At 40.1% G+C, this 55,752-nt stretch carries 56 protein-coding genes and 1 rRNA gene; 52 read left to right on the plus strand and 5 right to left on the minus strand.

Annotated features, from left to right (window positions below):
* From H626_RS0107370 to ftsE, 31 genes are all read left to right on the plus strand, one after another.
* On the plus strand, positions 1 to 819 hold an 819-nt coding region (locus H626_RS0107370; protein ID WP_027108788.1), incomplete at its 5' end, for a flagellin N-terminal helical domain-containing protein.
* Positions 820 to 922: 103 nt separating this feature from the next.
* Complete coding sequence (locus H626_RS11205) at positions 923 to 1,297, plus strand: flagellar protein FlaG (RefSeq protein ID WP_051237900.1); 375 nt, start codon at positions 923 to 925, stop codon at positions 1,295 to 1,297.
* Positions 1,298 to 1,310: 13 nt separating this feature from the next.
* Complete coding sequence (gene fliD / locus H626_RS10905) at positions 1,311 to 2,723, plus strand: flagellar filament capping protein FliD (protein ID WP_051237901.1); 1,413 nt, start codon at positions 1,311 to 1,313, stop codon at positions 2,721 to 2,723.
* An 18-nt stretch (positions 2,724 to 2,741) separates the two neighbouring features.
* Complete coding sequence (locus H626_RS0107385) at positions 2,742 to 3,080, plus strand: hypothetical protein (protein ID WP_027108789.1); 339 nt, start codon at positions 2,742 to 2,744, stop codon at positions 3,078 to 3,080.
* A gap of 17 nt (positions 3,081 to 3,097) precedes the next feature.
* Positions 3,098 to 3,460 (plus strand): flagellar export chaperone FliS, encoded by a 363-nt coding sequence (gene fliS / locus H626_RS0107390; RefSeq protein ID WP_027108790.1) that lies wholly within the window; start codon positions 3,098 to 3,100, stop codon positions 3,458 to 3,460.
* Between the two features lie 533 nt (positions 3,461 to 3,993).
* Positions 3,994 to 4,368, plus strand: coding sequence for a flagellar basal body rod protein FlgB (flgB, locus tag H626_RS0107395; RefSeq protein WP_027108791.1), 375 nt, complete (start codon positions 3,994 to 3,996; stop codon positions 4,366 to 4,368).
* Positions 4,369 to 4,385: 17 nt separating this feature from the next.
* On the plus strand, positions 4,386 to 4,817 hold the full coding sequence (gene flgC, locus H626_RS0107400; RefSeq protein ID WP_027108792.1) for a flagellar basal body rod protein FlgC: 432 nt from the start codon (positions 4,386 to 4,388) through the stop codon (positions 4,815 to 4,817).
* Positions 4,818 to 4,832: 15 nt separating this feature from the next.
* Positions 4,833 to 5,156 (plus strand): flagellar hook-basal body complex protein FliE, encoded by a 324-nt coding sequence (fliE, locus tag H626_RS0107405; RefSeq protein ID WP_027108793.1) that lies wholly within the window; start codon positions 4,833 to 4,835, stop codon positions 5,154 to 5,156.
* 27 nt (positions 5,157 to 5,183) lie between these two features.
* Positions 5,184 to 6,779, plus strand: coding sequence for a flagellar basal-body MS-ring/collar protein FliF (fliF, locus tag H626_RS0107410; protein ID WP_027108794.1), 1,596 nt, complete (start codon positions 5,184 to 5,186; stop codon positions 6,777 to 6,779).
* 10 nt (positions 6,780 to 6,789) lie between these two features.
* Entirely contained in the window at positions 6,790 to 7,794 is a 1,005-nt protein-coding gene (gene fliG, locus H626_RS0107415) for a flagellar motor switch protein FliG (RefSeq protein ID WP_027108795.1), read from the plus strand.
* Positions 7,778 to 8,548 carry a FliH/SctL family protein gene (locus tag H626_RS10910; RefSeq protein WP_035618943.1) on the plus strand — a complete coding sequence of 257 codons (771 nt, stop codon included), beginning with the start codon at positions 7,778 to 7,780 and terminating at the stop codon, positions 8,546 to 8,548. The genes fliG and H626_RS10910 overlap by 17 nt, the downstream gene beginning before the upstream one ends.
* Complete coding sequence (gene fliI / locus H626_RS0107425) at positions 8,545 to 9,876, plus strand: flagellar protein export ATPase FliI (RefSeq protein WP_425411633.1); 1,332 nt, start codon at positions 8,545 to 8,547, stop codon at positions 9,874 to 9,876. Before H626_RS10910 ends, fliI begins: the two co-directional genes overlap by 4 nt.
* A 10-nt stretch (positions 9,877 to 9,886) precedes the next feature.
* On the plus strand, positions 9,887 to 10,321 hold the full coding sequence (fliJ, locus tag H626_RS0107430; RefSeq protein WP_027108797.1) for a flagellar export protein FliJ: 435 nt from the start codon (positions 9,887 to 9,889) through the stop codon (positions 10,319 to 10,321).
* A 29-nt stretch (positions 10,322 to 10,350) separates the two neighbouring features.
* Positions 10,351 to 11,742: a flagellar hook-length control protein FliK gene (locus H626_RS0107435; RefSeq protein ID WP_027108798.1), complete on the plus strand. Its 1,392-nt coding sequence runs from the start codon at positions 10,351 to 10,353 to the stop codon at positions 11,740 to 11,742.
* A gap of 15 nt (positions 11,743 to 11,757) precedes the next feature.
* A complete protein-coding gene (locus H626_RS0107440) occupies positions 11,758 to 12,207 on the plus strand; it encodes a flagellar hook assembly protein (RefSeq protein ID WP_027108799.1) in 450 nt (149 codons plus the stop codon).
* Positions 12,204 to 12,587: a TIGR02530 family flagellar biosynthesis protein gene (locus tag H626_RS0107445; RefSeq protein WP_051237902.1), complete on the plus strand. Its 384-nt coding sequence runs from the start codon at positions 12,204 to 12,206 to the stop codon at positions 12,585 to 12,587. Before H626_RS0107440 ends, H626_RS0107445 begins: the two co-directional genes overlap by 4 nt.
* Before the next feature lie 81 nt (positions 12,588 to 12,668).
* Entirely contained in the window at positions 12,669 to 13,535 is an 867-nt protein-coding gene (locus H626_RS0107450; protein ID WP_027108801.1) for a flagellar hook-basal body complex protein, read from the plus strand.
* A 468-nt stretch (positions 13,536 to 14,003) separates the two neighbouring features.
* Positions 14,004 to 14,207, plus strand: a complete 204-nt coding sequence (locus H626_RS0107455; protein WP_027108802.1) for a flagellar FlbD family protein — start codon at positions 14,004 to 14,006, stop codon at positions 14,205 to 14,207.
* Positions 14,204 to 15,007, plus strand: coding sequence for a motility protein A (locus tag H626_RS0107460; protein ID WP_027108803.1), 804 nt, complete (start codon positions 14,204 to 14,206; stop codon positions 15,005 to 15,007). Before H626_RS0107455 ends, H626_RS0107460 begins: the two co-directional genes overlap by 4 nt.
* Before the next feature lie 3 nt (positions 15,008 to 15,010).
* On the plus strand, positions 15,011 to 15,787 hold the full coding sequence (locus H626_RS0107465) for a flagellar motor protein MotB (protein WP_027108804.1): 777 nt from the start codon (positions 15,011 to 15,013) through the stop codon (positions 15,785 to 15,787).
* Positions 15,777 to 16,226: a flagellar basal body-associated FliL family protein gene (locus H626_RS0107470; protein WP_027108805.1), complete on the plus strand. Its 450-nt coding sequence runs from the start codon at positions 15,777 to 15,779 to the stop codon at positions 16,224 to 16,226. The genes H626_RS0107465 and H626_RS0107470 overlap by 11 nt, the downstream gene beginning before the upstream one ends.
* Before the next feature lie 16 nt (positions 16,227 to 16,242).
* A complete protein-coding gene (locus tag H626_RS0107475) occupies positions 16,243 to 16,647 on the plus strand; it encodes a flagellar biosynthetic protein FliO (protein ID WP_027108806.1) in 405 nt (134 codons plus the stop codon).
* Between the two features lie 21 nt (positions 16,648 to 16,668).
* Positions 16,669 to 17,334, plus strand: a complete 666-nt coding sequence (gene fliP / locus H626_RS0107480; protein WP_027108807.1) for a flagellar type III secretion system pore protein FliP — start codon at positions 16,669 to 16,671, stop codon at positions 17,332 to 17,334.
* 13 nt (positions 17,335 to 17,347) lie between these two features.
* Complete coding sequence (gene fliQ, locus H626_RS0107485) at positions 17,348 to 17,611, plus strand: flagellar biosynthesis protein FliQ (protein ID WP_027108808.1); 264 nt, start codon at positions 17,348 to 17,350, stop codon at positions 17,609 to 17,611.
* A 12-nt stretch (positions 17,612 to 17,623) separates the two neighbouring features.
* A complete protein-coding gene (gene fliR / locus H626_RS0107490) occupies positions 17,624 to 18,382 on the plus strand; it encodes a flagellar biosynthetic protein FliR (RefSeq protein WP_027108809.1) in 759 nt (252 codons plus the stop codon).
* Between the two features lie 10 nt (positions 18,383 to 18,392).
* Entirely contained in the window at positions 18,393 to 19,460 is a 1,068-nt protein-coding gene (flhB, locus tag H626_RS0107495; protein ID WP_027108810.1) for a flagellar biosynthesis protein FlhB, read from the plus strand.
* 21 nt (positions 19,461 to 19,481) lie between these two features.
* Complete coding sequence (gene flhA, locus H626_RS0107500) at positions 19,482 to 21,560, plus strand: flagellar biosynthesis protein FlhA (RefSeq protein ID WP_084140193.1); 2,079 nt, start codon at positions 19,482 to 19,484, stop codon at positions 21,558 to 21,560.
* A 27-nt stretch (positions 21,561 to 21,587) separates the two neighbouring features.
* Positions 21,588 to 22,301 carry a sigma-70 family RNA polymerase sigma factor gene (locus H626_RS0107505; RefSeq protein WP_027108812.1) on the plus strand — a complete coding sequence of 238 codons (714 nt, stop codon included), beginning with the start codon at positions 21,588 to 21,590 and terminating at the stop codon, positions 22,299 to 22,301.
* Positions 22,294 to 23,037: a flagellar hook-basal body complex protein gene (locus H626_RS0107510; RefSeq protein WP_027108813.1), complete on the plus strand. Its 744-nt coding sequence runs from the start codon at positions 22,294 to 22,296 to the stop codon at positions 23,035 to 23,037. Before H626_RS0107505 ends, H626_RS0107510 begins: the two co-directional genes overlap by 8 nt.
* 55 nt (positions 23,038 to 23,092) lie before the next feature.
* Entirely contained in the window at positions 23,093 to 23,872 is a 780-nt protein-coding gene (locus H626_RS0107515) for a flagellar hook-basal body protein (protein ID WP_035618948.1), read from the plus strand.
* A gap of 12 nt (positions 23,873 to 23,884) precedes the next feature.
* Positions 23,885 to 24,601 (plus strand): cell division ATP-binding protein FtsE, encoded by a 717-nt coding sequence (ftsE, locus tag H626_RS10915; protein WP_035618951.1) that lies wholly within the window; start codon positions 23,885 to 23,887, stop codon positions 24,599 to 24,601.
* A 227-nt stretch (positions 24,602 to 24,828) separates the two neighbouring features.
* On the opposite strand, the gene H626_RS0107525 is transcribed toward ftsE, so the two are convergent.
* The gene (locus H626_RS0107525; protein WP_027108815.1) at positions 24,829 to 25,170 is read right to left on the minus strand and encodes a Lin0368 family putative glycerol transporter subunit; all 342 of its coding nucleotides are present in this window, start codon (positions 25,168 to 25,170) and stop codon (positions 24,829 to 24,831) included.
* Positions 25,167 to 25,577 (minus strand): Lin0368 family putative glycerol transporter subunit, encoded by a 411-nt coding sequence (locus tag H626_RS10920; RefSeq protein ID WP_211221968.1) that lies wholly within the window; start codon positions 25,575 to 25,577, stop codon positions 25,167 to 25,169. The genes H626_RS0107525 and H626_RS10920 overlap by 4 nt, the downstream gene beginning before the upstream one ends.
* A 271-nt stretch (positions 25,578 to 25,848) precedes the next feature.
* Between H626_RS10920 and H626_RS0107535 the strand changes: the two genes are divergently transcribed.
* Positions 25,849 to 29,118 carry a DEAD/DEAH box helicase gene (locus H626_RS0107535; protein WP_027108816.1) on the plus strand — a complete coding sequence of 1,090 codons (3,270 nt, stop codon included), beginning with the start codon at positions 25,849 to 25,851 and terminating at the stop codon, positions 29,116 to 29,118.
* Positions 29,119 to 29,404: 286 nt separating this feature from the next.
* A complete protein-coding gene (locus H626_RS0107540; RefSeq protein WP_051237903.1) occupies positions 29,405 to 29,824 on the plus strand; it encodes a hypothetical protein in 420 nt (139 codons plus the stop codon).
* A 69-nt stretch (positions 29,825 to 29,893) separates the two neighbouring features.
* Here the strand turns inward: H626_RS0107540 and H626_RS0107545 are convergent, their stop codons facing one another.
* Both H626_RS0107545 and rlmD read right to left on the minus strand, forming a co-directional pair.
* Positions 29,894 to 30,640, minus strand: a complete 747-nt coding sequence (locus tag H626_RS0107545) for a helix-turn-helix domain-containing protein (protein ID WP_035618954.1) — start codon at positions 30,638 to 30,640, stop codon at positions 29,894 to 29,896.
* 146 nt (positions 30,641 to 30,786) lie between these two features.
* On the minus strand, positions 30,787 to 32,157 hold the full coding sequence (gene rlmD, locus H626_RS0107550; protein ID WP_027108819.1) for a 23S rRNA (uracil(1939)-C(5))-methyltransferase RlmD: 1,371 nt from the start codon (positions 32,155 to 32,157) through the stop codon (positions 30,787 to 30,789).
* A 207-nt stretch (positions 32,158 to 32,364) separates the two neighbouring features.
* Here rlmD and H626_RS0107555 point away from each other — a divergent pair, with 207 nt between their 5' ends.
* From H626_RS0107555 to ntdP, 6 genes are all read left to right on the plus strand, one after another.
* On the plus strand, positions 32,365 to 33,255 hold the full coding sequence (locus H626_RS0107555) for a general stress protein (RefSeq protein WP_027108820.1): 891 nt from the start codon (positions 32,365 to 32,367) through the stop codon (positions 33,253 to 33,255).
* An 80-nt stretch (positions 33,256 to 33,335) separates the two neighbouring features.
* Positions 33,336 to 33,512: a hypothetical protein gene (locus H626_RS11475; RefSeq protein WP_156883274.1), complete on the plus strand. Its 177-nt coding sequence runs from the start codon at positions 33,336 to 33,338 to the stop codon at positions 33,510 to 33,512.
* Between the two features lie 174 nt (positions 33,513 to 33,686).
* Entirely contained in the window at positions 33,687 to 34,700 is a 1,014-nt protein-coding gene (locus H626_RS0107565; protein ID WP_027108821.1) for a GGDEF domain-containing protein, read from the plus strand.
* Positions 34,701 to 34,720: 20 nt separating this feature from the next.
* Positions 34,721 to 35,629 carry a recombination regulator RecX gene (gene recX, locus H626_RS0107570; RefSeq protein ID WP_245570088.1) on the plus strand — a complete coding sequence of 303 codons (909 nt, stop codon included), beginning with the start codon at positions 34,721 to 34,723 and terminating at the stop codon, positions 35,627 to 35,629.
* Positions 35,626 to 36,840: an A/G-specific adenine glycosylase gene (mutY, locus tag H626_RS0107575; RefSeq protein ID WP_027108823.1), complete on the plus strand. Its 1,215-nt coding sequence runs from the start codon at positions 35,626 to 35,628 to the stop codon at positions 36,838 to 36,840. Before recX ends, mutY begins: the two co-directional genes overlap by 4 nt.
* A 98-nt stretch (positions 36,841 to 36,938) precedes the next feature.
* Positions 36,939 to 37,472 (plus strand): nucleoside tri-diphosphate phosphatase, encoded by a 534-nt coding sequence (ntdP, locus tag H626_RS0107580; protein ID WP_027108824.1) that lies wholly within the window; start codon positions 36,939 to 36,941, stop codon positions 37,470 to 37,472.
* Between the two features lie 138 nt (positions 37,473 to 37,610).
* Here ntdP and H626_RS0107585 read toward each other — a convergent pair whose 3' ends face one another.
* Positions 37,611 to 38,714 carry an FUSC family protein gene (locus tag H626_RS0107585; protein WP_027108825.1) on the minus strand — a complete coding sequence of 368 codons (1,104 nt, stop codon included), beginning with the start codon at positions 38,712 to 38,714 and terminating at the stop codon, positions 37,611 to 37,613.
* Positions 38,715 to 38,893: 179 nt separating this feature from the next.
* Here H626_RS0107585 and H626_RS0107590 point away from each other — a divergent pair, with 179 nt between their 5' ends.
* From H626_RS0107590 to H626_RS0107650, 13 genes are all read left to right on the plus strand, one after another.
* The gene (locus tag H626_RS0107590) at positions 38,894 to 39,325 is read left to right on the plus strand and encodes a Fur family transcriptional regulator (protein ID WP_425411632.1); all 432 of its coding nucleotides are present in this window, start codon (positions 38,894 to 38,896) and stop codon (positions 39,323 to 39,325) included.
* Between the two features lie 351 nt (positions 39,326 to 39,676).
* Positions 39,677 to 40,624 carry a LacI family DNA-binding transcriptional regulator gene (locus tag H626_RS0107595; RefSeq protein ID WP_027108827.1) on the plus strand — a complete coding sequence of 316 codons (948 nt, stop codon included), beginning with the start codon at positions 39,677 to 39,679 and terminating at the stop codon, positions 40,622 to 40,624.
* Positions 40,625 to 40,641: 17 nt separating this feature from the next.
* Entirely contained in the window at positions 40,642 to 41,532 is an 891-nt protein-coding gene (locus tag H626_RS0107600) for a diacylglycerol/lipid kinase family protein (RefSeq protein ID WP_027108828.1), read from the plus strand.
* A 174-nt stretch (positions 41,533 to 41,706) separates the two neighbouring features.
* Positions 41,707 to 43,611: a glycoside hydrolase family 13 protein gene (locus H626_RS10925; protein WP_084140195.1), complete on the plus strand. Its 1,905-nt coding sequence runs from the start codon at positions 41,707 to 41,709 to the stop codon at positions 43,609 to 43,611.
* 36 nt (positions 43,612 to 43,647) lie between these two features.
* Complete coding sequence (locus tag H626_RS10930; RefSeq protein WP_051237904.1) at positions 43,648 to 45,432, plus strand: glycoside hydrolase family 13 protein; 1,785 nt, start codon at positions 43,648 to 43,650, stop codon at positions 45,430 to 45,432.
* A 110-nt stretch (positions 45,433 to 45,542) separates the two neighbouring features.
* Positions 45,543 to 46,847: an extracellular solute-binding protein gene (locus H626_RS0107615; RefSeq protein WP_027108829.1), complete on the plus strand. Its 1,305-nt coding sequence runs from the start codon at positions 45,543 to 45,545 to the stop codon at positions 46,845 to 46,847.
* A gap of 108 nt (positions 46,848 to 46,955) precedes the next feature.
* Positions 46,956 to 48,284 carry a sugar ABC transporter permease gene (locus tag H626_RS0107620; RefSeq protein ID WP_035618957.1) on the plus strand — a complete coding sequence of 443 codons (1,329 nt, stop codon included), beginning with the start codon at positions 46,956 to 46,958 and terminating at the stop codon, positions 48,282 to 48,284.
* A 4-nt stretch (positions 48,285 to 48,288) separates the two neighbouring features.
* A complete protein-coding gene (locus H626_RS0107625; RefSeq protein ID WP_027108831.1) occupies positions 48,289 to 49,146 on the plus strand; it encodes a sugar ABC transporter permease in 858 nt (285 codons plus the stop codon).
* Between the two features lie 29 nt (positions 49,147 to 49,175).
* Positions 49,176 to 50,003 (plus strand): hypothetical protein, encoded by an 828-nt coding sequence (locus tag H626_RS0107630; RefSeq protein WP_027108832.1) that lies wholly within the window; start codon positions 49,176 to 49,178, stop codon positions 50,001 to 50,003.
* Positions 50,004 to 50,007: 4 nt separating this feature from the next.
* Complete coding sequence (locus tag H626_RS0107635; protein ID WP_027108833.1) at positions 50,008 to 52,275, plus strand: glycoside hydrolase family 65 protein; 2,268 nt, start codon at positions 50,008 to 50,010, stop codon at positions 52,273 to 52,275.
* 84 nt (positions 52,276 to 52,359) lie between these two features.
* On the plus strand, positions 52,360 to 53,019 hold the full coding sequence (gene pgmB / locus H626_RS0107640) for a beta-phosphoglucomutase (RefSeq protein ID WP_027108834.1): 660 nt from the start codon (positions 52,360 to 52,362) through the stop codon (positions 53,017 to 53,019).
* Positions 53,020 to 53,037: 18 nt separating this feature from the next.
* The gene (locus tag H626_RS0107645) at positions 53,038 to 54,741 is read left to right on the plus strand and encodes a glycoside hydrolase family 13 protein (protein WP_027108835.1); all 1,704 of its coding nucleotides are present in this window, start codon (positions 53,038 to 53,040) and stop codon (positions 54,739 to 54,741) included.
* Between the two features lie 819 nt (positions 54,742 to 55,560).
* Positions 55,561 to 55,752 (plus strand): 16S ribosomal RNA (locus tag H626_RS0107650); the annotation flags it as partial.

Consider the following 55,752-nt stretch of genomic DNA (forward strand, 5'->3'; position numbering starts at 1 on the left):
AAAAGTAGTTCATTAGCAAAATTATCATCTGGTTTACGTATCAATAAAGCAGGAGACGACGCAGCCGGATTAGCAATTTCTGAAAAAATGAAAAACCAGATATCTGGTTTGACACAAGCATCTCGGAATGCGCAAGATGGGATTTCATTGATCCAAACAGCTGAAGGTGCCTTAAGTGAATCTCATAGCATCTTGAACCGTATGCGTGATTTGACTGTTCAAGCAGCGAATGATACAAATACCAATGATGATAGATTAGCAATTCAAACAGAAGTTGATTCTTTAACGGCTGAAATAGACCGGATTGCCAAAAACACTGAATTTAATACCAAAACATTAATGGATGGAGAGCAAACATTTTCATTCCAAATTGGTGCAAATGGCGGACAAAGTATTGACGTAACCATAGCTGATATGTCTGCAAATAGTTTAACTGGTGCTACAGTAGCAGCAGATGAAACTGTTACTGGTGGAGTCAAAGTGAGTCTAACAGCAGCAGAGGTTGCTGCTAATGAAACCACACCTGGTACTAATGTATTAGATTTTGATACACAATTAAGTGATATTGATGATGCTATTAATGCAGTCTCAACTCAACGCGCTGATTTGGGTGCTGTTCAAAACCGTTTGGATCACACTATTTCTAACCTTTCTACAACAAAAGAAAACTTGTCTGAAGCAAACTCACGTATTCGTGATGTTGACATGGCTGAAGAAATGATGAGCTTTACGAAGAATAACATCCTTTCTCAAGCAGCTACTTCCATGTTGGCTCAAGCAAACCAAATGCCTCAAGGCGTTCTTTCTTTATTACAATAATTTTTATTTCGGAATATCCAAGCCGAGTTCGCTTGGCTTGGATATTTTTATTTTATAATTAAGTTAAACTATTCTTTTTTTTCATCATGACGGAGGGAAATCTATGGGAAACATTCCACCTATTCAACCAACACACACTGTTATTCCAGCTAAACCAATAAAAGAGGAAGTCGTGAAAGTCTTCGATACTTTTATGCAAGCGGATCAGTCAAAATCTGAGCTTGGCCATTATGATAAAGAAAAAGAAGGGTCTATCACAGAACCTATTTCTGAAGCCATCGAAGAGGTCAATGAATACTTATTGGGTGTGAATGCGCAATTGGAGTATCGTATTCATGAAGGAACCAAACGAGTGATGGTTCGTCTCGTCAATTTGGAGACACATGAAACATTGCGTGAGATGCCGCCAGAAAAAATGCTTGATTTAGTGGAAGCAATTTGGGAAAATGTAGGCATCATTGTAGATAAGCGAAAGTAAGGAGGAGAATCATATGTCTTTTAGTATCATGGGATCTTATTCCGGAATAGATATGGCTACGATCGATCAAATGATCGAAGCTGAATCAGGAAAATTAAGACAATTTCAAAGTAAGCAACAAAATCTGACGGCAGAAAAAAATGCCTGGAAAGATGTGAATACACGTCTGGATTCACTACAAAAGAAAATGACAACGATGAAAGAAGCACCACTGTATAATTCAAAAATAGCAACAATAGATAATAGTGAACTAGCTAGCGTAACTGCGGATTCAAGTGCAGTGAGTGGAGATTATTTTCTACATATCGAGCAATTAGCGACTCGTTCACAAGTCAACTTCGGTAAAATTCTAACTGCAGACCAAACAACTTCTTCAGAATTGACTCTTACTACGAGTTTGACCTTGGAAGATGCCGACGGGAAATCATTTAACGTGGATGCAGAAGCGACAGATAGCTTGAAAGATATCGTCGAAAAAATAAATGCGCAATCAAAAGAAGCCGGAACTTCTGTATCGGCAACGATCATCAATGACCGGTTAGTCTTCATGGACCAAAAAACGGGTGACCGTGCAATCAATGTTACGGGAGACTTGGCTACTTCTTTAGGAGTTGCTGCTGCAGATGCTACTACCAACCCTGGACAGAAAGCAGTTTTTACGATAAATGGTATTCAGATGGAAAGTGACTCCAATACCGTCGACGATGCTGTAGAAGGATTGAGTTTTACTTTGAAACAACAGAGTACAACAACGCAGGCAACCAACCTAACTGTGAAAGAGGACTTTGAGAGTACGACAAAAGCGGTGAAAGATTTTGTGGACCAGTATAATTCGGTCATGTCTTTCGTGGATGAGCAATTAGATGTCGGTGACCCCTCGGCTGATTCCAATAAAACGGGTAGTTTGGTGGGGGACGGCACTTTGATACGAGCACAATCCCAATTACGTTCCTTGATGACGAGTACCAATCAAGATGAAAATGGTGCGTTTACTCAATTAAAAGAACTGGGGATCACCGTTGATCGAGATGGGAAAGCGACGCTAGATGAAACAAAGCTAACTGAAGCCTTGTCGGAAAATGCTGATGGTGTGAAAAATTTCTTTACCGCAACAGTTTCAGAAGTAAACGCTGCTGGTGAAACGGTTGAGAAAGAAGTTGGATTATCTGATCGCTTCACAACTATCATCGACAGCTACATCCAAAAAGATACCGGGATCATCTCGTCTCGTTCGAGCAGTATCGAACGTACGATAGAAGATATCGATGACCAGATCACAACCTTTAACCGCCGCCTGGAATCAAAACGGCAACGCTACATCAAGCAGTTTACGGCTTTGGATACGGCAATGATGCAAGCCGAATCGCAACTGGATTACTTGATGAGCACAATGGGCTCTATGAATACACAATCTAAATCGAATTAATAGAAGGAGCCCTGTGCGATGAGTGATAGCCAAGAAAGCGTACTGATGCAACTGGAAACGAATTTAGCCGATTGGGATGGTTCCAGCGAACAAGCGATGGAAATCATCTCGAAAAATCAGACCTTGTTTGATCAATGGACGGATATGCTAGAAGGACGAGAGAAAATAATGCCGTCTGGTAATCAAGCAGATCGCATGCAGCGCATTATCCAAAGACAACGTGCAGTGATTCACTGCCTTCAAGAAGACAAAGAGCAACTTCAAAAACGGTTCAAACAACTCAATCAGAAAAATAAAGTGACCGATAATTATTATCGCATACAAGAGTCTTCAATTTTTGTCGATCGAAATATGTAAAGAAGGGAAATGACTTCATGGCTTATGCAAAACCAGCATCTGTATACAAAGAAAATCAAGTAACGACGGCTTCCCCAAAACAATTAGTTATCTTATTGTATCAAGCTGCTGTTAAGAATATGCGCTTAGCCGAACTGGCTATCGACAGCAAAGAAAATGACAAGGTGAATAAACACTTGATCAAAGCGCAAGACATCATTCAAGAACTTGCTTCCACTTTAAACTTTGAACAAGGCGGAGAAGTGGCCCAAAATTTAGCTGATCTGTATGCCTACCTGCTTCCGCAACTGATTCAAGCCAACATCAAAAAAGACAAAGAGAAAATCGAACAGTGTCGTAAAATCATGAACGAACTGCTCGAAGCCTGGAACGCTATCTAATCGATAGTGTTCTTTTTTTTGCATCATTTGTCCCAGTGTTTTTTTGCGTATATATCAATTAGACCACTAAATAAATATTGAACTATTTGGAGGTGTACATTATTATGTGAAATTTTTTTGCATATTTACATAACAAACGTAATATATTTGTATAATTTTTCTTTACAGTTTAATGACGAAATGTCACAAAATTGTCATAATTGGATAAAGGGTCAATAATATGTGAACATTAGGACTATTTTAACATATGACTTTCATTACAAAATTAAAAAATAGTTGTTATGGAATGAACAAAATCAATTAATTTAGTACTAAACTAATCAAATTCCACAATTTCTTAGATTGTTCTTATAGTCCTAATTGTTTGATAATCGAAGTGACGCACCTTTTTCACCATAAATTTATGTGTTGTCTAGGCTTTTTAAAAACCTTATACTTACTCTCGTGGTGTATTTTTATTAAGACAAGTTTAACCTGAATACATATTAACTATTTCCTCATATAGTAAACCAATTTAAAAAGGAGTGGGTCTGATGGATCATACCTACCAATTATTGCAAAAGGGATTACAGACGGCTTCGTTAAGACAAGAAGCGATCTCAAGCAATCTCTCCAATGTGAACACGGCAAATTATAAAGTGAATAAAGTGGAATTTGAGTCTCTGTTAACGAATGCACTAAATGGAGACGGAATGAGCGTTACCCATCAAGGTCATATCGGCTATAAAGATGCGCTCGGTATTGAACCTGAAGTGAGTAAGCGAACAGGTACGACAGTGAAAGAGGACGGAAATAATGTCGATGTCGATTTAGAAATGACGGAGATGGCTGCCAACTCGATTTACTACCAAGCATTGATCCAACAAGTCAATGCCAAGTATTCGATGATGCGCAGCGTGATGAAATAAGAATGAGGTGAAGCGGAATGTCCATGTTTGATTCTATGAAAATCAATGCGAGCGGGTTGTCGCTGGAGCGGTTGAAGTTAGATGTGACGTCCAGCAATATTGCGAATGTGAATACGGTGCGAACGGAAGAAGGTGGTCCGTATTTAAAGAAACAAGTACTGTTTGAAGAGAGTTTAATGAGAGAAAAATCAGGTATCCATCAAGGACTAGAGCTGAATAGTTTTGGTGTGAAAGCGACGGGGATCGCGGAAGATCCGTTGAATACGAAGTTCATGTATGAACCGACTCATCCGGACGCCAATGCAGAAGGGTATGTGGAATATCCGAATGTGGATATGGCAGATGAAATGATCGAAATGATGACGACGCTGCGGACGTATGATGCCAATGCAACTGCTTTGAATGCCAGTAAAGAGATGTTGAAGAAGGCTTTGGAAATTTCTAGATAGATGAGGAGTGAATAGATGAATACAGAAGCATTGATGCGTAATGTATATTCGAATGTGGGCTTAGATTCATTAGGTCAATTGAACGAACAAGCGAATCCGGCAGCGGACAAGCTAAAGGGTCAAGATTTCACCGGCATGTTAACGAATGCGATGGAAAATCTAGAAGCGAAACAAGCAGATTCCAACGCGGCTATCGAATCGATGATCGTGGGAGAAACAGACGATCTACATACAGTTATGATCAAATCAACGGAAGCGCAACTATCTTTAGAACTCGCTGTCCAAATGAGAAACAAAGTGATCGAAGCCTATAACGATGTAAAAAATATGCAATTTTAAATGGGCAGTAAGGGGAGTTAAGTTGCGATGGATGGAATAAAAAACATAGTAGCACAGGTGAGCGCAGGCTGGGAAGCCTTGGGAAGAAAAAAACAAGTTCGGCTAGGGCTCATCGTCATGAGTGTTGTGAGTGCGTTGGTTTTCTTAACGTATTTCACTCAGCGGACAGCTTACGCGGTATTATTTTCCGATATGGAATCCGCTGATGCCGGACGCATCGTCAATGATTTAGAAGCGAAGGGTCTGGCTTATAGACTAGAAGATGCAGGCACGACCATTTTGATCGATGAAGAACAAGTGGATGCTTACCGCATCGATGCAGCGGTGGAAGGTATGCTGCCGGCAAGTTCCGTTGGATTTGAAATTTTCGATGATACGAGCATGATGTCGACGGATGCGGATAGAGAAATCATGTTCCAGCGTGCGGTTTCTGGAGAATTGGAGCGGGCCATCAGTTCGTTAGTAGAAGTGGAGTCAGCGAAGGTCATGGTATCGATCCCAGAAGAATCGGTATTCCAGAATCCAGATTATCAAAAAGAAGCGAGTGCCTCTATTGTGATCGAACCGCGCGGAACACAAAGGTTAGGCGGACAAACGATTCAGGGGATCGCTTCTTTAGTATCCGGTTCTATTGACCATTTACCAGTAGCCAACGTCCAAATCGTCGACACAAACGGGAATCTCTTGAGTCAGTCGCTACAGGCGAATGATTTCATGCAGACGACCGACAGTGTCACCCAGTATCAAAGCATCCAACAAAATGTCGAAAATGAAATGGAACGCAAGATTTTGCAATTATTGACGCCGATTTACGGTATCGACAATATTCAAGTTTCTGTTTCAGCTGAAATGAATTTCGATGCCATCGAACAGGAAATCACACGCTATGAAGGCATCGAAGATGAAAATGGCGAGATCAAAGGGATCCCGCGTAGTGAACAACGCAGTGCTACAGGAAATGCGGAGTTTGTCCAAGGCGTTCAAGATGGAAATATTGGGGACAATGCTGGAGCTGTAACAGGTGATGAGGGCGACGCGTCGAACTCCTACGATGAAACGATCAACTATGAAGTAGATTCATTAGTCGAGCGTGTAATCAAAGCACCTGGGTCGCTGAACCGTATCGGAACATCGGTCGTCATCAACGGAGAAGCCATGAACCAAGATGGGATCGAGCGCTTGATCGAAGGTGCGACCGGGTATGATCCGGAAAGAGAAGACTACTATACAGTCGAATATATTCCTTTTGCCAATGGCGAAGGGTTCAAAGACTTAGAGGAGAACGCACCGCTCGACGAAACCATCACCGCTTTCCTAGAAGCTTATTGGATGTACGTCTTGGGGATCGGTGTCAGTCTGATCATCCTGATCACGGTACTGGTGCTCTTCATGCGAAGAAAGCGGAATGATTTTGATGAATTTGCTGATTTAAACGACAATGAGGACTATCTAAGTGAAACAGACAAGATGCAGAGCATTCTAAAAGAAAAAGAAGAAGCTACGAAAGCTCAGCAGCACCAGGTCGCAAATGAACGGGAAGATACGACACGCAAATATGCACAGGAAAATCCTGAGATGGCAGCTGAATTGATCAAAATTTGGGTGAACGATAAGAAAAAGTAGGTGACAGAGAGTGACAGAAGTAAATGGAATTAAAAAAGCGGCTATTTTATTGATATCTTTGGGACCGGATATTGCATCTAAAATCATGAAACAGATGCCGGATACGTATATACAAAAAGTGAGTTATGAAATCGCGAATATCGAATTAGTCAAACCCGAAGAACGCGAAGAGATCATGACGGAATTTATGGAAATGTCCCAGGCACGTGAATATATGCTAGATGGCGGGATCGATTACGCCAAAGACTTGCTAAATAAAGCATTGGGATCGAGTCGTGCCAAAGAAGTGATCGATATGTTGAATCAGATCCAATTGCGCGAACGTCCGTTTAATATCGCACGGAAAGCAGATACGCAACAATTGACTAATCTATTGTTGAATGAACAGCCACAAACAGTGGCGCTTATTTTATGTTATATGCAACCTGAAAAAGCGGCCCATGTATTGTCCGCGTTCCCGTTGGAGTTGCAGGCAGAAATATCGGAGCGCATCGGAACGATTTCCCAGACATCGCCTGCGGTCATTGAGCGAATCGAAAAAGTCATCGAAAATAAATTCTCTTCGTTTGTAGAAAACGAAACCGAAAATGTCGGGGGTGTGCATACGCTGGTCGAGATATTGAACGCGATCGGACGGAGCTCCGAGAAGAAAATCGTGGCCGAGTTGGAAGCCAAAGAACCGGAATTGGCCGAAGAAGTCAAAGCCTCCTTGTTCACTTTCGAAGATATCATCACGTTATCCAAAGAAGATGTCCAGAAAGTGTTGCGCCAAGTGGAAAACGACGATTTGGTCATGGCCCTCAAAGGCGTTACCGAAGACTTGCGCGACTTTGTCTTTGACAACTTATCGAGTCGTGCGGTGGAAACGATCAAGGAAGATATGCAATTCTTGGGACCGGCACGCTTGTCTGTCGTGGAAGAATCCCAGCAAAAAGTGGTCACTGTTATTCGCCGCTTAGATGATAAAGGCGAAATTTACATCCGACGAGGTGAAGCAGATGAAATCATCTCCTAGGATCATCAAAGCAGGACAGGCTGCCAATGGGGCAGACCGGTCAACGATCGAAACAGAGATTCAGCTCCTGGAAGAAAAAATAGCTTCTGTGGATGAATCGACTGAATTTCAAGACGAAGAAGTTGCCGATGCGTTAAGGAAAAAACAAAGCATCTTAAAACAAGCGGCTGTCGAACGCGCTGAAATGCTGGAACAAGCCGAAGCAGCAATCGAGCAGTTGCGAAAAGAAACTTTCGCGCAAGCGTTGGCTGACGGCCAGCAAAAAGGCTTTGATCAGGGGTATGCAGATGGATACGACCAAGGTTTTACCACTGGCCAGACAGAATCCCACAAGTTGAAAGAGGAAGCCTGGCAACAACTGACCATCGCCCGCACTGAAATCGATGACTACGTCAAAGATAAAAAGCAAGAATGGATGGAACTGGCTATTCACATGGCTGAAAACATCCTACATGATCAACTTGCTAAAGATGATAAAAAGTTACTGAACCTGATCCATCCGGTCGTTCAAGAACTGGACCGCCAAGAAGATTTCGTTGCCTTGAATGTCCATCCCACGGAGATAGAGAAAGTAAAAGCTCTCCTCCCTACATTGAAAGAGACCTATTCAGATAAACGCTTCGTCGTTTATCCAGACAGTGAAATCGAACGGAACGGATGCGTGATCGAAAGTACCCGCGCCGTCGTCGATTTGCAGATCCATCAACAGCTAGCCAATGTATTGAAAGAAATGAAAGAAATGGAGCGCGCATAATGTTGAACTTACCCATCCAGGACTACCACCAACTCCTTGAAAAAAAACAATTTACCTTAAAAATGGGAAAAGTTTCCCAAGTGACCGGCTTGATCATTAAAGTAGAAGGCCTGGATGCGTTCATCGGAGAAGTCTGTGAAATCAACATCAAATCCAACGGCAAAAGGGTCCTCTCCGAAGTGGTGGGCTTCGTGGAAAACACCGTCTTGTTGATGCCACTGGATGAGTTGGAAGGAATTGGACCTGGGTGTCTAGTGCGACCAACTGGGAAAGCTTTTCAAGTCGACGTGAGCGATGCGATGCTGGGCAAAACATTCGATGGACTGGGGCGACCGTTGAACGGTGAAGCAGCCGACAATGGAAATCCTGTCGCAGTGCATCGCGCTCCCCCAGATCCGTTTACACGGCGCAGGATCGCAGAGGTAATGGCCACCGGTATTCAGGCGATCGACGGAGTGTTGACTGTCGGAGAAGGCCAGCGGATGGGGATCTTTGCCGGAAGTGGAGTCGGGAAAAGTACCTTGCTTGGAATGATTGCGCGCAACTGTCAGGCAGATGTCATTGTGATCGGCTTAGTCGGAGAGCGGGGACGCGAGGTCAATGAATTTATTGAAAACGACCTGGGGCCAGAAGGCTATAAAAAATCCGTCGTCGTCTGTGCTACATCCGATACACCGCCACTTGTCCGCTTGAAAGGTGCCTATGTCGCGACAGCGATCGCCGAATATTTCCGCGATCAAGGTAAAAAAGTCGTTTTGATGATGGACTCGGTGACCCGGGTGGCAATGGCGCAGCGAGAAATCGGCCTGGCAACTGGTGAACCGCCAACTACCAAAGGGTATACCCCTTCCGTTTTTACAACCTTGCCCAAACTGCTGGAAAGAAGCGGGATGGCGCAAACCGGTTCAATCACTGCTTTTTATACCGTATTAGTTGAAGGAGACGACATGAACGAACCGATCGCGGATGCCGTTCGCGGGATCTTAGACGGGCACATCATCTTGTCACGGAAGATCGCTTCAGAAAATCAGTATCCGGCCATTGATATTCAAAACAGTTTGAGTCGGTTGATGAAAGAAATCGTTCCCGACCAGCATTACCAGTTGGCTGGAAAATTAAAAGAAAATATGGCCATTTATGCAGACTCGAAAGACTTGATCGACGTGGGGGCCTACCGCAAAGGAAGCAATCCGATAGTGGATGAAGCGGTACTGAATCACAAGCCGATCCGAAACTTCTTGAAGCAAAGTGTGGACGAGAAAGTTTCTTATCCCCAAACGATTGAACAGTTACACGAACTTTTTGAACGGACGAGTCGAATAAGTTAGGAGTGATTGAATGAGTCGGTATCAGTTTTCAATGGAAAAAATATTGGATTGGCGAAAAGACAAAGCAAAACAAGCGCAACAGACGGTCTTAGAAGCTGAAGCCAATTTACATAAAGAACAAGCAACACTGGAAAAATTATTAAGAGAGAGTTTGCAGCTGAAGTATGCAGACTTGAAATCGAACGATATCGATGGACTGCGCCACCATGATCTCTATAAATCGCTAGTGAGTGAAAAAGTCGTGACCCAGAAGACCCGGGTGAACCGTGCCGAAGAAGTCGTGCGGGAAATGCAGGCGGCTTTAGCGGAATCACACAAAGAAAAACGAGTACTGGAAAAGTTGCAGGAGAAGGAAGAATCTGCTTATTATTTGGCTGAGAAAAAAGAGGAACAAAAGGAATTGGATGAAATGGCAACTATCCAATTCGGGCGTTTTCTCTATTAAAAACAGCAGCCATTGAGAGGAGGTGAAATATGAACACGGTGCAATCAATGAAGCAAACTGTAAATGTGAAAACGGTGAAGATACCACAAAAGAATCAGACAGAAAAACTGGAAACATTCGAAGCATTTTTACATGGACTGATGAAAGAGAGTGAAGTTGTTGGGAACGGACTGACTGAAGAAGGAAAACTCTCACCTGAAGAGGAACAGGAAATTTTGCAGTTGCTAAACCTACTGTTTACGCAGTCTGAAGGGACAGATGGGGATTTCTTAGGAGAACTGAAAGAGATGTTATCCAAAGACCAGCAAGTGCTCCTTCAAAAACTCTTTCCAGAACACGATCGAAATGCTTCGATAGATACTGAAACCAGCATTCCGCTTACTGAGCTCTTTACACCAGAAGAAATGACAGAAGTAAAAGCGCTGTTGAGCCAAGTAAAAGAAGCAGTAGTAGATAGGTTTCAAGGTTTACCGATCGAACAAGTCGAAGAGAAATTAGCTCTGTTAGGCGATCAGCTCAAGAAACCGGCAACGGTAGACGAAATCAAACAAATCATCACCAGTCTAGTGGAAACGGAAGAAAGACTGAGCACTATAGAAATAGAGAATACAAAAGAAATGTCTGTGATGATCAAGGAACCGACCCAAAACTTAGCAGTCCTTTTTAGAAACTTTAAAGCACAAATAGATGCATCAGCCAAAGGTGCTGAAAACGTGCAGGCAGACGAAAGTTCAGAAGCTACCCATCCAATACTGGAAACAGTACAGAATGTGGAAGGTGTTGAACAGCCGACCAACACAGAGGTTATAGAACAAACCGTTCCTACTATCCTTCCTCACGCTGGATCGCTAAAAGAAGTGGAAGAATTGGGGAAAGAGACGGATGGAAAAAAAGTTTCTTCTATAGAAGAAGGCGCACGGTTTGCGGTGAGCTCCAAAATAAATCCGGAAGCGGCAACTCCAAAAACGACACAGTCTATAGCAACTGCCTTTAAAGAAACAATGACAGTGAACGAACTGGTGACGGCTCAAGAAAAACTAGTCGTAGATTCGCTTGTTCGATCAGGAGAAAAAATGACGGCTAAGATCCAACTCACGCCGCAACACTTGGGCAAAGTATCAGTGGAAATAGAAATGATCGATGAACTATTGACGCTAAAATGGGTAGTTGAAAATAGTGAGACGAAACACATTTTAGATCAACAATTCAATCACTTCAAACAAGATATGGCGAGCCAAAAAATAGCGGTGAATAGTTTTTCAGTAGACGTCCAAACCGGTCAAGACCAAAGCCAGCAACAATCGTCTTTATTCCAGCAGGAACAAGACCTAAAGCTAAATAGGTCAGGTATGGAAGAAACGGAAGAAGTCATCCAAGACAGAGAAGAAACCGACTCAACAGGAGTCAGCTTACTGATTTAAGGAAGGAGAGACGCAATGGAAATGAACAATGCATCTTTAATGGGCATGCGCTCACAAGTGAATGGCGTGGAAAAAACCCCAGAAGTTAAAAATCCAGGAACACTGAGTACAGACGATTTCATGAAAATCATGGCGGCAGCTATTAGTTTACCTTCTTTGCCAGGTGATGATGGTGGAAGTGGCGGCGGCGGTGGAGAAATGGATTACATTTCGCAAATGGCTCAAATGAATACGTTAGATCAGATGACGCAATTGACCGAAGCAATGAACATGACACTGATCATGTCTCAGCAACAACAAGCCATTCAAATGGTCGGGAAAAATGTGACAGTAATGGGAGAAGAAGCGGGATTGGTTACAGGAGTTGTTGAAAAGGTAAAATTCAACGATGGTCTTGCTACGATTTTGATCGGCGGAAAAGAATACGGGATGAACGCAATCACCGAAATGGGTGGAAGTGAATGATTCAGGACTATTCCATTCATTCAGTGAACAAACAGAACACGCAGACGCCCCTTAAACAGGTTTCAAAGCTTAAAATCGATCACCAATTCGAAAGTTTTTTGAATCAGGCGTTAAAAAACGAAACAAAAACCGGAGAGCTGACCATTTCCAATCATGCACAGAAACGACTCGAGCAGAGAGGTCTCACGCTGGAAGCAAGTGATTTAAGCAAAATAAGCGAGGCAATGGAAACCTTAGAAACAAAAGGTGCCCAAAACTCTTTGATTTTATACGATGAAATGGCACTGATCGCGAGCATTAAAAATCGTACCATTATTACCGCATTAAAGACAGATGAAATGAATGAAGTCACCAATATCGATAGTGCCGTAAAAATTTAAGCAAGACCTAGCTGGACTGAAAAGAGGCTAGTTTCCTATTGACTGATCGATATAGGAAAATCGAATGGAGGAAAATATAAAATGTTAAAATCAATGTATTCTGGAGTTTCTGGAATGAAGAGTTTCCAAACAAAGATGGATGTCATTTCAAATAATATCGCAAACGTCAGTACAGTCGGATTTAAAACCGGGCGTGTCCGTTTTGAAGATATGATCAGCCAAATCAATCAAACTGCTCAAGGCCCAAACAATAATGGTGGCGGTGGGGTCAATACTCAACAAGTCGGATTAGGTGTACAAGTAGGATCGACTGATACGGTTATGAGTGGCGGTTCGCTTCAACCTACGGGACGTAATTTAGATTTTGCCATACAAAATGGAGATAGCTCATTTTTCGTTGTCAGTAAAACGGGTGATGGTGCAAATGTTCAATTTACTCGCGACGGTGGTTTTTATGCTGACCAAGATGGAAATTTAGTTACAGCTAGTGGAGCACGTTTAATGGGATACAATACTGATCCGATAACTGGAGAAAGTTTAGCTGTAGATGCTGGTGTCGTGACTTTGTCTATTCCTGAAGATGTAGATGGTGAGGATATTCAGAACTACACGATTGATAATACCGGATTGATAACAGCTACATTAGCTGATGGAAATACGGCTACTTTAGGGCAGGTTGCTCTAGCTAGCTTTGCCAATCCGGATGGGTTAGAAAAAGCTGGAGGGAACTTATATAATAATACCGCAAACTCTGGAGAGGTTATCTATGGTCTTCCATCAGATGCAGGTTATGGTGTGATCCGTTCTGGATTCCTTGAAATGTCGAACGTCGATTTAGCGAATGAGTTTACAGAAATGATCACCACTAGCCGTGCATACCAAGCAAACTCACGAAGCATCACGACATCAGACGAGATGCTACAAGAATTGATCAACTTGAAACGTTAATAAAATTGTAAAAGGTTGATCAGGTAACTTTCCGCTCTTTTCCGACTAGAAGTTGCCTGAATGGAAGTCTTGCAAGCAACTTCAATGGGTGAAGGCTAGTAAGGTTGACTGAATCGAACTGATTCAAGCAAGTTGAGGGCTGAGTAGTAGCTGAAGTTACCCGAACGGAGCCCGTATTGGACACTTTCCGCACTATTCCGACTAGAAGTTGCCTGAATGGAAGTCTTGTAGGCAACTTCAATGGGTGAAGGCTAGTAAGGTTGACTGATTCGGGCAAGTTGAGGGCTGAGTGGAAGCTGAAGTTACCTGAATGAAGCCCGTAGTGGACACTTTCCGCCCTTTTCCGACTGGAAGTTGCCTGAATGGAAGTCTTGCAGGCAACTTCAATGAAGAAAAGTGAATAAAGTTACCTGATTCAATTGAAAAAATTCAACACAACACAAACTGTTTGTGTAAGGAGATTACCACATGATTGAATTGACCTCTATTGTAGGTGAATCGTTTTTATTAAATAGTGAATTGATCTACCGTATTGACTGGGCACACGATACTGTCATTACATTGATCGATTTAAAAAAAATACGTGTCAAAGAAACACCAGATACTGTAGCTGAAAAAGTTTTAGACTATAAAAGAGAAATATATGCTTATCAAAGGGAGGCAGAAAATTGAAAAGAAATATATTCCCTTTAATCGGGTTGGTAGTAGGAATTGGATTGATCCTTTGGTCCATGAGTTCGAGTGGACCGCTGATTGGATTTTTTGACGGCCCCTCTTTAATTATTGTGGTTGCGGGCTCATTTAGTGCATTGTTGATCAGTTTTCCTTTTACCGTTTTAAAAAAAGTTCCTTCATTACTTAAAAAAATGTTTTTTGCTCCCAATGATGATCGCAGAGAATTGATCGATCTGATTACAGGGATCTCCAAAAAAATGCGTCGCGAAGGTGCGCTCGCAATTGAAGATGACATTGCCAGTTTAACCAACCCATTGTTGATATACGGTTTACAAATGGTTGTAGATGGAGTCGACGGCGAAACCATTGAAGAATTGATGGAATTGGAATATGAACAGATAACGAGTCGGCATAGTGTCGGTCAAATGGTCTTCTTAAAATGGGGAGAATACGCTCCAGCTTTTGGGATGATCGGAACATTGATCGGATTGATTGCGATGTTGAGTGATTTGGCTGACCCGACAAAAATCGGTACCGGAATGGCGACAGCTTTGTTGACAACATTCTATGGTTCTTTCTTGGCGAACATGGTTTTCTTACCGATCGCCAAAAATTTGGAAGAACAGTCCCGTGAAGAGATGAAAACCTTCGATTTGATCATGGAAGGTGTTATGTCTCTACAAAAAGGACAAAATCCACGTGTTATCGAACAAAAATTAGTGAGCTTCTTGTCAACTTCTGAAAAAGGGTTGGATGAAGAGGCTTCAGTAAGAAATCCAGCAGTAAATGAGGGATAATACATGTCTAAAAAGAAAAAAAGGAAACAGAAAAAAGATAATGCTTCGGGGCCAGCTTCCTGGTTGACCACCTATTCAGACATGATGTCTCTCTTACTTGCCTTTTTCGTCTTATTGTTTTCGATGTCAGTCATCAGCACCGAAAAATTTGAAGCAGTCAATTACTCGATGAAAGATGCTTTTCTGGGAACCAACGGGGCGACCATTCTGGAAGGTCCTTCATCATTAGATGAGGGAGTGGTCGATGAAGAAAGTCCTTTTGATGAAAATAAAGAGGACATTACTGAAGAAGTTGACCAGATCCCGAAAGAGGTCATCCTTATGTACGACCAGGCAATGGATTACATTGATGTAAAAGGATTAAATACCGAAATTTCTTTAACGAGAGATGAAAAAGGGATCTATCTGTATATCCAAGAATCGATTTTGTTCAGTTCGGGTAGAGCAACCTTGACCAGCTCAGGAGAAGATACGCTAGAAAGTTTAGCGGGATTATTAAAAATATTTGATAATAGTTTAGTGGTCGAAGGTCATACGGATAATGTTCCCATGTCTAGTGAACGTTTTCCGTCAAACTGGGAGTTGTCTACAGGCAGAGCCGTTTCTGTACTTCGCTATTTAAGTGAGGAAGAGGAGATCGATCCGAAACGACTTTCCGCTAAAGGATATGGGGAATTTCAGCCACTGGTTTTGAATGATACCCAAGAAAATAAAGCAAAAAATCGACGTGTGAATATCGCCGTTGTCCATGAAAAGGAGGAGATACCGGATGGCTTCTAAAGAAAATAATGAAAAAAAATCAAAAAAAGGGATACTCCTTTTATTGCTTGTCCCTCTATTGTTAGCTGGGGGTGTGTTTATCGGCATGCAATATGTTCAATCGGCAGAAGGACCTGAAGAAGTTGTTGAAACGAAAGTTGCATTAGATGAATTTATCGTGAACCTCGAACAAGGAGAAAGTTCACGAAATGATTCCTATGTAAAATTGGAGATCACCTTGATGAGTTACGATGAAGAAGTGACTGCAATCATTGAGAACAATCTACCTAAAGTGCGCGATGCTGTGATACATGTCGTGCATAAAAAAACACCCAATAGCTTGTTTACAGAAGAAGAAGGTAATTTAGTAATAAAACAAGAATTGAAAGAACGCATCAATGCGGATTTACAAGAAGTAGTGATCGAAGAAGTCTACGTTACTAATGTGCTGATGCAATAAGAAAGGAAAAAGGTTTATGGATTTCTCGACAACGTTACTGTATCTCTTTCGAATGATCGGCGCTCTCCTATTGATCGTCTGGCTAGCCCATTACTTGTTAAAAAAATTAAATCGTTCGATGCGTCAGCCAGGGAAATTGATTCATGTGCTTGAACGCCAACCCATAAACAAAACGGCTTCCTTAAACATTGTTGCTGTTGGGAGTCATTATTATTTAATGAGTTTCAGCGAAAAAGGCATAGAGTGTATAAAAGAATATACAAAAGAAGAAGCAGATGAATTACGCTTACAGATCATACAATTAAAAGAACAAGAAGAAACAGATAAAAAAATCACGCACAAAGAAGGGCTGTCTACAGAAAATTGGCAGGCAGCACTCAAACAGGCGATTCAAAAGAAACACGATGGAAACAAAAAGTAAAGTGAAGAAAGTGGTGAGAAAATGGTAACCGATGTAATGGATGCACTCAACAATTCAGCCGGTGGCTCTTCAGATATACTCAATACGTTTTTCTTGTTCACCGTCATTGCATTGGTTCCTACCTTGCTCGTATTGACCACAAGTTTTACACGTATCATCGTTGTTCTTTCTTTTACACGTAACGCTTTAGGTACACAGCAATCTCCACCCAATCTTGTCTTGACGGGGCTAGCCTTGTTTTTATCGTTCTTTATTATGCGTCCGATATTTGATGAGATAGCTGAAACGGCACTGACACCTTATATCAATGAAGAAATCACGGTGACGGAAGCTTTAACAGAAGCCCAAGCACCACTAAAAGGGTTTATGCTTGAAAATACCCGTGGCAGTGACTTAGAGCTTTTCATCGAATTAGCAGAAGAACAACCGGACAGTCCAGAAGAGGTCGCGTTTCTTACAGTGGTGCCGGCATTTGCAATCAGCGAACTACGGACAGCCTTTACCATCGGCTTTCTCATTTTCATTCCTTTTCTGGTCATTGATATTGTCGTAGCCAGTATTTTGATGTCGATGGGGATGTTCATGCTGTCTCCGGTCATGATCTCGTTGCCATTTAAATTATTGTTATTCGTTTTGGTCGATGGCTGGTACTTAGTGGTCGAGTCACTCGTCAACGGATTTTTATAAGAGGAGGCCGAAAATGACAATTGCTGAAATATTAGACGTCATGCAAGACGCCTTTCTTGTCATGATTCAAGTGGGTGGGCCCATCCTGATCGTCGCATTAGTGGTAGGGCTGGTCATCAGTATTTTGCAAGCGACCACCCAGATCCAGGAACAAACACTCAGTTTTGTTCCGAAGCTCCTTGCCATTCTCCTTTCACTCGTTTTGTTGGCGAATTTCATGCTCAACACGCTACTATCATTTACCGAACGTATCTTTGATATCATAAGCACTTTGTAAAGGAACGATTTTATGAACACGTTGCAAACCTTCTTTCTTATATTTACCCGTGTAGCCAGTTTTATCGTTATCGTTCCCGGTTTTTCTTACAAAGGAATGCCTGCAATCAGCAAGATCATGCTTTCGGTAGGACTTGCACTAGCTGTTTACCCCGGCCAACAAGAGCTTGCGACGGTACTGACTCCATTTGTCTTTGGACTCTTTATCATAAAAGAAGCGTTGCTCGGATTGGCTATTGGTTTCGTAGTACAACTAATATTTTCTGCAATCGAAATGGCCGGTCAATTTGTTGACTTTCAAGTTGGTTTTTCAATGGGCTCACAATATGATCCAAGTTTGGGGATTCAAGTCTCAAACTACGGCAGGCTTTACTATTGGCTATCGATACTGCTGTTTTTTTTGACAAATTTGCACCATACAACTATACGGGTTTTTGTCCGTTCGTTTGATGATTTGCCGATAACCCAAACCAGCTACAACTATTTGGGGACGGAAGGGATCGTCCAGATGATCGGCTTCATTTTTGAGTCGGCTATTTTACTGGCTATTCCTTTAATGATCGTTGCATTGTTATCTGAACTGGTCCTGGGATTGATCTCAAGAACGGTTCCGCAGATAAATGTATTGATATTAGGGATGCCGATGAAGATTTTAGTCAGTCTGATATTTATGTTTTTTTTCTTGCCCACGCTGATCAGTAACATTGGAGCATTTATGCCCAAAATAGTCGAAATGATGAGTGAATTTATGTATGCTTTAGGAACGGATTAGGAGTGAAGAAATGTCTGAAAGAGATGGAAAAACAGAAAAGCCCACGGCCAAAAAACTACGCGATGCTAGAAAAGATGGTCAGGTTGCTAAAAGTCAGGATCTCTCTTCTGCAATCTCTTACCTTGTATTTCTTTTGCCTGCCACATTTTTAGGAAGCTATCTACTCGAGAACGGAATGGGCATGATGCGCTCATTCTTAACAGAAGGATTAGCTGTATACACACTGAATGAACAACTCAATTACATAGGAACGCGTGCCATATTATTTGTTCTGGTGCTCACCGTTCCATTTTTAGCCATTGCCTTTTTCGCCGGACTGCTTGCAAATCTACTCCAAGTCGGCTTCATTTTTTCCACTAAATCTATGAAACCGAGTTTTGGAAAAATGAATCCCGTCAAAGGGATCCAGCAAATGGTTGGAAAAAAAGCATGGTTTGGTTTAGTGAAAAATTTAAGCAAGTTAGGCGTTGTTTTGTATTTGATGTTTTTGACTCTCCGCGATTCCTTTCAACTGATTTTGCACTCGAGTCAAATGGGAGTGGAAAAGTTATTTCCATTGTTATTATCGCTCATTCGAAGTTTGGGAGTAAAATTAGGCATTTTTCTTCTCCTTATAGGTGTGGCCGACTACTTATTTCAGCGGTATGACCACAAGAAAAACTTGATGATGTCCCAGCAGGACATTAAAGATGAGTTCAAACAAATGGAAGGCGATCCGCAAATGAAATCGCAGCGGAAACAAAAATACCGTGAAATGTTGAACGGAAAGCTTTCCGACGTCGATTTTGCCAATGTCGTCATTACCAATCCGACTCACTTCGCTATTGCTATCCGCTATGACCGTTCAAAAGATGCTGTGCCGATGGTAGTGACGAAAGGGCAGGATCACATGGCGCAAAAAATCAAAGAACGCGCTCGTGAGAATAAAATCGTGATCGTTGAAAACAAACTAGTCGCACGTAGTTTGTACAAAGATGTAAAAGCCGGAGAGCCTGTTCCGGAAAAAATGTATCAGGTGATCGCTGAAATCTTAGCTTTCGTTTACCAGGTGGAAGCACAACAGAAAAACAAAATTTAAACGAAAGAAGAGAGGATCATCATGACCAATTCCATGCGCACTACATTGAACAAATTCTCCACTTATCTAGATAGTCTGGTCGCTTTTGTCGTAGTAGCTGTTATCGGCATGATCATTGTTCCTCTGCCTGCATTTTTATTAGATATCCTCTTAGTCATGAACATTGCTTTAGCTATTCTGATTCTCGTATTGACGTTATTTACTAATTCCGTACTGGACTTCTCGTCTTTTCCGACTTTACTCCTCTTGACGACTATGATCCGCTTAGCCTTAAACGTATCTTCAACCCGGTTGATTTTAAGTGAAGGAGAAGCTGGACAGGTGATCGATACCTTTGCAAACTTTGTAACTGGAAATAATTACATAGTCGGAGCGGTCATCTTTATTATTATTGTTCTGATTCAAATGCTGGTAGTCACCAATGGATCCAGTCGGGTCGCAGAAGTATCGGCTCGTTTCACTCTGGACGCCATGCCCGGAAAACAGATGGCCATTGATGCCGATTTGAATTCTGGCATGATCGACGAAGCTCAAGCAAAGCAACGACGCAGCAATTTAGAAAATGAAGCCAATTTCTACGGAGCCATGGATGGAGCCAGCAAATTCGTCAAAGGTGACGCCATTGCTGGGATCGTCATCACGATCATCAACCTGGTCGGAGGGATACTGATCTTTTCTATCAACGGAAGCTACACCGTTACAGAGGCATTGGCCGAGTTTGGGAAATTGACCATCGGGGATGGCCTCGTGAGTCAGATACCTTCCTTACTGATTTCAGTTGCTTCTGGTATTTTAGTCACACGGACAGCAAACGACAAAGGTTTTGGAGATTCGTTAGGAAAAGAATTATTCCGGACACCCCAAGTACTGTACATTGTTGCAACGATTTTATTCTTATTTGCGTTTATTCCTGGCTTTCCCTTCTTTCCCTTTGCGTTGATCGCAGTCTTGTTGGTGACCACTGGATACCTATTGACACAAAACGAAGCCGATCAGCAAAAAGTATCAGAAGCAAAACAAGCCCAGGCAGACACCATTCACAAAAAAGAACGTTCAGACGAACCGATCACCTCTTTCCAGGTGGATCCGATCGCCATTGAAATCGGCTACGGGCTGATCCCGCTAGCCAATGAGGAACAAGATGCCAACTTGACGAGTCACATTCAATCTGTACGCAAGCAGCTCTCACATGAGAAAGGGATCGTATTGACACCGATCCGCATTCGGGATAATCTGCAATTCACTCCGAACCGTTATGCAATCAAAATCAAGGGCAATGAAGTGGCCAGTGGAGAATTGTATGTAGACAAATACATGGTAGTGGAACCCGAATTGATCGATATAGACATCAAAGGTATTCCGACAAAAGAGCCCGCGTTTGGGCTGGATGCTTTATGGGTAGACGAAAAAGATCGTGAGCTGGCTGAACTGCATGATTTGACAGTCGTCGATCCATTGACTGTCTTGGTCACCCATTTGAAAGAAGTCATTCACCAGCATGCGCATGATCTACTGGGACGCCAAGAGGTGAAACAGTTACTGGAAGGCATCAAAGATCAGTACAATGTGGTCATCGATGAATTGATACCGGATATATTGCGCTTAGGTGAAGTTCAGAAAGTGTTGCAGAATTTACTGAAAGAAGATATTCCGATCAATGACTTGGTGACCATTCTGGAAACCTTAGCCGATTATGGCACATTGACCAAAGACCCTGAAACCTTGACTGATTATGTACGCCAGTCGTTAAAACGGACAGTCGTTAAACCCCATCTGGATGAACGGGGACAATTGAATGTCTTGACGGTACATCCGGATACGGAAGAACGGATCACAGAAAGCATTCAAAAAGCTTCCGGCGGATCGATTCCGGTTTTGCAGCCGCGGGTGATCACATCGTTTTTCGACAGTCTGAATCAGCAGCATAACCAGCTGGAAGCTCAGGGCGTTCCGCATGTACTGCTTACTTCTCCAAAAATCCGAGCAGCGACACGCAATTTGTTGGCTTTTAACTTCCCGGATATTGCCGTGTTGTCTCTAAATGAAGTACCAAATGATACGCAGTTGGAAACACGCGGAATGATCGAAGCGACTCTCTAATTTTTTTAAAGAAAGTGGGTGAAGTAAATGGATGAAACAAAAGCAACCATCGATATGCTTGAGTATATGCCGCTGGTCGAAAAAGCCGCACGCAATACGAAAGTCAAAAGTCATTTGTATGATCAAGATGATTTGATCAGTATGGGAACACTGGGGTTGATGGACGCCATCGAAAAGTACAAACCAGATACCAATGTCCCGTTTGAAAAATATGCCTATGTCCGCATCAAAGGGTCCATCATTGACGAGGTAAGAAAACACGCCCGCGTTCCGCGTACACGGGTATCTAAATTAAATGAATTTTACCGGGCCAAAGAGGAACTGGAGAGGAAACATTTACAGACCCCATCGGAATTGGAGATTTGTCAGGCAATGGGCATCGACAAAAAGCAGTTGAGCGCGATCCATCAAACGATCCACAGCTTGGCCGCTATCTCATTAGAAGATATATTATTTAAAGATTCGGATAATGACAGAGAATGGAAAGATTCTGTAGAAGATAAAAAGTCCATTTCCGTTGAAGGTGCCTTACTGCAGTCAGAGCAATCCGACTATTTAAAAAAAGCCATTGGGTCGTTAACAGAAAGAGAACAAACGATTTTACAATTATATTATGTAGATTCATTGCCATTGAAAGAAATCGCCTATATCTATAACTTGTCCGTTCCACGTATATCCCAGATACATGCCCAACTATTACTGAAACTACGTAGCTTTTTAAGGAGAGAATACCATGATTAGAAGTATGGACGTACTCGCGCGCAACTTTAACGTGTTACAAGAAAAGCAGAAAACGATCAGTGTCAATGCTGCCAATGCGACCACACCCGGGTACAAAGCGCAACGACTCATTCAAAGTACGACCGCAGCTGAAGATTTACATAATTATATGGGTGGCCGTGAACTGGAGGGTCGCCGTCAACTGGGCGGCTTCACTTTTGGAAATCAGCTAGATGAAATGATTCGTTCATTTGATCCCGGAGCATTACAAAGCACAGGCACCGTAACGGCTGTAGGCTTACAAGGAGAAGGGTTCTTTACCCTCCAAGGGGAAAATGGACAGCAACTATTTACCCGTAACGGCGATTTTACAGTCGACGAGCAGAATCAGCTCGTGACCCAAAACGGAGAATTGGTCCTCGCTACGAATGGTGGGGCGATCACTGTAGATGAGCGCTTGACTATCGATACAAAAGGACGCATTTTAGAAACGGGACAGCAATTATTGATCACACGCTTTGAAGATGTGAATCAGCTGGATTCTGTCGGGGAAACGACTTTTACGGGTCAAGGCGGCATTCAGGACACTGCACAAGTTTCTGTTTACCAAGGGTTTCTAGAGACATCCAATTTGGATATGGCCGATGCTATGGTGGATCTGATGCAGGTGACCAGAGAATTTGAAGCCAATCAGAAAGTACTGTCAGCTGCCAATGACACGTTAAAAAAAGCCACCAATGAGCTAGGCAGAGTCTAAAAATCAACGATCAATCAAGAACAGGAACTACAAGCAGAAGTGGGGAGTGACAACAATGAACGGGATTCCTTTTAATATCAGTAAAAATGGCTTGAAAGCCCAACAGATGAAGCTCAATGCATTAGCAAATGATATTGCCAATGTCCAGACAGCCGGCTACAAACGAAAAACAGTCAGTTTTCAAGATTTGCTTCAAAATCCCCTGACTGAAGAAGATGTACGCTTACGTGATCCGTTACAAGGAGGCGGCATCGGTGCAGGTGTCAAAGCAACGGTGACGGGAACTGATTTCGGGCAAGGTGCGTTGATAGGAAGTCAACGGCAACTTGATCTAGCCGTAGCAGGCGAAGGAGTATTTGGATTGATAGATGACCAGGGAAATAGGTTGTATAGCAAAGAAGGCAGCTTTTTCGTCGATGCCAATGGATCATTAGTCAATGGTTCAGGCTTCCGTGTCGAAACCATTCCAGGAAATATTGCAGTGACTGGAAATGAGAGACTCTCCGTTTCTGCTGAAGGGGATCTCACTGCTCAAGTTGGCGAAGAAACGATCCAACTTGGAAGAGTTGCACTGTATCGTCCCCAAAATCCGCAAGCACTCCTACCTGTAGGAGAAAATTTGTTTGCCAGTCCAGAAGAGAATGGGATGGTGGAACGAGCTGATGCGATTGAGGGATTTGGAAGTATCCAACAAAGCTTTGTCGAAACGGGAAATGTTGATTTAGCTCAGGCAATGACTGATATGCTGGTGACGCAACGGGCTTATTCTTTCAACGGAAAGGTTTTGTCGAGTACCGATGATATCTATGGGATTATTAATCAGTTCAACCAGTAACCGGGTGATAAGATGATCGTGATGAAGCGCGTGTTCAAAAAATATACTCGTGGCCCGCTGGCATTGGTGAATGTCTCTTTGTTGATCGAGCAAGGAGAGTTCGTTTATTTGATGGGGGAAAGTGGTTCGGGGAAAAGTACGTTGTTGAAGACACTTTATCGGGAAGAGAAAGTCACTAAGGGGTATGTCGAAGTGTGTGGCCAAGTGGTCGCAAAAATGAAAAATCGAGAAGTACCGAATTTGCGGCGGAATATCGGGATCGTTTTTCAAGATATCAAATTATTGACCAATCAAACGATTTTTGAAAATATCGCCTATGCTTTGAGAGTTATTAAGTGTGATGAGCGCCTGATTGAAACGCGTGTGTTAGCTGTGCTGAGAGAAGTTGGGTTAGAGCACAAGGTCAATGAATACCCCGGTGACTGTAGCGGGGGCGAACAGCAGCGCGTAGCCATCGCACGGGCACTGATCAATAATCCTTCCGTTATTTTGGCAGATGAGCCTACAGGGAATTTAGATCACGAAACGTCGGTTGCTATCATGCGCCTATTTTATCGGATCAATCAAAAGGGAACGACGATTCTGATGGCGACCCATGACAGTCAACTGATCGAGCAGATTCCGTATCGTGTGATCGAATTAGCTAAAGGAAAAATCAAAAGTGATCGTAGTCAAAGCCATGTCGCATTGTTGTCTAATGAAAAAGTTAAAGAGTACACTACCGAATAAAAAGAAATGAGAAGAGGCTGGGACAAAAGTCCCAGCCTCTTCTCATTTCACGAACGAATTTTTATCTACTATATAAGACCGATCAACTAAAAAAGGTGTCCTCAGTTTTGAGGAGACACCCTTTCGATTTTCACGTCACTATTTAGGTCGATACGAAAATCATGTGAAATAAACCACCGTTTTATAAGATGGATCTGTATTAGCCATTGCCTCCGCACACAAAACTGTTAACTCAGTAGGCTCATGAGATAACCAGCAATGAAAGCTCCAGTAAATCCGGACAGAACAACAGGCAATGCGGGTTTGATTTTGCCGCCTTTTAAGGCACTGGCGGTAAAAACTCCCACAAAGGCAGCTAGCCCCATATCGATCCAAATGACACTTGATTGGTAAATGAAAGCCGTTTGAGTGCCATGATTAACTACCCACATACCCCCGACTATCAACAGTGCGGCTATCCAGCCACCAATAGTTCCAAAAATATTGGTTAATTTTCCCCAGAACAAACGTAAAAACAAAGGGAAGAGTAAAGCACCGGTGAATGTAGTGATTCCTTGCAACAAGCTCATTTTTGCCCCTCGCTTTCATTGAAATTTATATCAGGTTCCCTTTGAGTGATGGAAAGCTTCTTCTCGTAATGAATCTCGATTTTGTACGCGAGAGAGCCTCCGATCACGGCACCGACTATGACCAAAAGTATTGTAGGAACAGCTTCACCTAAGGCATTCCAACCAAAAATGAACGTATCTCGAAACAGTGCGGTCATTGAAATACCGAGTCCCATGTCTACAAAGGCTGCATACGGCTGGTTTCCGATCAGACCCAGATGATGATTGAAAAACCACATAGTCCCAACACCCAAACCGGCCGCTAAAACGCCTCCAAAAATACCCAGGTGAAGAGTTAGATAATCCCATAAGGAGATCACGATGAAACCGGCTAAACCAAAAAATAATGCATTGCGTAAAAAATTCATTTAGAAATCTCTCCTTTTGAGATAGTTATTAAAAGCATACTGAAATATTATATCACAAAAGGTGTTTTATACGGTAGGGGGTTACAAAGAAAATTCGAATCTGGACAGTACAACCATAGGTTACACAAAGAGAAGCCCACTTGTTGCTTGTTTATTTTCTGTTTTTTTAATGCATGGATCGCATCCTTATCGTTATAATAAAAAAAGAGCCCAAAACAGGCAGTTTTTTTGTTATAATGAAGGATAAGACAAAAAGAGAAGGAATGGAATCATGATAAGAAAGCAATTTTTTCCTGAAACAACCATTCAACACTTAGCTTCAAATGAAGTGGTCATGCAAAAAGGAACAGAATTATATGACCACAATAAAGTTAGTCACCCTTACGGAAATAACGAAAATAATTCCGTTCATTTCGAAGTGCAAGGCGAAAAAAAATATGATGTCAGTATTCGTTTTTATAAAAATGGCGTAGCCAAACAATACCATTGCAATTGCCCTCTATTTGAGCGCTATCAAGGAGCCTGTGAACATGTCGTGGCAAGCATGCTTAAACTGAATACGCTCACTGAAGAGGAAATTCCGTTAGATAAAAACACACAAGTGGAGCCCGGCCCTCATTTTTCGGGTAAGATGTCGCGACAAAATGATGAAGCCATCAATTTTTTGCTGACGCAGTTTGAAAAAGAAACCCAGTTACAAACGGCACATTATACGAAGCCATCCGTTTTCTTTGAATATACATTGACGTTACAGGGAAATCGCAGTCATCGAATCTACAGTCTGACAATGAAAGCAGGAAACGATCATCTATATGTGTTGAAAGACATCAAAGCAATGATCAAAGACTTTGTCCTTGGACATACGATAGATTTTGGAAAACGATTGACGTATTCTCCTGAAAAATATGCTGTCCCGTATGCGGATCAGAAGTTTTTAAAAGTTTTATATGATATCGTCCAAGTGTTAGAAGCGACCAATCCGTATGGACAAGTGGGGGATAAAAAAGAACTCATCATTCCACCACAGTTTTTGAAAATGGTCTTAACACAGTTAGAAAAGGTGGATGCCGGATTCATCCGCATCATCTCCAAACGACTTAAAACCGAACAAAGAAATCAAAACTATCATATCCAAACTGATTGGAAAAAATTACCCTTGCAGTTTCATCTCCGCAAAGTTGATGAGCGCTCAATTGAATTTGGACTTGAAAAAGAAAACGAGGAGCTCGTTCAGTTTCATTCAGGAGCAAATATCATCTTGATCGCTGACGCATTTTATTTTTTGTCAGCTGAAGCATACCGCCTGGTGAAAACAGTGTGGGAAACAGTCGAGAAAAACAATTTTGCACCACTTCGGTTCAATAAAAAGAATGCTTCAGCTTTCTTTTCTTCTGTGCTCGGCCAACTTAGCCAGTGGGTAAACTTGACTTTAGACGAGACACTACAAGCGGAAGTCATCCAACCCGACTTACATGCGCAATTGTATTTAGATTGGAATGAAGAAACACTGCATGTTCGGCCCGTATTTCGTTATGGAAGTGAAGTTTTTTATCCATTAGAAAACGAAACCCAAAAAGAAGTGAAACAGACAGCATTGGTTATTCGCAATCTGATGGAAGAAAATCGATTGCTGAGTCTGTTACATGAACAGTTGCCATTAGCAACTATCGGTGAAGGAGTCTACCAACTGGATTATACTGAAAGTGTAGCCGCTTTTCTTTATGAAAGCTTACCAACACTAAAAGATCAGTTTGAACTCTTCTTGACTTCCGAAGTCGATCAGCTTTTCTATTCCAAAAAAGCTACTCCAAGAATGGAGTTAGAAGCCAATGAAGCCACCGGATTGTTAGATGTCTCATTCCAAACCGACGATCTTTCTCTGGATGAATTGAAAGAATTGATGCAGCAATTGCGCTCGCAAAAAAAATATTACCGTCTGAACAACGGGAAATTGGTCAATTTAAAAGAAGAGGGACTGCAACAGTTCAATGAGTCTCTTGAGAAAATGGATATGGCGCCTGAGACGATCGATGCCTCGATGCACGTTCCACTAGTCAAGGGACTAGCGGTTGCCGAAGATTTAGAAATTGAAAAAGGGGAACGGTTCAAATCTATCGTAGAACGCTTAACGACCCCTATCAAGAAACCATTTGCCTTGCCTATTGGATTAGAAGCAGATTTACGTCCTTATCAAAAAGTTGGGTACAATTGGATGCGAACGCTAGATCATTATGGATTTGGAGGAATTCTCGCTGATGATATGGGACTGGGCAAAACAGTCCAAACCATTACTTTCTTGTTAGGTATTCTCGAAAATTCAACCGACCCCGCCCTGATCATCTGCCCGTCAAGTGTCTTATATAACTGGGAAGCAGAATTCGCTAAATTCGCTCCGGGAGTATCGACCATTTTATTGAATGGACCGAAAGAAGAACGCAGTGAAAAAATGAAGGAAGCACGGAAAAATGGTGTTTCTGTATGGATCACTTCTTATCCATTGATTCAACGGGATACAGATATTTTTGAAGAAGAAACTTTCCAGACAGTTATCCTTGACGAAGCACAAAATGTCAAGAATGATGCTGCCAAAACAACCAAAGCGGTGAAAGCATTAAAGACAAGAAATAAATTTGCATTGAGCGGTACACCTATCGAAAATAATTTACAGGAATTGTATACACTCTTTTCAATCGTGCAGCCGGGAATTTTCACTACGAAGAAAAAGTTTTTAGCAATGAGGAAAGAATGGATACGCAAAAAAATTACGCCGTTTATCTTGCGCCGTATCAAAAAAGAAGTCTTACAAGACTTACCTGAAAAAACGGAAACAACAGAATTGATCGATTTGTATGACTCGCAAAAACGGGTTTATCGTGCACAATTAGCGTTGATCCGTGAACGCGTGGAAGGAATAACCGATCAGACAGAATTCCAAAAAAACCGCATGCATATTTTAGCGGGGATGACCCGCTTAAGACAAATTTGTTGTGATCCACATCTTGTCTTACCTGATTATGAAGGGGAATCAAGCAAGCTCGATCGCTTGATGGAATATCTTGAAGAAGCTCGTTTGAATGGAAAACGCGTTGTCCTCTTTTCTCAGTTCACGAGTATGCTGGCAATCATTCGGAAAAAGCTGGATAATGTGGGAGTAGACTACCATTATTTGGATGGTTCCACACCAAATGAAGATCGGTTGAAATTAACAACACGCTTCAATACTGGTGAAAAAGATTTGTTCTTGATTTCTCTCAAAGCAGGGGGAACAGGGCTGAATCTTACCGGAGGAGATACCGTTATTTTGTACGATTCTTGGTGGAATCCGGCTGTTGAACAACAAGCTGCTGACCGTGTTCATCGTTATGGTCAAAAGAAATCTGTTCAAGTTATCCGGATGATCACGAAGGGGACGATCGAAGAAAAAATCAGTCTCATGCAGGCTGAAAAACGTGAATTGATGGATACCGTTATCCAAACTGGTGAAACGAAGTTGGCTAGTCTATCAAGAGAGGAAATACTCTCTTTACTATCCAGCGAATAGTTAGGCGAAGAAAGAGTCCTTGTTTGTACACCGTCCCTTCTTATTTATAATGGATCACACACCCTTAAGTAAAGAGCTGCTTTAAATAAAAAATGGGGAAAAGAAGAAGTAGGGCGGATAGCTTGCTTCTCTCTTTCTTCTTCCAATTCCAAAGAAAAAAGGAGGGAGCAGTATTCATAAGGAGAACAGATGGACTGGTTTATCTTCCTTAGAATTTAAGCCATATAAAAACTGGATCAATCGGAAACATCCAGGTGTATGCGGAACATATGCAAGTGCTGTACTTTTGCATTATACTGTAAAAAAAACATTTGCTAAGTCAATGGACCAAACGATGTTGCTTGATGGGTTAGAACCCATCATTGAAAACAGGTTGCCCTATAAAGGTACGTTTCCATGGGATTTGGCTAATGGATTGAATGAAGTCTTAACAGTGTATCCAGATTGGCATGCACGATGGGGAGCGATTCCGGATAAACGAGTAGTAAAATCTCTATCCGGGAAAAATCCCAGGCCTGTAGGCGTTGGGACCACGAAGGTGCTCAACAGTCGCTACAACAATCACTGGCTTGTTGTGTATGCTTACCGATACAATCAGCACAATCAATTGTTATTTAAAGCATATGACAATCATGGACGGTACCGAACAATTGTCAAAGCCTCGCAAACGTTTGGTTATGTATACATTGACCAGCCAATAAAATAAGAAAAGGAGATCCCGACACAAATAATAGAAAATTTCTATTACACATGTCGAGATCTCGTTTTTTTTATACTATTTTTCAGGGATTTGTTTAATGTAATCTGTCGGCGTTTCATTCGTTATTTTCTTAAATACTTTTGTAAAATAGGAATGACTATTGAAACCGGATAAATTAGCTACTTGACTGAGTTTGCGCATATCCTGGTTAAAATAATATTTGGCTAAATATATTCGTTGGGCATTTACATAGTTGATGAATGTGTCACCCGTTTCCTGCTTGAACTTGCGGGCTAAATGAACCGGGTGCATGCCGAACAAACTAGCTACTCTTGTTAAAGACAAATCATTCGTTAAATTCTCTGTTATGTAGGTCACGATTTCCTTCATTGCTTCAGAATAAGTAGTCACAGAAAACTGATCCACAGCTGTTCCATAATCAATAAACATTTTGGAAAGCACGTGGCGATTTAAGTATTGAATGTTCGGAGCATTTTGAATCACATTTTGGTATTGTTCAAAGATCAAATATTGGAACAGCGGCATCAATCCGCCTGTTTTCGCCGCTAACCGGCTATATGTATTGCATACGATCAACCGATTCTTTGCTGCGGTCAAAGTGCGTTCGGTCGAACGACGCGGAAGTTGCTTTAAAAAAGATTGATCAAGTAACCATTCAGTTAAAGCATGAACACTTTTCATGTCACCAGCACCAATGGCTTCTGTCAGCTGATCATCAATTTGATATTCTTGTGCCAATGCCTTTCTATGTAATTCATTGAGTAAACTGATTCGTTTTTCTTGAGAACTCTCTTCTTGCATAAACAAACCTCCTACAAATTTTCTCTTCTTAATCCTTACTATAGCATAAAATGAAAAAGAAGAGAAAATTAATTGATAAAATTCGTGTTTAAAATGCATAAAAATTTAAAAATAAAGAGCGTTATTCATTCAGAGAGTTTCGCTTTTTATTTCAGTGCTAAACTGACAACGGCTTCTACACGGGCTGTTTGGGGAAACAAATCGACAGATTGAATATATTGAACTTTATAAATTTTCGTCAAAACGGTTAAATCTTTTGCTAGAGTGGAGGGATTACAAGATACATATGCAAATTTTTTCGGTTTTATTTTGAGAATAGTCTTCAATAAAGTCTGATCTAAACCAGTTCTTGGTGGATCGACCACAAATGCATCTGGAGAATAGCCATCTTGTACCCATTGAGGAATCACTTCTTCTGCTTTGCCAGTTTCAAAGGTTGCATTTGTGATACCTGAATTTTTTGCGTTACTTCTTGCATCCTCGATGGCTTCCGGGATGATGTCAACACCACGAACTTCGTGCACATATTTGGCCATGCTCAATCCGATGGTTCCTACTCCGCAATAAGCATCGATCAAGCGATCTTTTTTAGTCAATTTCATCGCTTTTCTTGCTTCCGCATACAAGACAGAAGTCTGTTGTGGGTTGAGTTGGAAAAAGGCACGAGCTGAAAGCGTGTAGGTTGCCTGGTTCAATTTTTCATCGATCGTTTCTTTTCCTGCTAAATGAATTGTTTCTGATCCCATAATGATGGATGTTTTACCTTTATTGATATTTTGCATGATCGATACCACTTGAGGAAGGGTAGCTTGTATTTCTTCTATTAATGCATTTTTATGAGGCAGTTTTTCACTATTAGTCACGAGGACCAACTGTACTTCCCCTGTTCGTACACCCACACGCGAAACAATCGTTTTGATGATCCCACTATTTTTCCGCTCATCATAAACAGGGATCGCATACTTTTCGATTAGTTTTTTCACGAGGCGAATCGTCTCAGTCGTTTCAGGCTGCTGGACAATACATTCTTCAATGTCAATAAGCTGGTGTGTACCTACTGCATATAAACCGGCTATGATTTTGCCATTTTGATCTTTGCGCACAGGGAATTGGGCTTTGTTGCGGTAATGCCAGGGATCGCCCATACCAATCGTTTCTCTTACCTCGATATCTTTGTATCCAGTTGGTTTATATTTTTCTAGAGCTTGTCTGATGACATCTGTTTTGTAATCTAATTGTTTGGGGTAAGCCAAGTGTTGCAATTGGCATCCACCACAACGATCATAATAGGGGCAAGGAGGTGTAACACGATCTGGAGAAGTTTTTCTCAACTTCTGAATCGTGGCTTCAACGAATTTTGGGTATGTTTTTGTCACATTTGCGACCACAATTTCTCCTGTAATAGCTCCTTGTACAAAAACAATGGTCCGCTTATAGTAACCGATGCCCTCTCCATTGATCCCCATTCTTTTTATCGTCAACGGAAACTGTTGACCGACTGTAATATCATGATTCATTTCCATAAACTTTTCCTCCTTTGTTTTTTTTAAGAAAATCGATTTGTGTAATTTGTTTTTTAAAGCTCTTCTTTCTATAGTATAGCACGTTTGAGATAGAGCACAGTGCGTTTTTTTTGTGAAATAGAAAACCCTTTGCTATCATTAAAGTATAAGTGCGATAGGTATAAACTATAAAATAATTGATGGAAATAAGGAGAGAATATAATGGAGAGAATAGTAGAAGGAACATATTTAACAATGAAAGAAGTAAGAGAAGCAATCGAAAGGTTAGAAGAAGATAATTATTCAGTAGATGAAATGATGGTCATTACAGATAAAGAGAAGCAGTATGATGAGACACAAATTGCCTCTTATGCAGTAAATATCGATTCGGTAGAAGTGAGCGAAGAGGAAGAATCTTTCTGGGACAAAATAAAAGAAACATTAAGTTTTGATCAATACAGTTCCAATGATAGTGATTCATTATTAACAGAGTTTGGCGTTAACGAAGAACGAGCAGAACATTTTAATGAAGCCTTAGAAGCTGGCGAGATCATTTTGCTTGTGGATAGCAATGCACCTAAGAAAATTGATGAATTATCTTCTGTAAACGAAGAGGTAATGGATGGTGAATTTCCAGGAAGTGAAGAAACGGTTCAATTGAGCCATGCGGGTAAGGTACATTCAACTAAAGAAGAAAATGCATATGAGACAGTCGACCAGTCAAGTGACCAGGTTGAAAAGAACCAAACTATGCCTGAAACAAAAGAAACGGATGTATCTCAACTTGAAACCGGAGATTTTGATGCAAGTCAGGCTGAAAACACACGAAAAGAAGAAGAAAAAGCAAAGGAAAAAAAGGGTACAGAAAAAAGGGATACAACGGATAAAAAACCAACAGAAATTTCTACTTCAGAAACAAGTGACCAAGCGATGGATGAGGATATGGATCCAAGTCAAGCACAGCACACTAGAGATGAAAAAAATGATGCAGTCAAAGAAGAAACTAAACCTGATTTGACTGGAGATGAAAAAACGGTGGTCAAAGATGAACAACCTCACCACTATCCAAAAAATATCAACACCTCTGTCATCAATAGAAAAGAAAAAGAGTAAACGTGCTTGCGTACACCTCCAATTCAGGCGTAGAAAAAAGCAATATGTTAAATTTCCGTCAACAGAAAAGAGGGAATAAAATGAAAAAAGAGAAAAAAGAGAAAAAGAAAGCAGGTAAACTGCATTCAGAAAAAGTGCCTTTAGGATTTTTAACAGAGAACGACGGTAAAGAAAAGCCAGATAAAACTATACCACCCGAAGTATCAAATGAAGTAGAGAGCTTTACAAAAAAAGCAGATAAAGAATCACATAAATAAATTTTGCTGCTTTTTCGAAACCTTTTTGACTTTAACAAAGGACTTTCATCCCTCAGTAGGGATGGAGGTCTTTTACATATGAGTTAGGGATTTTTTTCAGACTGTAGTATACTTAAGAGGAAGAAAATGTGATGTTTAGATAGAATTAATATAAGAGAGAAATGGGGAAGATAGATGTCAGAAGATGTTCAAAAGCTAGAAAATGAAAAATTGGTATTGGAAGAATCTCTCTCTATTCTTAAAGAAAAATTGGAAGAATTGACTCTTTTGAACAAAGAGTTGCTGTCAGAACGTGAAGCGGATGTCAATTTAGAATATAGTTGGTCGGGTAATCTGGGACATTGGTACTGGAACGTTAAAACCAATAGCGTTGTGTTCAATCTCAAGAAAATAACGACTTTAGGTTATTCTCTGGATGAAGTCCCAGAGAAAATACCGTATGATTTTTTTACAAATAAGTTACATCCAGAAGACCATGAGCCGACTATGAATAATATGCGGGAACATTTGAAAGGTGAACGGGCCGTTTACGAGGTCGAGTACCGAATCAAAGCTAAAAATGGAAAATATAAATGGTTTTATGATAGAGGAAAAGTCACGCAAAGGGATCAAGAAGGACGACCTCTCTTCTTATCAGGAATCGTTTTTGATATTACCGAGCAAAAGCAAAAAGAGAAAAAACTGAATTCCGAACTCATTCGTGTAAAACAACAGGCATCAATTGATGATTTGACGCGTATAAAAAGTAGGCGAGCGATTTTATCTGAGTTAGATGAACGAATGTTAGAGGCGGGATTATACAAAAAGCCTTTAGTGGTTGCTATGTTTGATATTGATTTATTCAAAAATTTAAACGATCAGTTCGGACATTTGGCGGGTGACGATGTGCTAAGGAGTATTGCGCGGGTGATGAACAAGAATTTTCGGGCCATAGATTCGATCGGCCGGTATGGTGGTGAAGAATTTATTGCTATTCTTCCTTATACAACGATAGAAGAAGCAGGGAAAATAACGAATCGTATTCGTGAGAAAATTGCAGAAACTAAATTTATTGCAGACTATCCAGTGACGATCAGTGGAGGGATCGCATTATTTGACGGAGACAGTCGTGAGGAATTTATTCAGCGTGCCGATGCTAGTTTGTATAAAGCAAAAAATGAGGGCAGAAATCGGGTCGTTTCAGAATAAGTGTAAAGGAGAGAATTTTTGTGCCGCATGAATTACCTAAAAAACTTTCAGAAATTTCAATTGAAAAAAAAGATAAGCCAAAACAGAAGAAACAGTTTTTAGAAAACAAAAAAAAGAATGAGGGTTCTGCAAAAGGAATCATTACTATGATTCAATCCCAAAAGAAAAAAGGGCGTTACAATATTTACTTAGACGACACCTATGCTTTTCCGGTAGACGAGTCTCTCTTGGTCAAATATCGATTATTTAAGGGAATGGAAGTTCCATCAGATTTACAAAAAACACTACAACAAGAAGATACTACGTATAAAGCATACCATCGAGCTTTACATTATCTGAGTTATGCTTTACGTTCAACAAAGGAAGTAAAGGATGATTTGAAGAAAAAAGATTTTGAAGAACAGATCGATGATGTTATTAAGCTGTTGGAAAAACATCGATTGGTAGATGACTTGGAGTATGCAAAAAGTTATGTTCGAACGTCTTTGAATGTGAATCGAAAAGGCTCACGGGTGATTCGTCAAGAACTCAAGCGAAAAGGAATTTCAGAAGAGGAGATTACTGAAGCGATGAATGAATACAATGAAGAAGACAAATTAGCAAATGCAATTATGCTGGGTGAAAAAATGGTGAATAAATCAAAACGTCGTTCTTCCAAAGATACAGAGCGAAAAATCAAACAACACTTACTCCAAAAAGGGTATGAAATGGAGATAATAAACCTGGCTATCGAAACAATTGATTCCGAAAAAGAGGAAGAAGATGAAATGGACGCCTTAGAAATTCAAGGTGAAAAAATGTGGAGAAGATACAGCAAAGACGATATGTATAAACGGAAACAAAAAACGAAATCAAATTTATTTCAAAAAGGATTTTCAGGGGAAATGATTCAGCAATTCATTGACGAGAAAGAAATGGAAGAAGAATGAGAAAAAGCACTAAAAAGACTGTGGATTTAAAAACATATGGAATTGAAATGTGGTCACAGCCAAAAATCGAAGAATTTAGAGAAACTTTATTAAACTGGTACGACAAAGAAAAAAGAGATTTGCCGTGGCGTAGACGCGAGGATGCGTATGCTATTTGGGTTTCAGAAATCATGCTCCAACAAACACGTGTGGACACAGTCATTCCTTATTTTAATCGCTTTTTGAAAGAGCTCCCTACGATCAAGTCTTTAGCAGAGGCAGAGGAAGATGGGCTGTTAAAATTGTGGGAGGGTTTAGGCTATTATTCACGTGTGAAAAATATGCAGTTTGCGGCCCGTCAAATCATGATGGACTTTGGTGGACAGTTTCCAAATGAACCGAAGGATATACAAAAACTCAAGGGCATCGGTCCTTACACAAGTGGTGCGATAGCGAGTATGGCTTTTCAATTGCCCGAACCGGCAGTAGATGGAAATGTTATGCGTGTGTTGAGTCGCTTGTTTGAAATCGATTTGGACATTGCTAAACCATCCAATCGAAAAGTTTATGAAGTGATGATCAGGGAATTGATCGATCCAGTCAGGCCGGGAGACTTTAATCAAGCTTTAATGGATCTGGGTGCCACTGTTTGTACTCCGAAAAATTATCACCCAGAAAAAAGTCCAGTCAAGAACTTTAATCAATCCTTTTTAAATGATACCTGGGAAACGTATCCGATTAAAAGTAAAGGAAAAAAAGCGATAAAAGAAACATATATTGGATTACTTGTAGAAAATGAGAAAGGACAGTGGCTTTTAGAAAAGAGGCCATCAAAAGGATTATTAGCGGATATGTGGACATTTCCATTGCTGTCAGAAACTATTATGTATACTGAGGAAAAGTGGAAATCGTTTGATTTGCATGAAAAAAAACCGAATTTTCTTTTAGATGAAATGAAACAAGACAAATTCAAAGAATATGTCCAGTTTAAATATGGTATCGAGCCAAAAGTTGAGTCGTATACTTATGAAGAGATAAAACATGTCTTTAGCCATATCATCTGGTCGATTCAATTAGTGAAAGCTTCTGCAAGTGAAATAAGAGGAGTTATACCTGATCGATGTGAATGGGTCGATGCAGCTAATTTTGACCAATATGTCTTCCCCGTTCCGCAACAAAAAATGTGGAATCATTATAATAGTAGTCAAATGAATCTTTTCAGACTTTCTTAGTACTCACTATTTCTCATTAAGGCAAAGAATGTGTTATACTGTTTGATGATATCACATGATGCAGTGAACGCATCAATAGGAGAGAAAGTTGGGTAGGGATGGATTTTCCAAAAGAAGGAGAGTACATCACCATCCAAAGTTATAAACATGATGGCAGTTTACACCGTACTTGGCGCGATACCATGGTTTTAAAAACTACTGATCAGTCCATCATTGGTTGTAATGATCATACGTTGGTGATTGAATCAGATGGAAGGCGATGGGTCACGCGTGAACCTGCTTTGGTATATTTTCATAAACACTATTGGTTTAATATCGTCACGATGATCCGCCAAAAAGGAACTTCATATTATTGTAATTTAGCTTCTCCTTATGTTATTGATGAAGAGGCGTTAAAATATATTGATTATGATTTAGACATCAAAGTGTTTCCTGATGGAGAAAAAAGATTATTAGATGTTGATGAATATGAAGAACATAGTGCAAAATGGAATTATCCAGATGATATTGACTTGATTCTTAAAGAAAATGTGAAGATTTTAGTTGATTGGATCAACGAGGAAAAAGGTCCGTTTTCTAAGGAATATGTTGATTTATGGTATAAACGGTATCGTGAGCTATCTGGGAAATAATTTTTTTGGATGAAGTGATGGAAAGCAAAAAGAAAGAGACCGGAATCGATTCCGGTCTCTTTCTTTTTGCTTTTTAAGGAATAATGTGGTGAGGGTGAATCGTGTTCGTTACGTTTGGAGCAGTTTTACTATCTGATTCTATTCATTTGGCATCCATTCTTGAAATTCGTCGTCCTTTTCATCGTGGTGTTTTTTCAGGCTGCGTACAAGTACATTTAAATGTTGAAGATTTTCTTCATATGAGAGTACAGCTGACATAATGTGCAAGACAGAATTACTTTGACCATAATCGTTTTGTGTATAGGCTTCTAAACTTGCTTCATTAAAAAATGAATCCATGAATTCTCTGCGCAAATCGGATTTATAGGCGATGAAATTCACTTCATCTGGAAGTATTCTACCATCAAATTTCAGCAATATTTGTTCATGGGCGCTCATCAATGTCTCTAAGCGTTCACGCATAAGGATGCGTAATTCTTCAGGGAAATGATTGTACACATTTTCTGAGTAATGGAGCGTCTCTATTAAGTTATAGGCAGCTTTTATTGTTTCGATAAACTGTCGGAAGACAACGATTTTTCTCGCGTGAACTCGGAATCTTTCCGATTTTAGGATCGTATACCAAGTCGTTTCATCATTCAATAAAGAGAGAAGGTTTTCCATTTGGCTGATTTCCTTTTTCATCCAAGCTAAATCTTTAGAAATAATAGGGTATTGAACATTTTTTCTGAGGCTTGTTCGCAAATACTTTGTGATCTTATCGGTTGTCAATTCAATCGATGAATACAGTCGGTCATCATATTTTGGCGGAAGTATGAGCGAATTGATAACAAAGGTAACGAGGACACCAATAATAGTGCCTAATACGCGCACGCTGGCTTCTAATACAACAGACTGAGTTTGAGATAACATGATCACGATCAATGTAACACCGGCTAAGCCGATCACATTATTCAGATTCATCTGGTGTAAAATTGAAATCAACAGAGCGGCAGCGAGCCCGATAAATATATAGTGATTCCCAAAGAGCAAGGTGATTGCGACTGCGACTAATCCCCCAATGGCATTAGCTAAAATTCGTTCCTTCACAATGGAAAAAGATTTCCTGACTGAAGGCTGCATAGAATAAATTGACGATATACCAGCTAAACTGCTCGCATCTGGTATGCCCAGTAAATAGGGAATAGATAAAGAAATAAAGATTGCTAATCCAGTTTTTAGTGTGCGTGCACCGATTTTCATAAAAACCTACCCTTGTATTTTTCTTTAAGTGTAAGTCACGTTTCAAATATAAGCAATTCTTTTAGGTGATATGGAGAAATCTTTTTAGTTGAAATTCTAATTGAGAAACGTTATCATTGTTTTATAAGAATCTTTCTAATCAACAGAGAGAAAAAAACAGTAAAAGGGATCTGACAATTATGAGTTATGTTGTTGACCAGGCAATAGAAAGATTGAAACAAGCAGGTGTTCGTATCACTCCACAAAGATATGCCGTGTTGGCATTTTTAATTGAAGAAGACTCACACCCGACGGCTGACGAAATTTATAGAGAACTGGCAATCAAATTTCCGAATATGAGTGTTGCGACAGTTTACAATAATTTGCGCTTGTTCACAAAAATGAAGTTAGTCAAAGAACTGAAATATGGGGACTCTTCTAGTCGGTTCGATTTTTCCTCCACGGAACATTATCATGCAATTTGCTCTATTTGTGGAAAAATCGAAGATATCTATTATCCCGGTCTGGATGATGTGGAAGTAGTTGCCCACAATTTAACTGGATTTGATGTAGATACCCATAGGTTAGAAATTTATGGTAGATGTCCAAGCTGTCAACAGTCACATGCTTAGATAATCAAAAGAATAAAAACAGCTTATCCATTCCTCTTTTCAATTAGAAGAGGTTTTTTTTTTAGATATAATAAAAGTGAAACGAGAGTCTGACAGTTCAAGAGGAGCCCTCGTATGCTAATAGAAAAGGTACAAACAAACAGTCGTCATTTCACAGAGTGAATAATTATTTATTGTATAGTGAGAATAGTCTGAACTCCCATTGTGTCTGACAGAATGCGATTCAGTGTTCTGATTTGTGGGGAATATCAATAAATTTTGTTCTCTTTCGTCTTGTTTTTTTAATTGATCAATAGGATAATTGCTTTAAGCTGTTTTTAATTCAAGTTAGAGGAAAGAGGGTGGATCAATATGGTGACGCTAAGTGACGTGGCTAAAAAAGCAAACGTCTCTAAAATGACGGTTTCCCGGGCAATCAATCATCCTGAAAAAGTAACGAAGGAATTAAAAGAATTAGTTTACGTAGCAATGAAGGAATTAAACTATAAACCGAACTTGGCTGCCAAAGCATTAGCAAATAACCGTACCCAGATCATCAAGGTATTTATATTAGAAGAAATGGATACAACGGAACCTTACTACATGAATTTACTTACTGGGATCGCGAATAAGTTGGATGAAGAATATTATTCTTTACAGCTGGTCACACGAAAGAATGTCAATATTGGACATTCTGATGGTTATATAGTCTGTGGCGCTCGCGAAAGCGACTATGAAACGATCAATAATTTGGAGAAGCCCGTTGTGCTTTTTGGGGAAAATAAACACAGTTTTGATTATGTAGATACTAAGAATCAAGAAGGGATCGGCATCGCTACCGAATATGCTTTATCTTTAAGGTATGAACATATCGTGTATATTGGTATCGATGTAGATGAGCCATTCGAAATGTCTCGAGAACTAGGGTACCGCAAGGCAATGTCTGCGGCTTTGAAAAAAGAATATTTGTACCGGTTTGAAAATCGTTCTCGGTATACAGGTCGCTTTATTGAGGAAAACTGGAGTGGTTTTGAAAAAAATACGTGTTTTGTCTGTAGTTCAGATCGCTTAGCAATTGGGATATTAAGAGGAATACGTGAAAAAGAGGGGAAAGTCCCAGAAGAATTTGGCATTATTGGACATGACGGGGTATTTCTTGATCAAATTGCTTACCCGCAATTGACAACAATGAAACAATCCGTTATGGATATGGGCGCTCTTTGTGCAGCAATGGTACTGAAAAAAGTTCGTGAAAATGGGAAACCGCAAGGGAATATTTTATGTGATTCTCAACTTATAGTACGTGGAACGACTCGATAGAAGGGGGGAGATCCTCGATGACGACAGTTCACATCATGGTCAATCCTCATTCAGGTAACCACGAAGCAGAAAAATATGCACCGGTATTAAAAAACAAACTGCAGAGTTTAGGCGTATCCTCCAAGATATTTGTATCGAAGTCCGCAGAAGAGATGGTCGAATCGGTGAAGTCAGCGGTTGATAATAAAATAGATCATATATTCATTCTGGGCGGCGACGGGAGCGTAGCAATGACGGTGCAAATCATTGCAGAAGTGCATGAGGGTCCCGGATTGGGAATTATCCCGTGTGGAACCGTCAATAATTTTTATCAGAGTTTAGGTGGAACGAATGATCCTAGACGAGCAGTCGACAGGCTCGATAATTTGAAGACCACCAAAATAGACTTAGCTAAAGTGAATGACCAATATATATTGAGTACTTTATCAGCTGGGACTATACCCGAAACGACGTGGAAAGTAAGTACAAATAAAAAGGAACTTTTCGGGAAGTTTGCTTATATCATGGATGGATTTAAAGCTTTGGGAGAAGAGGTTCCGCATACCTTTACAATAAAAACAGAGGAGCGAACTTTAGAGAAAACGTTTAGTCTGTTCGTTATCGGTCTGAGAGGATTTGTTTTCGGGCTACCTGATTTTTTTCCGGAAGCAACTTCTAATGACGGAAGATTATATTTCTTTGGTCTCGACCCAAGTAGCCTTTCTCAAAAATTGAAAGTGGCAAAGGATGTATTATATCCTGATGGTCCAACAAATGCAAAAGAGCAACTAACAACAGAACTGCAATTTATCCATGCTACTATTACTTCTGATTTTGAAGGTTTCGTTACGCTAGATGGAAACAAAGGACCACGGTTTCCACTTGAAATCAAAGTGATCCCCGAAGTGTTAGCGGTCATTCTACCGTGAGACCGTAATAATGACTAAATCGTTCCCAAAGCTTTTGATTGCTTATCGTATAGCAATTGAAAGCCTTTTTCTTGTTACCGGTAACTTGTAGATAAAGGCTTGATTGTTTAAAAGCAACTGTTAAACTAATGGAGGGAAAGAAACAAAAAGTAATGATAGAAAAGGATGAAATAAATGGAAACCTCAGCATTGTATCATAGACCAGAGAGCGAATACGCATATTTATATAAAGATGGTCATTTTCATGTACGCTTGCGGACAAAGACAGGAGATGTAGAGGAAGTAGAATTACTAAGTGGTGACCCGTATACACTGCATTCAGAAAGATGGCATCACAACGGACAATCAATGAGAAAAGTCGCGAGTACAAATATACATGACTACTGGGAAATTGATACATATGAACCTACACACCGTATGTCTTATGGCTTTCACGTAATTGGAAAAGACGGTGTGGAAGTATTTTATTCAGACCAAGGTGTGTATCCATATCATGAATCGTATTTAACAGAAGCTAATTTTTACTTTAGAATTCCTTACATTCATTCTATCGATGCATTTAAGGCACCTGACTGGGTAACCAAAACTATTTGGTATCAAATCTTTCCGGAAAGATTTGCCAACGGAGATAAAAGCAATGATCCCGAAGGAACGTTAGCTTGGGGAAGTAAAGAGCACCCTTCTCGAGATGATTTTTTCGGTGGGGACCTTCAAGGCGTACTAGATAATTTTGATTATTTAGAAGAATTGGGCATCAACGGGATATATTTCTGTCCTATTTTTAAAGCAACAAGTAATCATAAATACGATACGATCGATTACGAAGAAGTGGACGAAGCTTTTGGAGACAAAGCATTATTTAAAGCGGTTGTTGACGAAGCACATAGAAGAGGAATACGTATTATGATCGATGCAGTATTCAATCATTTAGGAATGGATAGTCCCCAATGGCAAGACGTTTTAAAAAACCAAGAAAACTCGCAATACAGAGACTGGTTCCATATCCATGACTTCCCTGTTAAATCTTTTGCAGAATTGACTGTCGAAGAATTGGAAGATGTAGGCGGAGCAAACTATGATACATTTGCTTTTACAGCTCATATGCCAAAATTAAATACAGCTAATCATGAGGTCCAGGAATATTTACTTGGTATTGCAAAATATTGGATCCGAGAATTTGATATCGATGCGTGGAGACTGGATGTAGCTAATGAAGTCGACCACAATTTTTGGAAAAGATTTAAAAAAGAAACGACGGCAATTAAAGAAGACATCTATATATTGGGTGAAATTTGGCATTCTTCTCCAAATTGGTTAAAAGGAGACGAGTTTCACGCTGTCATGAATTATGCTTTTAATGACAACATCAAAAATTATTTTTTCAACAAATTGACTTCTGCTAGCCGCATGGTTTCAGGGCTGAATTCACAATTGATGTTGTATCGCAAACAGACGACTGAAGTGGCATTTAATTTGCTCGATTCCCATGATACAGCCCGACTCTTGACAAAAGCTGGCGGAGACAGTGATTTAGCTAAAACAGCCTTAACATTTATGTTTGCGCAAATTGGGTCTCCTTGTATATATTATGGTACTGAAATTGGAATGACTGGTTTTGATGATCCGGATTGCCGGAAATGTATGATTTGGGATAAAAAAGAACAAGACCTCTCAATGCTTGAATTTACAAAAGAATTGATTGCGTTCAGAAAAGAATATCAAGAATTCATCACTTACGGAGAAGTGATCTGGCATGACGTGCGGGATGATGAACAAGTGGTTGGATTTAAACGTATTTTAGGCGATGAAGAACTTGTCTTTTATTTTAATCAAGACGAAGAGTCTTTTGAATTAGATGGGCTACCTGAAAGAAGTCTATCTATTTTTTCTCAAGGTGCAATCAGAGATGGTAACACTGTTTCCATTGAACAAAATGGCTTTTATATATATAAATCTGTGCTGGTCGATGCACACAAAAAAGATAAAATCGCCGCAAAACGTGCACGTGCTCGTCGCCGTTTCAATCCAACGACTTTGGACAGTATCAAAGAGGGAAATACAGATCCGATAGAAGTTTGAACTGATCTCAATCTATAGGTGGGTGAGAATAGAAATATGATCCATAAAGAAAATTTAATGCACATCCCCAAAAGCAATATGGCCTATGCGAAGAATAAGAACACGGTATACATTCAGCTTAGAACAAAGAAAAATGAATTGGAATCCGTTGAATTGATAAAAGATCATCCGGATGGTTGGGTACAAACGGATGCAGGGTACGTATGGAAAAAAGAATCCATACCAATGAGAAAGCACTATACAACGTCCTATTTTGATTATTGGCAAATAGAAGTTCTGCTCGGCGATCCTTCTATGCGTTATGGATTTATAGTGCATACAGAGAAGGAAAGCAAGCTATTTATTGAACGAGGGCTATTTGATAGAGAAGATCCTTTTATAGAAAATGATATCAACAGTTATTTTGCTTTTCCCTATATTCATGAAATAGATATCTTTTCTCCACCCACGTGGGTGGAGAAAACTATATGGTATCAAATTTTCCCCGATCGTTTTTACAAAGCAAATGCAGAATCAGATTCAGCTCATTTACAGAATTGGAAGGACCCTAAAGAACTCGGACAATATGCTTTTTTAGGGGGCAATATTACTGGGGTGACACAAAAGCTGGATTATTTAGAAGAGTTAGGCGTAAATGGTCTCTACTTGACACCTATTTTTGAGGCTCCAACTGTTCACAAGTATGATACAAGTGATTACTTCAAAATCGATGCAGCATTTGGAACGAAGCAAGATTTAAAAGAGTTGGTCAACTTGGCACATGAAAAAGGGATGCATCTCATATTGGATGGAGTATTCAATCATTGTGGGGTGGAATTCGCTCCTTTCCAGGATGTAATGTTAAAGGGAGCGGAATCTAAATATAGAGACTGGTTCTATATCCATCAGTTCCCCATAATTGATGCTAGCGGAAAACTGATCCCCACCCATTATCGCCATTTTGTGCCGACAATGCCAAAACTCAACACGCAAAATAGGGAAGTCCAAGATTACCTAATAGAGGTTGCAGTTTATTGGATGAAAGAGGCCGATATAGATGGCTGGCGATTAGATGTAGCCAATGAGATCGACCATCATTTTTGGAGGAAGTTTAGAGAAGCCGTTAAAAATGTAAAAAAAGAAGCCTATATCGTTGGAGAAATATGGCATAATGCCCAACCCTGGTTGGATGGGAGTCAATTTGATGGTGTAATGAACTATCCGCTCACCAAACCCATCTTAGAGTGGATGGCAGCAGAAAGAATCGATACAGCAACTTTTTGTGATTCATTCATAGAATCAGTGGTGCAGTATTCCAGTAATCAGCATGCAGGTATGTTTAATCTTTTAGACAGTCATGACACCGACCGGATCGTTCACTATGCAAAGCATGATTTGCTGAGAGTGAATGCTTGTTACGCTTTGCTGTTTATTCTTCCCGGTTCGTTGTCACTTTATTATGGTAGCGAAAATTATTTAGAAGGTGGAGAAGATCCAGAGAATCGTAAGCCAATGCATTTTGACTCTATTAAATTAAAGGAATCTATTCTGCCTCAACTGATTCACGCAAGAAGAGAGAACCAGCCTTTATTTAATCAAAGTACGTTTGCTTTTATTCAATGTGAACGTGACAGTGTGATCATCCAGAAAGAATTTCAAAATAAGAGAGTCTATTTATTTGTATCAAATAAAAAAGACACAACGATCGGAGTCCCCTTAAAATTGCAAGGAACTAAAATGAAGAACCTCTTAACAGGCGCAATTGAGACTATGGCAGAAACGATCAAGTGTACCGATACGCTTTTTCAGCTATATTTACAGGCCAGGGATGTAAGCGATTAAATGATGTGTGAATCCTGATACCGGTAACAGTCGGAAAACGTTTGCAAAAAGTGGCAGGTTCTTTCATAATAAGGATTGTAATTTGGTTTCACAATAAGGAGGAATAATAGATGGAAAAAAGTCAATGGAAAAAATATGCTTTAGGATTTGTATCTGCTAGTGCGTTAGTTTTAGCTGCCTGCGGAGGAGATACAGCTGAAGATACTGGGACAGATGGAGAAGATACAACTGAAAGCACAGAAGCTACAGGTGGATCATACGATGGACAAACTCTTGAAGTAGGAGTTGGAGCAGATTATGTTGCTTATGCAGAAGATATCGCTGCTGATTTCGAAGAAGAATTTGGTGTCACTGTTGAAGTGACCGAAAGAGATATGTTTGATACATTAGAAGCTCTTCCATTAGATGGACCTGCTGAATTAGCACCAGATGTCATGTTATCACCGTATGATCGTATTGGTGGACTTGGACAACAAGGTCATTTAGCAGAAGTGACATTACCGGATGACGAACGTTACGATGAAACAGATGCAACGCAAGTAACAGCAAACGATACAATTTATGGCGCACCTTTTGTAATTGAAGCATTGGTCATGTACTATAACAATGACTTAGTGGACAAAGCACCCGAAACATTTGAAGAATTAGAAGCGTTAGCTGAAGAAGAAAGATTCGCATTTGAAGGTGAAGAAGGAACAAGTACAGCTTTCTTAGCTAACTGGGTAGACTTCTACAATTCATATGGTCTGATTTCTGGTTTCGGTGGATATGTATTTGGTGAAAACGGAACAGACACAAGTGATGTTGGCTTAAATAATGAGGGAGCAATCGAAGGTATCTCTTATGCAGCTGATTGGTTCCAAAATAGATGGCCTGAAGGTATGCTTGATGTAACAAGTGCTGGAGATTTCATTGATGATCAATTTATTCAAGGAAATACAGCTGCTATCATCAACGGACCATGGGGAGCTGGAAATTACAATGAATCCGGCATGGACTATGGTGTTGCTAAAGTTCCAACGTTACCAAACGGCGAAGAATATGCACCATTTGCTGGAGGTAAAGGTTGGGTCATCAATAGTTACTCAGAAACAACTGGTTTAGCTCAAGAATGGTTGGACTTTGTAACAAACGAAGAAAACATGATGTTATTATTCGATGAGTATACAAATGAAATTCCAGCTAACCAAATGGCTCGTACACAAATCTCTGATGCTGGAGATAACGAATTAGCTGCAGCTGTTATCGCTCAATACGATACTGCTGTACCAATGCCAAACATTCCAGAAATGGCAGAAGTTTGGACAGGTGCTGAAACAATGATGTTTGACGCAGGATCTGGCAATAAAACGCCTGAAGAAGCAGCAAACGATGCAGTTCAAATTATTGAAGAAAACATTGAACAAAAATATTAAGACTATCGTTTGAACGAATTTAAGAGAAAAGGAATCGGCGGAGATGAAATTTATCTCTGCCGTATTTTCTGAAATAGAGGTTTCTCTTACAAAAGGAGATGCAGTTCGATGGAATACAAGAAAAAAGAGATCACATATACTCCGGAACAACAACAGGATATCAAAAAAGCTACCTGGCTATCCGCCATTCCTGGGTTAGGACAATTTTATAACAAGCAGAATTTTAAGGGATTATTATTTTTAGGAATATTTATTCTATTTATTATAGAGATGATCACTTTTGGTGCGGGAGCATTCGAAGGATTGATCACATTGGGAACTGTTCCTCGCGAAGATCATTCGCTATTCTTACTGATCGAGGGAACATTACAGATCCTTGTTACACTGATTTTCTTGATTTTCTTGGGCGTCAATATGATGGATGCACATCGTGTAGCTAAAATCAAAGCGTTGAATCCAAAAAATGTCAATACGACCATTCAAGCTACATTTAAAAATGCAATGGATGACGGGTTTCCTTACTTATTAACTATTCCAGCTTATCTGGTTATGCTTTTCGCTATTGTTTTCCCGGTCTTGGTAACATTATTTGTTGCCTTTACGAATTATGATTTTTATCATATTCCACCTGCTACCTTAGTAGATTGGGTTGGATTGGAAACATTCATAAATATTTTCTCATTGAACACATACCGCGATACATTCTTTGCTGTCTTTTCCTGGACAGTCATCTGGACACTCACGGCTACGACATTGCAATTAGTTATTGGTGTAGGAACAGCGGTTGTGTTAAATCAACAATTCATTAAATTTAAACGGGTATTTGGTGTGGTCATGTTACTGCCATGGGCTGTACCAGCCTTTATCACTATTTTGACATTTTCTAATATGTTCAATCCGAGTGTAGGCGCGATCAATACACAAGTTATTCCGTTCATAAATTCGATCATTCCATTTTTAGAGATCTCTTCTATTTCTTGGAAAGTAGATCCTTTTTGGACAAAAGTCGCTATCATTACAATTCAAGGATGGTTAGGATTCCCATACATTTATGTGTTGACTTCCGGGATCTTGCAATCTATTCCAAATGACTGGTATGAAGCTTCCGTTATCGATGGCGCTTCTTCTTTTCAAAAATTCAGATTTATCACCCTACCACAAATATTTGCCGTTGCAGCTCCCATATTTGTGACGCAATACACGGGTAATTTTAATAACTTTTCTATGATTTACCTCTTTAATGAAGGAGGTCCAGGAAGTGTCGGAAGTGGAGCGGGTTCGACAGATATCTTGATTTCCTGGATATATAAATTGACTACAGGGACGTCTCCACAGTACAACATAGCTGCTGCGGTCACATTGATCATTTCAGTCGTAGTAATTACGATATCAATGTTAGTGTTTAAACGTACGCGTGCCTTTGATATGGAGGACTGAGAAAATGGCTAAACAAAAGAAAATTAGAACACAAAAAAGTGCACGAGCCTGGAATAAGTTTTTCACTTATTTTTACCTCTTGCTATTGTCTGTGATCATTATTTATCCATTGCTTATCACTGTGACTTCTGCCTTTAAGGGCGGGAATGTAATTGCATTCGACTTAAGTTTCAAAGCAGATTGGACGTTGGATAACTTTGATCGGTTGTTCAATAATACATTGTATAGCACGTGGTATTGGAATACTTTGAAAGTGGCTGTTACAACCATGGTCGTTCAAGTAGCAGCGATCACACTGGCTGGATATGCCTATAGTCGTTACCGCTTTATCGGGAGAAATCAATCACTGAAATTCTTCCTGATCGTGCAAATGGTTCCAACAATTGCTGCTTTGACCGCTTTTTATGTTATGGCATTATTGGTCAAAGGATTAGATACACATTGGTTCCTGACCTTCATTTATATTGGTGGAGGGATCCCGATGAATACCTGGCTGATGAAAGGGTACTTCGATACAGTACCAATCGAACTAGATGAATCAGCCCGCTTAGATGGTGCTGGACACATCCGTACTTTCTGGCAAATCGTGTTACCATTAGTTAGACCGATGTTAGCTGTACAAGCTCTATGGGCATTTATGGCGCCCTTCGGTGAATACATGCTTGCACGCTTCTTACTCAGAAGTCCAGAAAACTATACGGTCGCCATCGGATTGCAGACATTTATCAGTAACCCAAGAGAACAACGGGTGACATTATTTGCTGCCGGTGCGATCTTGATTGCAGTTCCGATAGCAGCTCTGTTCTTCTATCTTCAAAAACACTTTGTATCTGGCTTGACTGCTGGAGGAACCAAAGGATAAGAAAGTAAAAATCAGATTGGATGATAGACATGAAAACTACTTCATTTCCACTAAGTTATTTCAAAAGCACACTGACTCCTACGCGCATGTTTGAAGGAAGACATCAATTAAACTGGTTCACACTACTCATTATATTGGTCTTCTTGAATGGCTTACTTTCCATTCCGACTACGTTGAATTATGCGACTGGCGACAGGGTATCCATACAGGGGTTCTATCCGGATACATTTGATCTCATCGATCAAGAAGTCGTGGACTCTTTAGCCGCATCTCCTCAAACTGAAGAAGGATTTACGTTTTCAAAACAGGAGAAATGGGAGAATGAAAATGGAGTAGTTGTTATTGGAGACAGTGAAGCGGAAACCATTTCGGCCGAATCGTATCTTTTATTCAAAGAAAACGAATTTAGCTTAAAAGGGGAGAATGTACCTCAAAGTAATACTCCTTACACCATGGACTTCAAGGTGTCTGAGGGAATGAGTGCGGCAGAATTGATCGAGGAACTCAATCGACAATGGTTTATAGCAAATCGGGTATTTATCGTGGGGGCTTTCTCGTTTATGATAACAGCGATGTTGTTCATAATGATGACGCTCATGGTATTCGGGTCAGCTGTTTTCTTGTATTTGACGAAAAAGAGTTCGGTCACCTCGATCGGTAGTTACAAAGAATCGGTAACGGTTATATTGAATGCACTCGGGTTGCCCACGTTTGCGGTAACGATCATCGGACTACTTTATTTTGATATTTCTCTGATGATCACGTTGCAGATGTTTGGGTTAGCATTAATGTTAGTATTTATTTATTATAAGACGCAATTCTTAGATGAAGATGAACGCGTCCAAGTTCAGGAGTGATAAAATGAAACGTTTATTTGAAATCGATCCATGGAAAGTACAGACAAACGAAATGGATAAAGAAAACAAAAGGCTCCAAGAAAGCTTGACTTCTTTAGGTAATGGCTATATGGGTATGAGAGGAAACTTTGAAGAAGGCTATTCTGGCGATACACATATCGGCACTTATTTAGCAGGCGTCTGGTATCCTGATAAAACGCGTGTTGGCTGGTGGAAAATTGGCTATCCTGAGTATTTTGGAAAAGCCATCAATTCGACTAATTACTTGCCAGTTTCAATTGAAGTAGACGGGAAACGTGTCGATTTAGCTACGGATACATTCAGCGATTTCTCTCTTTCATTAGATATGAAAACAGGAATGCTCGAGCGGTCTTATATCTGGGAAAATGAGAACAAGCGTATTCAATTTTCTTTTGAACGATTTGTCAGTACTGCAACAAAAGAACTGGCTGTAGTGAATGTAAAAGCTAAAATGTTAGCTGGATCGGCAACCATCCAATTCATTCCGGCTATTGACGGGGATGTAAAAAATGAAGACAGTAATTATGATGAAAAATTCTGGCTTTCGCTTGACCATAGCACTCGAAATAAAAGTTATATCACAACAAAAACAAAAGAAAATCCTTTTGGAACAGAACGCTTTACCGTTACGACCATGATGAGTAACTTAACGAACATGGACTTGACAGGAAAAACAGATCATGAATTTTATGTGGAAGAAAGATACGAAATTGCTTTAGCAGAGGGTGAATCAACGGAAGTCACGAAGGTTATATCCGTCGTGACAAGTCGGGACATCGAAGCTGTTAAGCAGGTGGATAAAGCAACCGAACTAATCGAAATTGCTGAAGGAAAAGGCTATATTACCCTAAAAGAAGAACATGTAGCTGGATGGGCAGAAAGATGGCAGAAAGCGGATGTAGAAATCGAAGGTGATGCTGAAAGCCAACAAGGGGTCCGTTTCAACATCTTCCAATTATTCTCAACTTATTATGGAGAAGATCCACGCTTAAATGTTGGACCAAAAGGCTTTACAGGAGAAAAATATGGAGGGGCTACGTATTGGGATACTGAGTCGTGCATCTTGCCGATGTATCTGTCTGTAACTGATGAAGAAGTATCAAAACAATTACTTGTATACCGTCACAATCAGTTGGAACAGGCGTATCACAACGCTAAGCAACAAGGACTAAAAGGTGCTTTGTATCCGATGGTGACCTTCAATGGAGTAGAGTCGCACAATGAATGGGAAATTACTTTCGAAGAAATTCACCGCAATGGCGCGATCGCCCATGCCATCTTTAATTACACCACCTATTCAGGTGATGAAGAATACTTGAAAACAAAGGGCATCGATGTACTGACAGGTATTGCACGATTCTGGGCTGACCGTGTGCATTATTCAAAACGAAACAAGAAATATATGATCCACGGTGTCACAGGACCAAATGAATACGAAAATAATATAAACAATAACTGGTATACGAATACCATGGCTACTTGGACTCTGCGTTATACGATCGAATCACTTGAAAAAGTTTCTGCAGAGAAAAAAGAAGCGCTAGACATTACCAAAGAAGAAACAGGGCACTGGAAAGATATTATCGAAAACATGTATTATCCATATGATGAGGAATTGGATGTGTTTATTCAACACGACACGTTCCTAGACAAGGATCTTCGTCCGGTTGAATCGCTGGCACCTGAAGAAAGACCGATCAATCAAAATTGGTCATGGGATAAAATTTTGCGTTCACCGTTCATTAAACAAGCGGATGTCCTGCAAGGTCTTTATTTCTTGAATCACGAATACTCGATCGAAGAAAAAGTGAAAAATTTTAATTATTACGAACCAATGACTGTTCATGAGTCATCCTTGTCTCCATTGGTCCATTCCATTTTAGCTTCTGAAATAGGAAACAAAGAAAAAGCGTATGAAATGTACTCTAGAACTGCACGTTTAGATTTAGACAACTACAATAACGACACGGAAGATGGTTTGCATATCACTTCTATGAGTGGCGGATGGTTATCGATCGTGCATGGCTTTGCTGGTATGCGTACACAAACAGAGGCATTGATCTTTGATCCTTATTGTCCACAAAAATGGAACAGTTATTCCTTTACAATCAAATACCGTGGACGGCTGATCAAAGTTGAAGTTGATCAACAAGAAGCAACCTTTGTCTTACGTGAAGGTAAAGAGCTGAATATTGTCGTTCACAACGAAACCATTGAATTGAAAGATACAGTTACCATCCCTAACAAATAACAAATGAAACGAAAGGGCTTGAGCTCAGAGCTCAAGCCCTTTAAAATAGGTATAGAGGATAATACAAAAAAGGAGTGGGATTTAATGATCAAAGGGTTCGTTTTCGATTTAGATGGCGTATTGACCGACACGGCAGAATACCATTATCAAGCATGGAAAAATTTGGCAAAAAAATTGACTATTGAAATTGATAGAGAATTTAATGAACAATTAAAAGGCGTGAGCCGTATGGATTCTTTAAATAGGATTTTGGCATATGGGAATAAGGAAAATGATTATTCCGAGGAAGAAAAAGAACGATTTGCTCATGGTAAAAATGAAGAGTACAAAAAATTGATCGAACAGATCACTGAAGAAGATCTGCTTCCGGGTGTGACTGAATTCCTTGATGACTTAAAAAAACGGGGATATAAATCAGCTTTGGCTTCCGCCAGTAAAAACGCCCCTACTATTCTGAATCGCTTAAAGATCGCTGATCGATTTGAGGGCATTGTCGATCCGGCGGAACTGAAAAATGGAAAGCCGGATCCAGAGATATTTATTAAAGGAGCAGAAATCCTGGGACTCGACACTACCGAATGTGTAGGAGTCGAGGATGCTGAAGCCGGTATTTTGGGCATCAACTCCGCAAATATGTTTTCTGTAGGAATCGGCGATCCAATGGTCTTAACAGCAGCAGATTTGAATTTTGAAACAACCAGCGAGTTATCCTTGGATAAAATTATCGAAGCAGCTGAAAAATAAAAGAAAGGATGAAGAGCAATGAATGGATCCTCTCTTGCAAGTGGAGAAATAATTTATCAAATCTATCCTAAAAGTTTCCAAGACACCACTCAAGATGGAATGGGTGATTTAAAAGGCATTATAAAAAGACTGGATTACATTAAAAAACTAGGTGTCACAACAATTTGGTTGAATCCTATTTTTGAATCACCACAAGTCGACAATGGGTACGATGTTTCTGACTACTACACTGTTGATTCAATGTATGGGGATGCTTCAGATTTAGAAGAGCTGATTGAAAAAGCACATGAAAGAGATTTGAAGATCATGTTTGATATGGTTTTGAATCACACTTCAGAAGAACATATGTGGTTTCAGGAAGCTATTAAAGGAAAAGGAAATCCATACCGCGATTATTATCTATGGGCCAGTGAAGAAACCCAAACAGGCCGCCCAAATAATTGGGCTTCGTTTTTGAAGGAATCCGCCTGGCAAAAAGAACCCAACGGAGAAGATTATTACTTCCACTTATTTCATAAAGAAATGCCTGATTTAAATTGGAAAAATCCGAAAGTACGCGAAGAAATGTATGCTGTAGCTGAATATTGGTTAAATAAAGGTGTAGACGGCTTACGTCTGGATGCGTTTATTCATATAGATAAAGAACCGGGGTATCCCTCTTTACCCTATATAGAACCAAGAGAAATAGCTATTGCTGAAGAGTTTTGTGCCAATTTACCTAATGTGAAAATTTATCTCAGTGAATTTGTTTCAAAATTAAAGGAGAATTATCCGGGAACCTATATAGTAGGAGAAGCCTCATCTGCTTTGCCCGATCTTGCTTTAGAATACACCTATCCCCGTGAGTCTAAATGTGATTCGATCGTGTCCTTTCGATATTTCCCCGAAAAAAAAGTAGAAGGGGATGGTCCTTCTTTGCCGTTGGATCTAATGAAAAACCAACTGGATCACCGGGAATTTAAAAAAGTAATGAGTGAGTGGCAACGTGTGCTTGAACCCATGACAGAACCGACTCTTTACTTAAATAATCACGATATGCCACGGATAGTTTCCCGTTATGGAGATGAAGATAAGTTTAGAGATGAGAGCAGTAAAACTTTCGCTACACTCATGTATCTTCAAAAAGGTGTTCCGGTCATCCTGTACGGCGAAGAAATCGGAATGAAAAATTTGATTTTAGAAACCTTAGAAGAAACAAAAATAGGTACGACCCCAGAAATCCGCGAATTTTTATTTGAAAATTTAATCAATCATAATTATTCAGTAGAAGAAGCCTTGAAATTTTTAGAAATGAGAAACTTGTATGCTAGTCGGGGAGCAATGCAATGGACTACAGAAAAGTTTTCAGGCTTTTCAGCTGTTCGCCCGTGGTCCGGAGTCAATAGTGAAAAGAAGTATACAGTTGAAGAACAAGAAGAAGATGATAATAGCATCTTAAACTTCTATCGAAACTTGTTGGTATTGAAAAAAACTGACCTATTTACTCGCGGAACGTTTGAAATGCAATTGAGTCCTGATAATATTTTTGCTTATAAGCGTGAATACGAAGGAGAATGTGCCTTGGTTTTTGCTAATCTTTCAGACCAAGATTGTTATATGGATGTTTCTGAATACATTACAAAACAATCAGAAGTTTTGTTTGAAAATGGTCAGGTAAAAGTTTCAGACGAGATTTTGACTTTCTCCCCCTATGCGTCTATCGTATGGAAATGTAATAAATAAGTGATCAATATACTTTTAAAAATAAAAAAACTACTCAGCTAGTAAAAGCGAGGGAGTAATTTTTCAGCAAATTATCTTTTGACTGTTTAAAGTTGCTCCACAAACTTTTCGTGAGTAGTTTTTTCTTTTTTTACATAGACCGGGAAAGAATCTACTCTACTGGATAAATAGAAGAGGCCCGTTTTCTTCAAAGGAAGTGTGGGGCAAGTAAATAGATAAAACTAAAAAAGTAGGTACGAATGGTGTATTCTTGTTTTTGTGTGTCTTATTGTTTGCAAACGTACGAGTTATATGTGAGATGAAAAAAGTGTGTCTTCCTTTAGCCGTGTAAGCGAAGAAAAGACGATCTGCTGCTCAAAACAGATTCTTTATTGTTAAAGGAGTCAGCAAAGTAAAGATAGAAATCAAGGGAATCGAGAGTTGCATTCGTGTGCGCAGGTATTTTTGCTGCTAAAAACACTGTTAATAGTGACTTTTAGCAGTTTTGGTTTATTATTTTGGTTTATTTTGAAATAATTATGTAATAAAGGTTGACCGACGTTTCAATACTATGGTAAGATATCTCTTGTCGGCAGAAAGAACAACAAATGAACAATGAGAAATTCATTTTCATTTTAATTGCAAAAACTGTTGACACGATAACGAAATATTGTTATGATATAAGAGTTGCTGGTAACGGCGACGCTGAATTGACCTTTGAAAACTAAACAAAGCAAACACAATCAAATGTGCAGGTGTCTTGATTTTTAATTAAGACAACACAGGCAAAGTAAAATTTGCAAAAGAAATAACGTAACATTCAAATTGAGTCACAAACACTTTAACGAGAGTTTGATCCTGGCTCAGGACGAACGCTGGCGGCATGCCTAATACATGCAAGTCGAACGCTGAAGCTCTCTGCTTGCAGAGAGTGGAAGAGTGGCGAACGGGTGAGTAACACGTGGGGAACCTGCCCATGAGAGGGGGATAACATCCGGAAACGGATGCTAATACCGCATAACTAAAGAAACC

The organism is Lacticigenium naphthae DSM 19658, assembly GCF_000425865.1.
GTDB classification, from domain to species: Bacteria; Bacillota; Bacilli; order Lactobacillales; family Carnobacteriaceae_A; genus Lacticigenium; species Lacticigenium naphthae.

Bases quoted from the DNA above. Each gene is read 5' to 3' on its own strand.
- H626_RS0107525 (WP_027108815.1), bottom strand. From the start codon at position 25,170: ATGAGCTTGTTGCAAGGAATCACTACATTCACCGGTGCTTTACTCTTC.
- H626_RS0107455 (WP_027108802.1), top strand. From the start codon at position 14,004: ATGATTGAATTGACCTCTATTGTAGGTGAATCGTTTTTATTAAATAGT.
- fliE (WP_027108793.1), top strand. From the start codon at position 4,833: ATGAATACAGAAGCATTGATGCGTAATGTATATTCGAATGTGGGCTTA.
- H626_RS0107470 (WP_027108805.1), top strand. From the start codon at position 15,777: ATGGCTTCTAAAGAAAATAATGAAAAAAAATCAAAAAAAGGGATACTC.
- H626_RS0107630 (WP_027108832.1), top strand. From the start codon at position 49,176: ATGAAAACTACTTCATTTCCACTAAGTTATTTCAAAAGCACACTGACT.
- flhA (WP_084140193.1), top strand. From the start codon at position 19,482: ATGACCAATTCCATGCGCACTACATTGAACAAATTCTCCACTTATCTA.
- fliD (WP_051237901.1), top strand. From the start codon at position 1,311: ATGTCTTTTAGTATCATGGGATCTTATTCCGGAATAGATATGGCTACG.
- H626_RS0107440 (WP_027108799.1), top strand. From the start codon at position 11,758: ATGGAAATGAACAATGCATCTTTAATGGGCATGCGCTCACAAGTGAAT.
- H626_RS0107565 (WP_027108821.1), top strand. From the start codon at position 33,687: ATGTCAGAAGATGTTCAAAAGCTAGAAAATGAAAAATTGGTATTGGAA.
- H626_RS0107615 (WP_027108829.1), top strand. From the start codon at position 45,543: ATGGAAAAAAGTCAATGGAAAAAATATGCTTTAGGATTTGTATCTGCT.
- fliS (WP_027108790.1), top strand. From the start codon at position 3,098: ATGGCTTATGCAAAACCAGCATCTGTATACAAAGAAAATCAAGTAACG.
- H626_RS10920 (WP_211221968.1), bottom strand. From the start codon at position 25,577: ATGAATTTTTTACGCAATGCATTATTTTTTGGTTTAGCCGGTTTCATC.
- H626_RS0107585 (WP_027108825.1), bottom strand. From the start codon at position 38,714: ATGAAAATCGGTGCACGCACACTAAAAACTGGATTAGCAATCTTTATT.
- flgC (WP_027108792.1), top strand. From the start codon at position 4,386: ATGTCCATGTTTGATTCTATGAAAATCAATGCGAGCGGGTTGTCGCTG.
- H626_RS0107645 (WP_027108835.1), top strand. From the start codon at position 53,038: ATGAATGGATCCTCTCTTGCAAGTGGAGAAATAATTTATCAAATCTAT.
- ftsE (WP_035618951.1), top strand. From the start codon at position 23,885: ATGATCGTGATGAAGCGCGTGTTCAAAAAATATACTCGTGGCCCGCTG.
- H626_RS10930 (WP_051237904.1), top strand. From the start codon at position 43,648: ATGATCCATAAAGAAAATTTAATGCACATCCCCAAAAGCAATATGGCC.
- H626_RS0107545 (WP_035618954.1), bottom strand. From the start codon at position 30,640: ATGCAAGAAGAGAGTTCTCAAGAAAAACGAATCAGTTTACTCAATGAA.
- H626_RS10925 (WP_084140195.1), top strand. From the start codon at position 41,707: ATGGAAACCTCAGCATTGTATCATAGACCAGAGAGCGAATACGCATAT.
- fliP (WP_027108807.1), top strand. From the start codon at position 16,669: ATGGTAACCGATGTAATGGATGCACTCAACAATTCAGCCGGTGGCTCT.
- fliR (WP_027108809.1), top strand. From the start codon at position 17,624: ATGAACACGTTGCAAACCTTCTTTCTTATATTTACCCGTGTAGCCAGT.
- H626_RS11205 (WP_051237900.1), top strand. From the start codon at position 923: ATGGGAAACATTCCACCTATTCAACCAACACACACTGTTATTCCAGCT.
- H626_RS0107625 (WP_027108831.1), top strand. From the start codon at position 48,289: ATGGCTAAACAAAAGAAAATTAGAACACAAAAAAGTGCACGAGCCTGG.
- ntdP (WP_027108824.1), top strand. From the start codon at position 36,939: ATGGATTTTCCAAAAGAAGGAGAGTACATCACCATCCAAAGTTATAAA.
- H626_RS0107620 (WP_035618957.1), top strand. From the start codon at position 46,956: ATGGAATACAAGAAAAAAGAGATCACATATACTCCGGAACAACAACAG.
- H626_RS10910 (WP_035618943.1), top strand. From the start codon at position 7,778: ATGAAATCATCTCCTAGGATCATCAAAGCAGGACAGGCTGCCAATGGG.
- H626_RS0107450 (WP_027108801.1), top strand. From the start codon at position 12,669: ATGTTAAAATCAATGTATTCTGGAGTTTCTGGAATGAAGAGTTTCCAA.
- pgmB (WP_027108834.1), top strand. From the start codon at position 52,360: ATGATCAAAGGGTTCGTTTTCGATTTAGATGGCGTATTGACCGACACG.
- mutY (WP_027108823.1), top strand. From the start codon at position 35,626: ATGAGAAAAAGCACTAAAAAGACTGTGGATTTAAAAACATATGGAATT.
- H626_RS0107590 (WP_425411632.1), top strand. From the start codon at position 38,894: ATGAGTTATGTTGTTGACCAGGCAATAGAAAGATTGAAACAAGCAGGT.
- flgB (WP_027108791.1), top strand. From the start codon at position 3,994: ATGGATCATACCTACCAATTATTGCAAAAGGGATTACAGACGGCTTCG.
- flhB (WP_027108810.1), top strand. From the start codon at position 18,393: ATGTCTGAAAGAGATGGAAAAACAGAAAAGCCCACGGCCAAAAAACTA.
- H626_RS0107465 (WP_027108804.1), top strand. From the start codon at position 15,011: ATGTCTAAAAAGAAAAAAAGGAAACAGAAAAAAGATAATGCTTCGGGG.
- rlmD (WP_027108819.1), bottom strand. From the start codon at position 32,157: ATGAATCATGATATTACAGTCGGTCAACAGTTTCCGTTGACGATAAAA.
- H626_RS0107435 (WP_027108798.1), top strand. From the start codon at position 10,351: ATGAACACGGTGCAATCAATGAAGCAAACTGTAAATGTGAAAACGGTG.
- fliF (WP_027108794.1), top strand. From the start codon at position 5,184: ATGGATGGAATAAAAAACATAGTAGCACAGGTGAGCGCAGGCTGGGAA.
- H626_RS0107600 (WP_027108828.1), top strand. From the start codon at position 40,642: ATGACGACAGTTCACATCATGGTCAATCCTCATTCAGGTAACCACGAA.
- H626_RS0107445 (WP_051237902.1), top strand. From the start codon at position 12,204: ATGATTCAGGACTATTCCATTCATTCAGTGAACAAACAGAACACGCAG.
- H626_RS0107635 (WP_027108833.1), top strand. From the start codon at position 50,008: ATGAAACGTTTATTTGAAATCGATCCATGGAAAGTACAGACAAACGAA.
- H626_RS0107505 (WP_027108812.1), top strand. From the start codon at position 21,588: ATGGATGAAACAAAAGCAACCATCGATATGCTTGAGTATATGCCGCTG.
- H626_RS0107595 (WP_027108827.1), top strand. From the start codon at position 39,677: ATGGTGACGCTAAGTGACGTGGCTAAAAAAGCAAACGTCTCTAAAATG.
- H626_RS0107385 (WP_027108789.1), top strand. From the start codon at position 2,742: ATGAGTGATAGCCAAGAAAGCGTACTGATGCAACTGGAAACGAATTTA.
- H626_RS0107535 (WP_027108816.1), top strand. From the start codon at position 25,849: ATGATAAGAAAGCAATTTTTTCCTGAAACAACCATTCAACACTTAGCT.
- fliJ (WP_027108797.1), top strand. From the start codon at position 9,887: ATGAGTCGGTATCAGTTTTCAATGGAAAAAATATTGGATTGGCGAAAA.
- H626_RS0107555 (WP_027108820.1), top strand. From the start codon at position 32,365: ATGGAGAGAATAGTAGAAGGAACATATTTAACAATGAAAGAAGTAAGA.
- H626_RS0107475 (WP_027108806.1), top strand. From the start codon at position 16,243: ATGGATTTCTCGACAACGTTACTGTATCTCTTTCGAATGATCGGCGCT.
- fliQ (WP_027108808.1), top strand. From the start codon at position 17,348: ATGACAATTGCTGAAATATTAGACGTCATGCAAGACGCCTTTCTTGTC.
- H626_RS11475 (WP_156883274.1), top strand. From the start codon at position 33,336: ATGAAAAAAGAGAAAAAAGAGAAAAAGAAAGCAGGTAAACTGCATTCA.
- H626_RS0107515 (WP_035618948.1), top strand. From the start codon at position 23,093: ATGAACGGGATTCCTTTTAATATCAGTAAAAATGGCTTGAAAGCCCAA.
- H626_RS0107510 (WP_027108813.1), top strand. From the start codon at position 22,294: ATGATTAGAAGTATGGACGTACTCGCGCGCAACTTTAACGTGTTACAA.